44 protein-coding genes and 1 tRNA gene (1 of these 45 only partly in view) are annotated in these 57,671 nt (G+C 68.8%); 19 read left to right on the forward strand and 26 right to left on the reverse strand.

Annotation, left to right across the window (positions count from 1 at the left end; genetic code table 11):
* A protein-coding gene (locus FB464_RS08575) for an ABC transporter ATP-binding protein (protein WP_211327332.1) crosses the window boundary here: on the forward strand, positions 1-3,441 show its 3' portion. The gene continues 516 nt to the left of window position 1, outside the view; only the last 3,441 of its 3,957 coding nucleotides appear in the window; its start codon lies beyond the left edge, outside the window; its stop codon occupies positions 3,439-3,441.
* Positions 3,442-3,464: 23 nt separating this feature from the next.
* Here the strand turns inward: FB464_RS08575 and FB464_RS08580 are convergent, their stop codons facing one another.
* Entirely contained in the window at positions 3,465-4,400 is a 936-nt protein-coding gene (locus FB464_RS08580) for an alpha/beta fold hydrolase (RefSeq protein WP_116414234.1), read from the reverse strand.
* 66 nt (positions 4,401-4,466) lie between these two features.
* Between FB464_RS08580 and FB464_RS08585 the strand changes: the two genes are divergently transcribed.
* The 9 genes from FB464_RS08585 (at position 4,467) to FB464_RS08625 (ending at position 17,871) form a co-directional block, all read left to right on the forward strand.
* Entirely contained in the window at positions 4,467-6,458 is a 1,992-nt protein-coding gene (locus FB464_RS08585; protein WP_116414233.1) for an O-antigen ligase family protein, read from the forward strand.
* A gap of 105 nt (positions 6,459-6,563) precedes the next feature.
* Complete coding sequence (locus tag FB464_RS08590) at positions 6,564-7,019, forward strand: DUF4190 domain-containing protein (protein ID WP_116414232.1); 456 nt, start codon at positions 6,564-6,566, stop codon at positions 7,017-7,019.
* An 88-nt stretch (positions 7,020-7,107) separates the two neighbouring features.
* Positions 7,108-9,672, forward strand: coding sequence for a carboxylate--amine ligase/circularly permuted type 2 ATP-grasp protein (locus FB464_RS08595; RefSeq protein ID WP_116414231.1), 2,565 nt, complete (start codon positions 7,108-7,110; stop codon positions 9,670-9,672).
* The gene (locus tag FB464_RS08600; RefSeq protein ID WP_116414230.1) at positions 9,653-11,437 is read left to right on the forward strand and encodes an N-acetylglutaminylglutamine amidotransferase; all 1,785 of its coding nucleotides are present in this window, start codon (positions 9,653-9,655) and stop codon (positions 11,435-11,437) included. The genes FB464_RS08595 and FB464_RS08600 overlap by 20 nt, the downstream gene beginning before the upstream one ends.
* Positions 11,410-13,353, forward strand: a complete 1,944-nt coding sequence (locus tag FB464_RS08605) for a S9 family peptidase (protein ID WP_246092981.1) — start codon at positions 11,410-11,412, stop codon at positions 13,351-13,353. Before FB464_RS08600 ends, FB464_RS08605 begins: the two co-directional genes overlap by 28 nt.
* 148 nt (positions 13,354-13,501) lie before the next feature.
* Complete coding sequence (locus FB464_RS08610; RefSeq protein WP_116414229.1) at positions 13,502-15,304, forward strand: TIGR03767 family metallophosphoesterase; 1,803 nt, start codon at positions 13,502-13,504, stop codon at positions 15,302-15,304.
* A complete protein-coding gene (locus FB464_RS08615; RefSeq protein ID WP_116414228.1) occupies positions 15,301-15,684 on the forward strand; it encodes a hypothetical protein in 384 nt (127 codons plus the stop codon). Before FB464_RS08610 ends, FB464_RS08615 begins: the two co-directional genes overlap by 4 nt.
* Entirely contained in the window at positions 15,681-16,343 is a 663-nt protein-coding gene (locus tag FB464_RS08620; protein ID WP_116414227.1) for a hypothetical protein, read from the forward strand. The genes FB464_RS08615 and FB464_RS08620 overlap by 4 nt, the downstream gene beginning before the upstream one ends.
* Before the next feature lies 1 nt (position 16,344).
* A complete protein-coding gene (locus FB464_RS08625) occupies positions 16,345-17,871 on the forward strand; it encodes a hypothetical protein (protein ID WP_116414226.1) in 1,527 nt (508 codons plus the stop codon).
* Positions 17,872-17,917: 46 nt separating this feature from the next.
* Here FB464_RS08625 and FB464_RS08630 read toward each other — a convergent pair.
* The 10 genes from FB464_RS08630 to rplU form a co-directional block, all read right to left on the reverse strand.
* Positions 17,918-17,993, reverse strand: a tRNA-Ala gene (locus tag FB464_RS08630).
* 130 nt (positions 17,994-18,123) lie between these two features.
* Complete coding sequence (rsfS, locus tag FB464_RS08635; protein WP_116414225.1) at positions 18,124-18,489, reverse strand: ribosome silencing factor; 366 nt, start codon at positions 18,487-18,489, stop codon at positions 18,124-18,126.
* 21 nt (positions 18,490-18,510) lie between these two features.
* Positions 18,511-19,698, reverse strand: coding sequence for a hypothetical protein (locus FB464_RS08640; RefSeq protein ID WP_142206653.1), 1,188 nt, complete (start codon positions 19,696-19,698; stop codon positions 18,511-18,513).
* Complete coding sequence (gene nadD, locus FB464_RS08645) at positions 19,695-20,315, reverse strand: nicotinate-nucleotide adenylyltransferase (RefSeq protein ID WP_116414223.1); 621 nt, start codon at positions 20,313-20,315, stop codon at positions 19,695-19,697. Before nadD ends, FB464_RS08640 begins: the two co-directional genes overlap by 4 nt.
* An 84-nt stretch (positions 20,316-20,399) precedes the next feature.
* On the reverse strand, positions 20,400-20,624 hold the full coding sequence (locus FB464_RS08650) for a hypothetical protein (protein ID WP_116414222.1): 225 nt from the start codon (positions 20,622-20,624) through the stop codon (positions 20,400-20,402).
* A gap of 58 nt (positions 20,625-20,682) precedes the next feature.
* Complete coding sequence (locus FB464_RS08655; RefSeq protein ID WP_116414221.1) at positions 20,683-21,957, reverse strand: glutamate-5-semialdehyde dehydrogenase; 1,275 nt, start codon at positions 21,955-21,957, stop codon at positions 20,683-20,685.
* A 63-nt stretch (positions 21,958-22,020) separates the two neighbouring features.
* Positions 22,021-22,815: a glutamate 5-kinase gene (gene proB, locus FB464_RS08660; protein ID WP_116414220.1), complete on the reverse strand. Its 795-nt coding sequence runs from the start codon at positions 22,813-22,815 to the stop codon at positions 22,021-22,023.
* Complete coding sequence (gene obgE / locus FB464_RS08665; RefSeq protein WP_116414219.1) at positions 22,812-24,401, reverse strand: GTPase ObgE; 1,590 nt, start codon at positions 24,399-24,401, stop codon at positions 22,812-22,814. Before obgE ends, proB begins: the two co-directional genes overlap by 4 nt.
* 92 nt (positions 24,402-24,493) lie before the next feature.
* Positions 24,494-24,778 (reverse strand): 50S ribosomal protein L27, encoded by a 285-nt coding sequence (gene rpmA / locus FB464_RS08670; RefSeq protein ID WP_116414218.1) that lies wholly within the window; start codon positions 24,776-24,778, stop codon positions 24,494-24,496.
* 16 nt (positions 24,779-24,794) lie between these two features.
* Positions 24,795-25,103 (reverse strand): 50S ribosomal protein L21, encoded by a 309-nt coding sequence (rplU, locus tag FB464_RS08675; protein WP_116414217.1) that lies wholly within the window; start codon positions 25,101-25,103, stop codon positions 24,795-24,797.
* Between the two features lie 217 nt (positions 25,104-25,320).
* Between rplU and FB464_RS08680 the strand changes: the two genes are divergently transcribed.
* A complete protein-coding gene (locus tag FB464_RS08680; protein ID WP_116414216.1) occupies positions 25,321-25,596 on the forward strand; it encodes a DUF4031 domain-containing protein in 276 nt (91 codons plus the stop codon).
* Positions 25,597-25,603: 7 nt separating this feature from the next.
* On the opposite strand, the gene FB464_RS08685 is transcribed toward FB464_RS08680, so the two are convergent.
* A complete protein-coding gene (locus FB464_RS08685; protein WP_425472406.1) occupies positions 25,604-28,624 on the reverse strand; it encodes an Rne/Rng family ribonuclease in 3,021 nt (1,006 codons plus the stop codon).
* A gap of 317 nt (positions 28,625-28,941) precedes the next feature.
* On the opposite strand from FB464_RS08685, the gene FB464_RS08690 reads away from it, so the two are divergent.
* Entirely contained in the window at positions 28,942-29,550 is a 609-nt protein-coding gene (locus FB464_RS08690; protein ID WP_116416502.1) for a vitamin K epoxide reductase family protein, read from the forward strand.
* 15 nt (positions 29,551-29,565) lie between these two features.
* Here FB464_RS08690 and ndk read toward each other — a convergent pair whose 3' ends face one another.
* The 4 genes from ndk to ileS form a co-directional block, all read right to left on the reverse strand.
* The gene (gene ndk / locus FB464_RS08695) at positions 29,566-29,988 is read right to left on the reverse strand and encodes a nucleoside-diphosphate kinase (protein WP_116414215.1); all 423 of its coding nucleotides are present in this window, start codon (positions 29,986-29,988) and stop codon (positions 29,566-29,568) included.
* A 72-nt stretch (positions 29,989-30,060) separates the two neighbouring features.
* On the reverse strand, positions 30,061-30,498 hold the full coding sequence (locus tag FB464_RS08700) for a DUF4233 domain-containing protein (protein ID WP_246092983.1): 438 nt from the start codon (positions 30,496-30,498) through the stop codon (positions 30,061-30,063).
* Positions 30,495-32,159, reverse strand: a complete 1,665-nt coding sequence (locus FB464_RS08705; RefSeq protein ID WP_246092984.1) for a bifunctional folylpolyglutamate synthase/dihydrofolate synthase — start codon at positions 32,157-32,159, stop codon at positions 30,495-30,497. The genes FB464_RS08700 and FB464_RS08705 overlap by 4 nt, the downstream gene beginning before the upstream one ends.
* The gene (gene ileS / locus FB464_RS08710) at positions 32,152-35,721 is read right to left on the reverse strand and encodes an isoleucine--tRNA ligase (protein ID WP_116414214.1); all 3,570 of its coding nucleotides are present in this window, start codon (positions 35,719-35,721) and stop codon (positions 32,152-32,154) included. The genes FB464_RS08705 and ileS overlap by 8 nt, the downstream gene beginning before the upstream one ends.
* A gap of 325 nt (positions 35,722-36,046) precedes the next feature.
* Here ileS and FB464_RS08715 point away from each other — a divergent pair, with 325 nt between their 5' ends.
* Positions 36,047-36,661 carry an acyl-CoA-like ligand-binding transcription factor gene (locus tag FB464_RS08715; RefSeq protein WP_211327328.1) on the forward strand — a complete coding sequence of 205 codons (615 nt, stop codon included), beginning with the start codon at positions 36,047-36,049 and terminating at the stop codon, positions 36,659-36,661.
* Between the two features lie 546 nt (positions 36,662-37,207).
* Here FB464_RS08715 and FB464_RS08720 read toward each other — a convergent pair.
* Complete coding sequence (locus FB464_RS08720; protein ID WP_170151881.1) at positions 37,208-38,743, reverse strand: S-layer homology domain-containing protein; 1,536 nt, start codon at positions 38,741-38,743, stop codon at positions 37,208-37,210.
* Positions 38,744-38,801: 58 nt separating this feature from the next.
* A complete protein-coding gene (locus FB464_RS08725; RefSeq protein ID WP_116414211.1) occupies positions 38,802-40,241 on the reverse strand; it encodes a helix-turn-helix transcriptional regulator in 1,440 nt (479 codons plus the stop codon).
* A gap of 143 nt (positions 40,242-40,384) precedes the next feature.
* On the opposite strand from FB464_RS08725, the gene FB464_RS08730 reads away from it, so the two are divergent.
* Positions 40,385-42,283 carry a phosphoenolpyruvate carboxykinase (GTP) gene (locus FB464_RS08730; RefSeq protein WP_116414210.1) on the forward strand — a complete coding sequence of 633 codons (1,899 nt, stop codon included), beginning with the start codon at positions 40,385-40,387 and terminating at the stop codon, positions 42,281-42,283.
* Between the two features lie 161 nt (positions 42,284-42,444).
* On the opposite strand, the gene FB464_RS08735 is transcribed toward FB464_RS08730, so the two are convergent.
* Genes FB464_RS08735 through FB464_RS08745 form a run of 3 tightly spaced genes read right to left on the reverse strand, consistent with a single transcriptional unit; the run spans position 42,445 to position 45,507 of the window.
* On the reverse strand, positions 42,445-43,671 hold the full coding sequence (locus FB464_RS08735; RefSeq protein WP_116414209.1) for an ABC transporter permease: 1,227 nt from the start codon (positions 43,669-43,671) through the stop codon (positions 42,445-42,447).
* Entirely contained in the window at positions 43,668-44,420 is a 753-nt protein-coding gene (locus FB464_RS08740; protein WP_116416499.1) for an ABC transporter ATP-binding protein, read from the reverse strand. Before FB464_RS08740 ends, FB464_RS08735 begins: the two co-directional genes overlap by 4 nt.
* Before the next feature lie 4 nt (positions 44,421-44,424).
* Positions 44,425-45,507, reverse strand: coding sequence for a permuted SH3 domain-containing protein (locus FB464_RS08745; protein WP_116414208.1), 1,083 nt, complete (start codon positions 45,505-45,507; stop codon positions 44,425-44,427).
* Between the two features lie 143 nt (positions 45,508-45,650).
* Between FB464_RS08745 and FB464_RS08750 the strand changes: the two genes are divergently transcribed.
* The 5 genes from FB464_RS08750 to FB464_RS08770 all read left to right on the forward strand — a co-directional run bounded on the left by FB464_RS08750 (position 45,651) and on the right by FB464_RS08770 (position 52,138).
* Positions 45,651-48,047 carry a wHTH domain-containing protein gene (locus tag FB464_RS08750; RefSeq protein ID WP_116414207.1) on the forward strand — a complete coding sequence of 799 codons (2,397 nt, stop codon included), beginning with the start codon at positions 45,651-45,653 and terminating at the stop codon, positions 48,045-48,047.
* Between the two features lie 65 nt (positions 48,048-48,112).
* A complete protein-coding gene (gene valS, locus FB464_RS08755) occupies positions 48,113-50,737 on the forward strand; it encodes a valine--tRNA ligase (RefSeq protein WP_116414206.1) in 2,625 nt (874 codons plus the stop codon).
* The gene (locus tag FB464_RS08760) at positions 50,734-51,201 is read left to right on the forward strand and encodes a GNAT family N-acetyltransferase (protein WP_246092985.1); all 468 of its coding nucleotides are present in this window, start codon (positions 50,734-50,736) and stop codon (positions 51,199-51,201) included. The genes valS and FB464_RS08760 overlap by 4 nt, the downstream gene beginning before the upstream one ends.
* A 30-nt stretch (positions 51,202-51,231) precedes the next feature.
* Complete coding sequence (locus FB464_RS08765) at positions 51,232-51,492, forward strand: hypothetical protein (RefSeq protein WP_246092986.1); 261 nt, start codon at positions 51,232-51,234, stop codon at positions 51,490-51,492.
* Positions 51,493-51,553: 61 nt separating this feature from the next.
* Positions 51,554-52,138, forward strand: a complete 585-nt coding sequence (locus tag FB464_RS08770; RefSeq protein ID WP_142206654.1) for a hypothetical protein — start codon at positions 51,554-51,556, stop codon at positions 52,136-52,138.
* Positions 52,139-52,154: 16 nt separating this feature from the next.
* On the opposite strand, the gene FB464_RS08775 is transcribed toward FB464_RS08770, so the two are convergent.
* The 5 genes from FB464_RS08775 to tig all read right to left on the reverse strand — a co-directional run bounded on the left by FB464_RS08775 (position 52,155) and on the right by tig (position 57,637).
* Positions 52,155-53,327, reverse strand: coding sequence for a benzoate/H(+) symporter BenE family transporter (locus FB464_RS08775; protein WP_116414204.1), 1,173 nt, complete (start codon positions 53,325-53,327; stop codon positions 52,155-52,157).
* Positions 53,328-53,371: 44 nt separating this feature from the next.
* Positions 53,372-54,652 carry an ATP-dependent Clp protease ATP-binding subunit ClpX gene (clpX, locus tag FB464_RS08780; protein WP_116414203.1) on the reverse strand — a complete coding sequence of 427 codons (1,281 nt, stop codon included), beginning with the start codon at positions 54,650-54,652 and terminating at the stop codon, positions 53,372-53,374.
* A gap of 127 nt (positions 54,653-54,779) precedes the next feature.
* Positions 54,780-55,460, reverse strand: coding sequence for an ATP-dependent Clp protease proteolytic subunit (locus FB464_RS08785; protein WP_211327324.1), 681 nt, complete (start codon positions 55,458-55,460; stop codon positions 54,780-54,782).
* Positions 55,461-55,511: 51 nt separating this feature from the next.
* Positions 55,512-56,114 carry an ATP-dependent Clp protease proteolytic subunit gene (locus FB464_RS08790; RefSeq protein ID WP_116414202.1) on the reverse strand — a complete coding sequence of 201 codons (603 nt, stop codon included), beginning with the start codon at positions 56,112-56,114 and terminating at the stop codon, positions 55,512-55,514.
* Positions 56,115-56,263: 149 nt separating this feature from the next.
* Positions 56,264-57,637 carry a trigger factor gene (gene tig / locus FB464_RS08795; protein WP_170151880.1) on the reverse strand — a complete coding sequence of 458 codons (1,374 nt, stop codon included), beginning with the start codon at positions 57,635-57,637 and terminating at the stop codon, positions 56,264-56,266.
* Positions 57,638-57,671 lie beyond the last annotated feature (34 nt).

Below are 57,671 nucleotides of genomic sequence, written 5' to 3' on the forward strand. Positions count from 1 at the left end.
GTCACTCCCCTGCTCGTGCTGATCTCGTACCGCATGCGCGCCCGGCTGCTGCCCGCCACCTGGGACGCCCAGCAGCGCGAGGGCGACGTCGCGCAGATGGTCGACGAAGACGTCACCGGCGTGCGCGTCGTGAAGGCGTTCGGCCGGGAGCGCCGCGAGATCCAGCGGATGATCGGGGCTTCCACCGCGCTCTACGGCTCCGAGATGCGGGCAGTGCGCATCCAGTCCCGGTTCCAGCCGCTGCTCGAAGCCGTGCCGACCCTCGGGCAGGTCGCCGTGCTCGCGTTCGGCGGCTGGCTCGCGCTGAACAACCAGCTGACGATCGGCACCTTCCTCGCCTTCTCGGCCTATGTTTCACAACTGATGGCGCCGGCGCGGCAGCTGGCGGGCATCCTGACCGTCGGGCAGCAGGCGCGGGTGGGCATCGAGCGCATCTTCCAGCTGCTCGACCAGCGGCCGGCGATCGTGGATGCCCCCGCCGCCGTCGCACTGCCCGTGGGCGGTGGGGCGATCGATTTCGAGGGGGTGCGGTTCGCCTACGGTGCGGCCGCTGCAGCCGGCGCGGCGCGCGCGGCGGGCGCGGCCTCTGCGGCCGGCCCTGCCGTGCTCGACGGTTTCGACCTGCACATCGCGGCGGGCGAGCGCGTCGCGATCGTCGGCCCGAGCGGCAGCGGCAAGTCGACGGTTGCCGCTCTGGTCTCGCGCTTCTACGAACCCGACGCGGGATCCGTGAGCGTCGACGGCGTCGACCTCCGCGACCTGTCCCTCGCGTCGCTCCGGCGGCAGGTCGGCGTGGTGTTCGAGGAGAGCTTCCTCTTCAGCTCGACGATCCGCGCGAACATCGCCTACGGCAGGCCCGATGCGAGCGGAGCGGAGATCGAGGAAGCGGCGCGGGTCGCCCAGGCGCACGAGTTCATCGGGCGGCTCCCCGGCGGCTACGACACCGTCGTGGGCGAGCGCGGGCTCAGCCTCTCGGGCGGACAGCGGCAGCGCATTGCCCTCGCGCGCGCCATTCTCTACGACCCGCGCATCCTGATCCTCGACGATGCCACGAGCGCGATCGACGCGAAGACGGAGGAGCTCATCCACGACGGGCTCGAACGGGCCCTCGGCAGGCGCACGGTGCTGCTGATCGCGCACCGTGAGTCGACCCTGCACCTCGCCGACCGCATCGTCGTGTTGGAGGAGGGCCGCATCAGCGACTCGGGCACGCACAGCGAGCTGCTGTCGCGGAGCACGACCTACCGCGAGCTGCTCTCCGGTCTCGACGAGCAGACCCGTGCCGCAGCCGCCGACGGCCGCATCGAGGTACTCGCCGATCTGACCGCCCGCGGCACGCTCGTCGAGGGAAGGCAGGACGACGCGGATGCCGCGGCCCGCGCCAGTGGGTTCGGCCACCCAGACCACCCCGGCAACCGCGGCGCAGACATGACCGGCCCCGCACCTGCTCGCGGAGGCAACAGCGCGGCCCGTCATCCTGGCAGGAGCAGCGGTACCGCTGTGGGCGCCGGCACGAGCACCAGCGCACCTGCGGGTGCCGCCACGGGCACCGGCGCACCGGGCGCGAACGGCGGCCTGCTCGGCGCAGACCCCGCCCTGCTCGAAGCCGTCGCCGCGCTCGGCCCGATCCGCGACATCCCGAGCATCGATGAGGCCCACGAGACCCGCCACGACCCGCAGTTCGGGCTGCTGCGGCTGCTGAAGGAGTTCCGTCGGCCGCTGGCGCTCGGGCTGGTGCTGGTCGTGATCGACGCCGTCGCGGGCCTCGCTGGGCCCGTGCTGGTGAAGACCGGCATCGACGACGGCGTGCAGGCGGGTTCGCTGATGGTGCTCCTCGGAGCATCCGCCCTCTACCTCGTGGTCACGCTCACCGCCCTGCTCGACGGCATCGCGTCGACGTTCGTCACCGGGCGGATCGCGCAGCGCGTGATGCTCTCGCTTCGCATCCGCATCTGGTCGCAGCTGCAGCGGCTCTCGCTCGACTACTACGAACGCGAGATGGCCGGGCGGGTGATGACGCGGATGACAACCGACGTCGTGCAGTTCGAGTCACTCGTGCAGAACGGCCTCCTCTCGGCGCTCGTCTCGGTCGTGACCTTCGTCGGCGTCGGGGTCGCCCTCGTGGCGCTCAACCTCGAGCTCGGGCTCTGCACGCTCGCGGTCGTGGTTCCGCTCGCGATTGCGACGTTCTGGTTCCGCAAGCGCGCGTCGTCGCTCTACGACACGGCCCGCGACCGCATCGCACTCGTCAACGCCGACTTCCAGGAGAGCCTCTCCGGCGTCCGCGAGTCGCAGGCCTTCGTGCACGAGAGCGAGACGGTGGCACGGTTCCACGGGCTCGGGCGGTCGTTCCTCGAGACCCGGGTCGCCGCCCAGCGGCTCGTGGCGCTCTACTTCCCGTTCGTGCAGTTCCTCTCGAGTGTCGCCGATGCGATCGTGCTGGGGGTCGGTGCCGGACTCATCGCCTCCGGCCAGCTCAGTTCGGGCGACCTGATCGCGTTCATCCTCTACATCTCGCTGTTCTTCTCGCCGATCCAGCAGCTCTCGCAGGTCTTCGACTCATGGCAGCAGACGCGGGTGTCGGTCGGCCGCATCTCGGAGCTGATGCAGCTCGACACGCTCACCCCCGAACCGGCGCCCGGAACGGCGATCGAACCGGGGAGACTCCGAGGCGCGCTCTCGCTCGTCGACGTGGACTTCGCGTACCCGGCCGTGCCCACGAAGGGTGCCGCCGCCGCGGCCGTCCCCGGCGAGGCCCTGCACGCGATCACCCTCGACATCCGGCCGCACGAGACGCTCGCGCTCGTCGGCGAGACCGGGGCGGGCAAGTCGACCGTCATGAAACTGTTGGCCCGCTTCTACGACGTCGACTCGGGCGCCGTGCTCGTCGACGGAATGGATGTGCGGAACCTCGACCTCGTCACCTTCCGCCGGCAGCTCGGCTACGTGCCGCAGGAGGCGTTCCTCTTCACCGGGTCGGTGCGTGACAACATCGCGTTCGGCGATCCTGAGGCTCCGGATGATCGTGTCGAGGCCGCGGCCCGCGCCGTCGGCGCGCACGACCTCGTCCAGGGCCTGCCCGGCGGGTACGGGCACGTGCTCAGCGAACGCGGGCGATCACTCTCCGCGGGGCAGCGGCAGCTGATCGCCCTCGCCCGCGCCCAGCTCGTCGACCCCGCCATCCTGCTGCTCGACGAAGCGACGTCGAACCTCGACCTCGCCACGGAGGCACGGGTCAGCGCGGCGATGGAGCGCGTCTCGGCCGGCCGCACGACCGTCGTCATCGCCCACCGGCTGCAGACGGCCCGCGCCGCGGACCGCATCGCCGTGCTGCACGACGGCCGCATCGCGGAGGTCGGCTCGCACGACGAGCTCCTCGCCGCGGGCGGGCGCTACGCCTCGATGTGGGAGGCGTTCGAGTCGGTCGAGCACCCGGCCTGACGCCGCCGCCCTCTCCCCATCCCTCAGCCAGGGAGCGGCGCGACCAGGCGTTCGAGGATCTCGGCACGCCGCGTGAGCGCCACGAAGTGGCCGTCTCCCGGGTATTCGTGCAGCCGGGCATCCGGGAGCCGTTCGACCAGGATGCGCGACCACTCGGCCCGGATCACGCGGTCCGCATCGCCCTGGAAGACCTCCACCCGGGCCCGCACGTCTTCCGGCGCGAAACCCCACGGCGCACCGAACGCCCGGTAGTCGTCGACAGACCCGCGGGTGTCGGCAACCGACTCGGCCATCGCCCGGGCGAACCAGTTCGAGTACGTGGTGATGAGGGTCGTGTCGCTCGGTCCGAGGCCGATGGACGCGAGCCGCGCGAGCAGGGGCGGCGACAGCACGGTCAGCCACCGGCTCCCCAGGAAGTAGGCGCGCGCGATCAACGGCGCGCGCCCGGACAGCGCGATGAGACGACGGTCGTTCGCGTTCAGCTCGGCGAGCCGTGACGGATGCGCCGGCTCCGCGAGCGGCAGCGCCCCGGCGACGACAGCCACGCGGTCGACCCGGTCGGCGTGCGCGTGCGCGACGGCGAGCGCATACTGCCCGCCCTCCGACCAGCCGAGCACCGAGAACCGCTCGACCCCGAGGTGCTGCAGCAGCACGGTCAGATCCGTCGACGCCCAGTCGAGCATCCGGTGCCCGGGGTTTCGCGAACTGCCACCGATTCCGGGCCGGTCGGGCGAGATGAGGCGCACCCCGAGAGCCCGGGCCGGCTCGTCGGAGTACTCGACGTCGATGCCGCTGACGAGCCCACCGTGGCAGTTCAGCACGACCACCCCAGCCGGATCGCCGTACTCGTGGTAGGCCAGCTCCCGACCGTCCGGCAGGGTGAGGATGCTCGGCGGCAGGTTCTCCCTGAGCGGCGCGACCACGGCCTTCCGAACCATCGTCTGCCTCCCTGTGCTCATGGTAATCGAGCCGGCTCTGCGCGAAATGCACGGCTGCTACGCTCACGCTCAGGGGGGAGACCGATCGTGGCAACAGGTGACGGCGCGAGCACGCGACTGAGTTCGCTCGCCATCGTGCTCATCGCTGTCTCGACGATCGTCCTCCTGCCCGGCGCGCTGAACCGATGGGTGCTCCCGAAGGAGATCGTCTTCCTGGTCGGCGCGCTGCTGGCTGCGGCGGTTCCTGCCGCAGGGCGACTCCCCCGCTGGTTCTGGATGATCGTGCTCTCCGGCTCGGCCGTTCTCCTCATCGCGGCGCTCTCGGGCGCGGCACCCCTGCCCCAGGTCTTCGGTCGATGGCCGCGATTCGAGGGCCTGGTGACGCTCCCGGTCTATCTGGCGGCGGCGTGGGCCGGCGCACGGCTGTTCGGCGGTGTCGCGGCTCTGCGCCATCGCGTCTTCCTTTCTGTCGTCGCCGTCTCTGCCCTGGCCGTCTTCCTCGTGGCGGCCCTTGAGACGCTCGGACTCCGGCCGATCCCGAGCGACCTCGACCGGCCGGGCTCCCTGCTCGGCAACGCGACCGACCAGGGCATCGTCGGAGTGATGTTCGCGGCCCTGCTCGTGCTGCCGGCGCTGGCCCCCCGAATGCCGGGGCCCGGCGCCGCGACGCGTGGTGGTGGCGCTTCTCGGGCGACCGGGGCGGAACGCCCGGCTCCGCCCCGGCCGCGCGCCGCCGGAACACTCTGGCTTCTCCGCGCGGGGCTGCTGGCGGCCGCGCTCAGCACGGTGCTCTCGGCCTCGCGGGCCGCGACGGCGGCGCTCTTCGCCGTGGCCGTCGTAGCCAGCGTGGTGCTGGTGGCCCGACGGGCATCCGGAGACCGCCGTTCGGCTACCGTCCACGCCCTCCTCGCCCTCGCCGGCATCGCCGGCCTTGTCGCCGCCGTGCTCCTCGTACCGCTGTCCCGCGAGCGGATCTTCGATGTCGCAGCCCTCGATCCGGCCCGTCTGGGCGACCGTTTCACCATCTGGCGGGAGGCAGCGCAGCTCCTCTGGGCGAACCCGCTGCTCGGAGTCGGCCCGAGCGGCTACCTCGACCAGATCGCGGCCGTGCATTCGGCGACCTGGTTCTTCGACGTCGGGTCAGGCGTCACGATCGACTCCCCGCACAATCTGCTCCTTCAGGCCGGGCTGGCCGGCGGCATCCCCTTGCTGCTCTGCCTCGGCGCCCTGGCCGTGCTGTCGGCGGTGACTGCCTGGCGCCGGATCCGTTCGGGCGATGACGCGGTGCTCGGAGCGACACTGGCGCTGCTCGGCTTCACGATCGTGCTGCTCACCCACTTCACGGCGCCCGCCACGACTCTGCTTGCGGCTCTGCTGCTGGGGATGGTGGTGGCCCGGCCCGCTGATGTGCCGATCGGATCTGTCGCCACGCGGACGCCCACGGCATCCAGATTCCCCGCGGCGCCGCGAGGCCGGGCGGGCCGCGGGCTCCGGATGCTCGGAGTCACCGCCCTCGCCGCCTCGACCCTGCTCGTGGCGGTCTCGTGCTCCGCCGAAGTCGCCCTCGGCGCCGGAGTGAGCGCAGCCGCAGATTCGCGCCTCGCCGACGCCGATGCCGCCTTCGCCACCGCGGCGGCACTACGCCCGTGGGACGCCGACACCCGCTCCATCGCCGCCCAATCGTTCGCGCAGGCCGCCGACAGCGGCCAGCCCGGCGCACCCGGGCTCGCCGGCAGCTGGGCCGCACGCGCGCTCGACCTTGCGCCCGACTCGGTGTTGAGCGCCAAAGCCCTCGCCGTCTCCCAGCAGTACAGTGGCGACCTCGACGGCGCCCTCGAGACGCTGACCGCCCTCGACGATCGGGCGCCGAATGATCCTGAGACGCTCCACAGACTGGGCGGCGTGCAGTTCCTCGACGGGCGGATTCCGGATGCCCAGCAGGCCCTCGAACGTGCCGTCGCCGTCGATCCCGACGACGCCGACGCCTGGCTCACCCTGCAGTACGTCTACCAGCAGACCGGCGATTCCGCGGGCTTCGCGCGCGCCTCTGGAGAACTCGCGCGCCTGGGCAGAAACTGAGACGGGTCGTCGACGCTCATCACGCCTGAAAGCAGGCCGGGGTGGCTATACCCTCGAAGCCGTAGGCTGGTCGATGACGAGTCCGCCGAACGAAAGCTGCAGCCGATGAGCGACCAGAACCCGTACAACGCCCCCGAGCAGCCGAAGTACGGTGAGGCGGCACCGACGGAGCAGTACCCCCAGCCCGCGCAGTACCCCCATGCCGCCCAGTACACCCAGCCGACCGAGCAGTACCCCCAGCCCTCCGCACAGCAGCAGTACGACCCGTACGCGGTTCCGCCGCCCCAGGCCTACGGCCAGCGCACCAACACCCTCGCGATCATCGCGCTCGTGCTCGGGCTCACCATCCCGATCGGCGGCATCGTCACCGGCCACATCGCTCTCGCCCAGATCCGCCGTACGGGCGAAGCCGGGCGGGGCCTGGCACTGGCGGGCCTCATCATCGGGTACGCATACACCGCCCTGGTCATCCTCGCGATCCTCGCCTACGTGATCTTCATCGTCGTCCTCGTCGGCGCGGCCGGGATGTCGCACAGCACCGGTTACAACTTCAACACCTGATCCGCCGCCCTCGGGCGTCCCGTGTCAAGTCCCCGGCAATCTGGCCAGCAACCCGTCGTCCGGGGCGCGGTGCCAGTATGTTGTCGGCATGAGTGCTGAGCTGACCCTCGGAGCAGAAGAAGAGCTGCATCTGATCGATCTCGAGAGCGGAAAGCTCTCTGCGCGTGCACCACAGCTGCTCTCGCGGTTGCCGAAAGGCAACTATTCGGCCGAGATCCAACGCACCACCGTCGAGACGAACACCGCGGTCACCTCCACCCTCGGTGGCCTCCGCGACGAGCTCCTGCGGCTGCGCGGCGACCTCATCGGGGCTGCCGCCGAGTTCGGGCTCGGCGTCGCCGCGGTCGGCACCGCCCCCCATTCGGAGTTCGCCGACTTCGAGCTCACCGCCACCGGCCGGTACCGCCGCATGCAGGAGCAGTATCGCCTGCTGGTCGACGAACAGCTGATCTGCGGCACGCAGATCCACGTCGGAGTGTCCGACCGCGACATGGCGGTGCAGATCGCGCAGCGGGTGTCCCGCGACATCCCGATCCTGCTTGCGCTCTCCGCCAGCTCGCCCTTCCTCAACGGGCACGACACCGGGTATGCGAGCATCCGCACCACCATCTGGCAGCGCTGGCCGAGTGCCGGCGCGACCGGTCACCTCGCGAGCGCTGCGGAGTACGACGAGATGCTCTCCGATCTCATTTCGAGCGGGGTGATCGCCGACGCGAAGATGGCCTACTTCGACGTGCGGCCCTCCGCGCACGAACCGACTCTCGAACTCCGGGTCTGCGATGCCTGCCCGATCGTCGACGACGCCGTGCTGATCGCGGGGCTGTTCCGCGCGAGCGTGCGTGCCGCCGAGCTGGAGATCGAAGACGGCAGGCCGCCGCTCGGCATCCGGGCGCCACTGCACCGCGCCGCGATGTGGCAGGCTGCGCGCGGCGGGCTCTCGGGCCACCTGCTCGACACCACCGAGCATCCGAAGCCCGTGCCGGCCGCCCAGGCCGTGCGCGACCTCGTGCGGCGGCTGCGGCCCCAGCTCGAGGAGCTCGGCGACTTCGAGGAGGTCAGGCGACTCGCCCAGACCACCCTGGCCCGCGGCAACTCAGCAGACCGCCAGCGCGCCGCGTTCGCCGAGCGCGGCAACCTCACCGACGTGGTCGACCTGGTCGTGGCCGAGACGCACGGCCCCGCCGAAGGACTCGAGCCCGCGGCATCCGCCCTTCGCCACTACCGCACCCGCGCCGGTGACGAAGCGGTCGGCCCGAGCGCTGCACCGCGCCCGAACTACCGCGAGATCATCGACTTCTACCGCACGCTGAGCCCCGAGGCCCTCGCCGAGCGCGGCAGGGCACGCGACGCCTGGACGACGGATGCCGCACTCACCTTCAGCGTGAACGGGGAGTTCGCCCCGTTCGAAGTCGACCTCGTGCCGCGCGTGATCAGCGCCTTCGAGTGGGCCGAGCTCGGCCGCGGGCTCCGCCAGCGGGCCCGGGCGATCGACGAGTTCCTCCGCGACATCTACGGCGACCAGCGCGTGATCGACGACGGGGTGCTGCCGGAGAGCGCCCGGCAGGCCCCCGGCTGGCGAGCCGAGGCCGCCCGGCTCCCCCGCGACACGGTGCGTGCCCCGATCATGGGTTTCGATCTCGTGCGGAACGAATTCGGCGGCTGGCGGGTGCTCGAAGACAATGTCCGCGCCCCCAGCGGTGCCGCGTACGCGATGGCGGCACGCCGGCTGATGGATGCGGTCGTGCCCGACCTCCCCCGACCCGAGGGCCTGCTCGACCCGCACTCGGCGCTCAGTGCGCTGCGGCTGAGCCTCGGAGGTGCGAAGAAGACCGGGCTCGGCGCCCTCGCCCTGCTCTCCAGCGGCCCGGCGAGCTCGGCCTGGTTCGAGCACTCCCGCCTCGCCGACGACGCCGGCCTGCTGCTGGTCACGGCAGACGACCTCGACATCCACGAGGGCCGGGTCGTCACGGGCGAGCGGAAGACGGTCATCCGTTCGCTCTATGTGCGGATCGACCCCGAACTGATCGACCTGCGCGCCTCGGACGGGCGGGCGATCGGTGCGGAGATCTTCGAGGTCGCGGTCGCCGGCAACGTGTTCCTCGCCAACGCCCCGGGCAACGGGGTCGCCGACGACAAGGCGATGTACTGCACCGTGCCCGACCTCATCGCGTACTACCTCGACGAACGCCCGCTGCTCGAATCGGTGCCGACGTATCGCACCAGCGACGAGAGCGAACGCCGCAGCGTGCTCGAACGGGTGGGCGAGCTGGTGACCAAACCGGTCGACGGCGAAGGCGGCCGCGGCGTCATGATCGGCCCCGCCGCGACGGCCGCCCAGGTCGCCGCCCGCCGGAACGAGATCGCCTCCGACCCGGCGGCCTGGGTCGCGCAGGAGGTGGTGGCGCTCTCCTCCCTCCCGGCCTACACCGGGGCGACGCTCGAACCGCGGCACGTCGACCTCCGCGCCTTCGTCTACGTCACGGGCGACGGCCCGGCCGACTTCGAGATCGCCGACCTGGCCCTCACCCGGGTCGCGCCGAGCGGCAGCCTGGTGGTGAACTCCACCCAGGGCGGCGGCGCGAAGGACACCTGGATCCTCGGCGCGGAAAGCGCCTCCGACGAGAGGAGCGCCCATGTGCGGCCTGGCCGGTGAGCTGAGGTTCGACGGCCGGAGCGCCGACGTGGGCGACCTCGCCCGCATGACGCACTGCATGGTGCACCGCGGTCCCGACGGCGACGGACTCTGGGCGAGAGGGCCTGTCGCCCTCGGCCATCGGCGGCTCTCGATCATCGACCTGAGCGCGGCCGGCTCGCAGCCGATGGTGGATGCCGGGCTCGGCATCACTGTGGCATTCAACGGCTGCATCTACAACCACGAGGCCCTGCGCCAGGAACTCCGGGCCAAGGGGTACCGGTTCTTCTCCGGTTCCGACACCGAGGTGATCGCGAAGGGCTACGCCGAGTGGGGCATCCAGGTCGTCGACCACCTGCTCGGCATGTTCGCCTTCGCGATCGTGGAGCACGCGAGTGGCCGGTTGGTGCTCGCCCGTGACCGGCTCGGCATCAAACCGCTCTACCTCGACCAGACCCGGGAGCGGCTGCGGTTCGCCTCGACGCTGCCTGCCCTGCTCGAGGGCGGCGGCACCGACACATCGATAGACCGCGAAGCCCTCGCGTACTACATGACCTTCCACTCGGTCGTGCCTGCTCCGCTGACCATCCTGCAGGGCGTGAAGAAACTGCCACCCGCCACGGTTCGGGTCGTCGAGCCGGGCGGCAGCTTCACCGACACGGTCTACTGGCGCGCCGACTTCGCGCGCGACGAGAGCCGCGCGGGCTGGAGCGACGCCGACTGGCAGGATGCCCTGATCCAGAGCCTCCGCACAGCGGTCGAACGCCGGATGGTCGCCGATGTGCCGGTCGGAGTGCTGCTCTCGGGCGGGCTCGACTCCAGCCTCGTGGTCGCCCTGCTCAGCGAACTCGGCCAGACGAACCTGCAGACCTTCAGCATCGGGTTCGAGTCGGCCGGCGGAGAATCCGGCGACGAATTCGAGTACTCCACGCTCGTGGCGAAGGAGTTCGGCACCGACCACCACCGCATCCCGATCGACAGTTCGCGGCTGCTGCCCGGCATCGACGGGGCGGTCGCCGCGATGAGCGAGCCGATGGTGAGCCACGACTGTGTCGCGTTCTACCTGCTGAGCGAGGACGTCTCCCAGAGCGTGAAGGTCGTGCAGTCCGGCCAGGGCGCCGACGAGGTGCTGGCTGGCTACGACTGGTACCCGCCACTCGCCGGGGTCGCCCGCGAGGATGCCGTCGAGGAGTACTCGAAGGTGTTCTTCGACCGGCGCTGGTCGGCACTCCCCGGCCTGCTGAACGCCGAATGGATGCTCGAGAACGACGCCCCCACCGAATTCGTGACACGGGAATTCGCCCGCCCCGGCGCCGACACGGCGGTAGATGCCGCACTCCGGCAGGACACCACGATCAACCTCGTCGACGACCCCGTGAAACGGGTGGACAACATGACGATGGCGTGGGGGCTGGAGGCCCGGGTGCCGTTCCTCGACCACGAATTCGTGGAGCTGGCCGGCAGAATCCCGCCCGGACTCAAACTGTCGGACGGCGGCAAAGGCATCCTGAAACGCGCGAGCCGCGGCATCGTGCCCGACGCGGTCATCGACCGCACCAAGGGCTCCTTCCCCGTTCCGGCCATCCGCCAGCTCGAAGGGCCCTATCTGGAGCGGGTGCGGGAGGCGCTCACCGACCCCGCAGCCGCCCGGCGCGGCCTCTTCGACCGCGGCGAGGTCGACCGTCTGCTCGCCGCGCCGAACGAGACCCGCACGACCCTCGGTTCGAATGCGCTCTGGCAGTTGGGTTTACTGGAGATGTGGCTACAGACTCATCGACTCACGTGACCGGGCGTCACGCGCTCCCCTCCCCCGACGATTTCAGCGATCCTGGCGTTCCCGGCGATTCCGGTATTCCCAACGATCTCGGCGATCTCGGCGACCTCGGCGACCGGCTGGTGGCCGCGTGGGGCAGCTGGAACCCCACGATGACCCCGGATGCCCGTCGGATGGCGTTCATCAGCGACCGCCGGGGCGTGCCCGAGGTCTGGGTGCAGGATGTCGCGGAGCAGGTCGCGGAAGGTGCCGACCTGCCCTCCGCCCGCCCGATCCGTCTCAGCCCCGACCCCGTCACCGCGGTCAGCTGGTCGGCCGACAGCGCCTGGCTCGCCTGCCAGGTCGCGACCGACGGCGGTGTGCGCAGCCAGGTCTGGGTGGTGCGTCCCGACGGAAGCGACGCCCGGCTCATCGCCGGCAGCCGGAAGCAGCACGCCGAACTCGGGCCGTGGAGCCGGAGCGGGCACCGCGTCGTCACCACCGTTCCGAGCGTCGAACCGGGCGAACCCACCCGCTCGTTCCTCGTCGAGCCGGCCACCGGGCTGATCGAACCGCTCGCCCTCGGCGAGCTGATCCACGTGCTCGACCTCTCGGTGGGCGAGGCGCTCGTCGTGCTGCGCGACGGCCGCCGCGGCCACGAGTTCTGCGTGGTGGTCGACCGCCTGAACGACACCGACCACCCGCTGCTGCCCTACTCGACCTCCGGCTCGACAGCGGTCGCCCTGCTGCGTCCGGCCCCCGCCGACTCCGAGGCGCCGCTCGTCGCCTACCTCGCGACCGAGGTGGATGCCCCGCGGCAACGCCTCGCCTCCCTCCCCCTCGGCCCGAACGGCCTCCGCGGCGAGCCGCTCGAACTCGCAGCCCGCGACGACGCCGAGCTCGAAGCTCTCGACGCCGACGACGAGGGACGACTGCTGCTGCTCCTCTGGAACCACGCCGGCTGCAGCGAACTCGAACTCTTCGACACCACGACCGGCGAACGCAGACCCGTTCCCGGGCTCCCCGGGCTGGTGGCGTCTTCCCCCGTACTCAGCCGTGACGGCTCCACGGTCATCCTGAGCGTCGAAGGGCCGGAGCGGCCGCGCGAACTCTGGCGGCTCGACACCCGGGCCCTCCGCTGGAACCGGGTGAGCGAGGTACCGCACCTCCCTGCTGCCGCACTCGTCGTACCGACGCTCGAGCACTTCACCGGACTCGACGGGTTGCCGTTGACCGGCTGGTTGTACCGGGCTCCGGATGCCGCGGCCGCCGGCCCCGCCATGCTGAGCCTCCACGGCGGGCCCGAAGCGCAGGAGCGGCCGACCTTCAGCCCGCAGTACCAGGCCGTTCTCGCCGCCGGGATCGCGGTGTTCGCGCCGAACGTGCGCGGATCATCCGGATTCGGCCGCGAGTTCAGCCACCTCGACGACGTGCGCGGCCGGCAGGGCGCATTCGACGACGTGCAGGCCGCGGCCAGTCACCTGGTGTCTCTCGGCGTCGGTGACCCCGCGCGCCTCGCCGTGACCGGGCGCTCCTACGGCGGCTACCTCACCCTCGCCGCCCTCGCCTTCTCTCCCGGGGTGTTCGCGGCGGGCATCGACATCTGCGGCATGTCGCACCTGCTCACGTTCTACCGCGACACCGAACCGTGGATCGCCGCCGCCGCCGTGACCAAGTACGGGCATCCGCAGCACGACCGGAAGCTCCTCCGCCAGCTCTCGCCACTCACCGAAGTCGACAGGATCGACGTGCCGCTGCTCGTCGTGCACGGCGAGCTCGACACCAACGTGCCGGTGAACGAGGCGCACCAGATCGTGGCTTCGCTCCGCGAACTCGGCCGGCCGGTGGAGTATCTCGAACTCACCGGGGAGGGCCACGAGTACCGCCGCGCGGACTCGCGCACCTTGCTGGCCACGACCATGGTGCGCTTTCTGAAAGAAAACCTCTGAGCAATCCTTCCGCTCGAAAGGTGTAACTCAATACCATGAGCGCATGACTCGTGCATCCCAGCAAGAAGCCCCAGAATCAGAGTCCCGGTTCCCCCGCCGCACCGCCCTCGGCGTCTTCGCGCAGGCGAAGGACCTGGCGAAGTAGCGGATGACCGGGCTCTCCCGAAGGCAGTTCCTGGCCCACAGCGCTGCCCTCGCTGCGGCGACCGGCCTCGGTCTGGACATCCTCGCCCCGCAGTTGGCGAGCGCCGCCACACCCCCAGCCGGCCGGGCGCTCGCGCAGGGCGACATCCCGACCACCCTGCTGCAGACCATCCGCCAGGCCGGCGTACTGCAGGGCAGCTACCGAGGGTTGACCACCGGGCCCGGCGAGCCGTACGTGCCCCGGCTCGACGTGCTGGGCCGGGCGGCCTCGGCCTCGCGCCTCGCGTCGCGCCGCTCCCTCCTCTACCTCGGTCACCTCTCCGACCTGCACGTCATCGATGCGCAGTCGCCGGCCCGCATCGAACCGATGATCGTCTCCGACCATTCGGCGTGGGGATCGGCCTTCCACCCGCACGATCCGCTGAGCGTGCACGCGACGGCCGCCATGGTGAGGTCGTTCTCGGATGCCCGCTACAGCCCGCTCACCGGGGCGCCGATGGGCGCCGCCATCGTCACCGGCGACAGCGCCGACATGCACTCGAGCCTCGAACTCCGCTGGTACATCGACCTGATGGACGGAGTCGCCGTCGATCCCGCGAGCGCCGGGAAGGTCTTCCAGGGCGTGCAGGCGTGGTCCGAAGCGACGTGGGCCTACCGCCCCGGCGACCCGAGCGGCGGATCGTTCGGCGACTACGGCTTCCCCCGACTGCCCGACCTCCTCGCGCAGTCGATCGCCACGCCCGTCGAGACCCCGGGCCTCCCCGCCCCCTGGTACGCCGTCTACGGCAACCACGACACACTGCTGCTCGGCACCTTCGACCTCAGCCCGCAGCTGCACGCTCTGGCGGTCGGCGGGCAGAAGTCCTTCACCCTCGACGGCACGGCGGGCAGCATCCTGAACGGCTACGCCTCCACCGGCAGCGTCTTCCAGCAGGCGATGGATGCCCTGGGGATCGCCTTCGGCCGGCCGGGCTTCAAGCAGGTGAACCCGAACCCCGCGCGGCTGCTGTTCGAGCAGCGCGACTTCATGGCCGAACACTTCAGCACCCAGAAAACGCCCGGACCCGTCGGTCACGGCTTCACGCAGCACAACCTCGACTCCGGCGAGACCTGGTGGACGGCCGACCTCAGCCCGAGCATCCGCGCCTTCGGACTCGACACCTGCAACGCCGTCGCCGGGCCCGACGGGGCGGTACCCGACACCCAGTTCCGCTGGCTGGAAGCCGGGCTCCGACAGGCGCAGGCCGAGAAGAAGCTCGTGCTCGTCTTCAGCCACCACAACAGCCTCACGCTCGAGAACCGGGCAGCGCGCCCGGGCGACACGGAGGTGCTGCACGGGGCGGACGAGTTCGTGGCCCTGCTGCTGCAGTACCCCGTGGTCGTCGGCTGGCTGAACGGGCACACCCACCTCAACCAGATCCTCGCCCACACCTCCCCCACCGGCGGGTTCTGGGAGATCACGACCGCCTCGTGCATCGACTTCCCGCAGCAGCAGCAGGTCGTCGAGATCGTCGACAACCGCGACGGCACACTCTCGCTCTTCACGACGGTGCTCGATCACAGCTCCCCCGCCGTGCCGGGCAGCGGCGGGACATCCACCGACCTCGCCGCCCGCAGCCGCGAATTCGCCGCGAACGACTGGGCGGAGACACCCCTGATGCGCCGCGGATCGCCACTCGACCGCAACACCGAACTGCTGGTCGCGGCCCCCTTCGACCTGTCGGCCATCACGGATGCTGCACTCGAAGCCCAGCACATGACAGAGCAGGCCCGCCTGGCGGCTTACGAACAGGCGAGGGGCCTGTGAGCGCCGGGCAGAGGCTCGGGCGTTCGTCCGGTGCGGGGTTCCTCGCCATAGCGGGCGTCCTCTCGGCCGTCGCCCTGCTGGCCGGATGCTCGCAGGTGGCCGCGATCGCGCCCGTCGGCGGCAACCACCTCTCCGAAGTGCGCTACGCCGCGATCGACGTGCTCACCACCGCAGGCACCCCCCTCCTGACCGCGCCCGTCTGTGACTCGACCTCCGACGGCACGGTGACCTGCGCGGGCACCACCACCACGGGCGACCCGATCACGGTGCTCTCCACCGCTGCCGACCCGGCGACCGTCACCGTCACCGTCGGCACGAGCGTGCTCTACGCGGGCTCGATCACCGACGTGCTCGACGCCGCCGCCCGGGCCACCTCATGACCGGCCGACGGCTCCTCGCCCGCGGCTGGCCGGTGTTCGTTCCCGTCGTCGTGCTGAACGCCACGGCGCAGGCGGCCCTCGTAGCCCCGTTCCTCACGCCCGGAACCTCTGCCGGGTTCATCGCCCTGGCCGCCCTGTCGGGTGCGGCACTCGTGGTCGCGCTGGTGCTCGTCGTGGGGCGGGCCGTGGCGCTGGCGGCGAGCCCGGGCGGTGCCGTCGCCACTCCGGGCGCCCGCGTTCCCCGCCCTCCCTACCGGGTGCCGCCGCTCCGCCTCTGGATCGCCGGCCTCGTCACGCTCGCCGTGCTCGGTGCCTCCGCCATCGTCTTCGCTCCGCTGGTCGTCATCGCCGCCACCGCCGTGCTCCTCACCCTCCCCTCCGTCGCATACGGCGCCGGGTGGTCCGCCGGCTTCCGGATGTTCGGGGCGAGGCCGTTCCGCACGATCATCCGGTGCCTGCTGACCGTCGCCCTGCTCGGGCTGCTCTGGCTCATCGCCCTGGCGCTCGGCTTCCTCATCACAGGCGTCGCCGGCGCGGCCCTCACCTGGCTCGTCTTCGGCGTCGCCGCCGTGCTGCTCGTCTGCTGGTGGACGGCCGCGCTGGCCCACGCTGCGACTGTCGAGAGAAAACTCTTCCTCAGGAATCCGCAAGAGCAGTAGCATGAGCGCATCCGAGGCTCTCGGCAACCGTACGGCCCGGACCACTATCGCTCCAGCCCTCGCACCAGCCCTGACCATCCAGCTCTCGGAGGCCGTCATGCCCGATCGTTCCACCATCCCCGAACGCCCGTCTTCTTCGACGCCCGAATTCGAATCCCGTTTTCCCCGCCGCCTCCTGTTCGCCGGAGCCGCCGCCGGGCTGGCAGGCACCGCCGTCGTCGCGAGCGCATCGCCCGCCGAAGCCGCACCGACCACGACCGCGTGGCTGCTCGGCGGTAACACGGGCGTCACCACGACCGGAACGAACTTCCTCGGGCCAACCAATGCCGGCGCACCTCTCATCTTCAAGACCAAGGCCGACGCGGCATCCTCTCTCTCCGAGAAGATGAGGCTCACCCCTGTCGGGCGCCTGGGGCTCGGTGTCACCAACCCGACCGCACGTTTTGACACGACCAGCAGCGGCACCGCGATCCAGGGCAAGAGCACCAGTTCGAACAGCAGTGGTCGGGGGGTCTCCGGATCATCCGTCAACGGCTACGGGGTCGAGGGCCTCTCGAACAAATACATCGGGGTCTTCGGCCAAGGGCCCTCCGCCGGTGTCTGGGGCGACAGCGGACTCTACGGGGTCGTCGGCCAGGCCAATACCTACGGCGGACGGTTCTCCGGAGGATCGATCGGCTCGTACAACGAAGGCGAGGGCTACGGCGTCTACGGAACGGGCGGAACGACCGGCGTCGGTGTCTACGGCCAGGGCACCACGGGCGTCAGCGGATACTGCTCGAACACCTCCGGCAACGCGATATCCGGCAGCGGCGGCGTGTACGGGGTCTACGGCGCGAACGCCTCGACTGCCGGCGTGCGCGGCGACTCGAACTACGTCGGCGTCTGGGGCCAGGGCTACAACTACGGTGTCTACGGTGTAGCCACCGCTACGGCGGGCACGAGCTTCGGGGTCTATGGGCACTCACCGAACGGCTATGCCGTCTACGCCGCCGGCGACGCCATCGTGACAGGAACCTTGTCTAAGTCGGCCGGTTCCTTCAAGATCGACCATCCCCTCGACCCCGACAACAAATGGCTCTCCCACTCCTTCGTCGAGTCTCCGGACATGATGAACGTCTACAACGGCAATGTCACCACCGATGCTGGTGGTACCGCCACGGTCGACCTGCCTTCCTACTTCGGCGCACTCAACCGCGATTTCCGCTACCAGCTCACGGTCATCGGCGACTTCGCTCAGGCCGTGGTGTCGAAAGAAGTCGAGAACAACAGTTTCGCGATCAGAACCGACAAGCCGAAGGTGAAGGTCTCCTGGCAGGTGACCGGCATCCGCCAGGACGCCTACGCCGCCGAGCATCCGATCGTCGTCGAGACGCCGAAGTCGAAGGATGACGCCGGCACTCGACTGTTCGTTCCGAAGGGCAGCGGGGCGAAAGCCGCGCAGACAGCCCCACCCGCTCCCTCCGCCGTGACCTTGACAGGGCCACCCGCCGCTGCTGCGAAGCTCCTGTCGCCCGCCGCGAACTGAGGACCAACAGAAAAAGCCCACCGTTTCCGGTGGGCCTTTTGTGTTCTGGTGGAGCTGAGGGGATTCGAACCCCTGACCCCCTGCATGCCATGCAGGTGCGCTACCAACTGCGCCACAGCCCCTCATGTTCGGCCCAGAACCCGGGGGTTCCGCTCCAAACAACTTGCCCAGACTACTACACGCCGGGCCCAGTCGCGAAACCGAGAAGGTTTCGAGTCGGTGCCGACGGGCATCCGCCGATGGGCATCGGCCCTACGGCACCGAGACGGTCAGCGGAACGACGGGGCAGTCCTTCCAGAGGCGCTCGAGCGAATAGTAGAGCCGGTCTTCGTCGTGGAAGACGTGGACCACGAGGTCGCCGAAGTCGAGCAGCACCCAGCGGCCCTCGGCGAGGCCTTCGCGGCGGAGGAGCTTGGCGCCGGACTCCTCGACCTTCTCGATGACCTCTTCGGCGATGGCGCGCACGTTGGGTTCGTTGCGGCCGGAGGCGATCAGGAAGACGTCGGTCAGGGGCAGCGGGCCGGTGACGTCGAGGGCGACGAGATTCTCGGCCTGCTTCGAGTCGGCAGCGCGAGCGGCGATCTGGGTGAGGTGGATGGAGCGGTCAGTTGCAGTCACGAAGTGGGGGTTACCAGACGGTTAGAAGATCTTGAAGACGAAGGCGGCCAGCAGGAGTCCGATGACTCCGATGGCGAGCACACCGGCCGTCACGGCAAGGATGACCGGGGCGTTCGCCCGACCACGCTTGGGGGGTGCGACCAGCCCGGAATTCGAGCCGTGGGTGCTGACGGCGCGGGTTGCGCTGACGGGTGCGACATCCGACCCGACGTCGCCGTCGGGATCGAGGTAGGCGTCGAGCTCGGAGGATTCGAGGCCGTCGGCCGGGGCCGCACCCATCGAACCGAGACTCATGGGCAGGTCGATCGACCCGGTGATGATGACCTCGCCGGTCTCGTCGAGCGCTGTGCCGACGTCACCGTGATTCGGCACAGACGGGAGCACCAGGGCGCTCGTGGTCGAGACGCTGTTCGACGAGCCGACACCACGGGTCGCGATCAACGCATCGAACGGCGACGGGGAGGGGGCGCTGTCGACTTCGCGGCTCCGGTCGTCGACCTTCGGGAAGAGGGGCGAGAGGATCGGACCCGACGGGTTCTCGTCGATCGTGATCACGTGGACCGCCTCGGGGGCGACCGTGTCGTCGATCTCGGCGAATTCTTCGTCTTCCTGGGTGGCGACTTCGGCGTCGACCGACTGGTCGACAACGATGAGTTCTTCGACAGCGATGAGTTCTTCGACAGCGATGGTCTCTTCGACGGGGACGACGACCTCGCTGGTGTCGTCGCTTCCGGTGCCGGCTGCGCGAGCGTCTTCGTCGACGACCTCGACAGCCCCGGTCTCGACGACCACGATGCTGTTCGTGTCGGGCGTCTCGGGGATGATCTCTGCGATGATCGGGCCGGTGGCCGGAGCCGCCTCCCCACCTGTCGCAACGGGCTCGGGCGCTTCCACCGCGTGCTGCTCGGCGAACGGATGGTCGACGGAGACCGCGCGACGCGCACGGCGGCTCAGGGACGGAGTCGCCCCTGTGGATGCCGGAGCGAAGGGCACGACGTCGACCGCCTCGGTCGGGGGCGCAGTTGCTTCAGGAGCACCTGTGGTGGCATCGGGAACCTCGGCAGGCGGAACAACCGCCGCGGCACGACGTTCGGCGTCGGCCTCTTCGGCCGCCTTGGCGTCTTCCTTCTGCTGTTTGCGCGGTTTTTGGCGCTCGAGTTCACGGAGCGCGCGCCGTGTCAGCGGCTGCTCGTCGTGAGGCACAGTCATTCAACACTCCGATATAGGTGATGCTTGGTGATGTACTGAACTACACCGTCGGGTACCAAGTACCACACTGGGAATCCCCGGCCTACCCGCCCACGACAGTCGGTGGACGATATGGCGAGCGCCGGAACTTCCAAATAGCTTACGTCCTGACGCGGCAAAGCGGAAATGGCAAGGGTGTGACCCGGCCGGGACACGGCCACGAAGTGCGCGAGCGACCACAGCTCCTCGCTGTCTTTCCAGCCGAGGATCTGGGCGATGGCATCGGCGCCGGAGATGAAGAACAGGTCGGCATCCGGGTTTGCCGCAGCCAGGTCCCGGAGTGTGTCGATCGTGTAGGTCGGGCCACCCCGGTCGATGTCCACCCGGCTCACGGTGAAGCGGGGATTGGATGCCGTGGCGATCACCGTCATCAGGTAACGGTGCTCGGCCTCCGTCACATCCGTCTTCTGCCACGGCGACCCGGTGGGAACGAACAGCACCGTATCGAGGTCGAAGAACTGGGCGACCTCGCTCGCGGCGACGAGGTGGCCGTGGTGGATCGGGTCGAACGTACCACCCATGATGCCGATGCGGGGCCGCCGGGGCTGGCCGGGAATCGCCTCAGGAGCAGCGGTCATGGGGGTTGCGGCGCGTTTCGTCAGGAAGCCGGTGTACCGGGGTGCGGTGTCAACGTGTCAGCAGGCAGGAGGTGCGAGCCGGCGTCAGTGGTCGGCGCCGGTGCGGTCGCCGTGACCGTGCAGGTCGTGCGACTGGGCGAAGGCGGCCGACTTCTGGGGGTGGCGGTTGGCCACGTCGCGGTAGCTCCACATCACGAAACCGGCGACGAGGAAGATCGCGAAGGCGATGAGCCCGAAGAAGACACCGGGGAACGGCAGGTTGTTGACGGCCTCTTCGGACAGCACGAGTGCGCTCGTTACGACTGACATTGATTCTCCTGATCACATCACGCGCGGCCGGTGAGGCCACGACTCAAGACTACCGGTCTCAGCGGATCTGGCCGGAACCGCGCACGAGCCACTTCGTGCTCGTGAGTTCGGGCAGGCCCATCGGGCCGCGGGCGTGGAGTTTCTGGGTGGAGATGCCGACCTCCGCGCCGAAGCCGAACTCCCCGCCGTCGGTGAACCGCGTGGACGCGTTCACCATCACCGCAGCGGAGTCGACCTCGTTCAGGAACCGCTCCGCGTTGCCGAGGTTGTTCGTGATGATCGACTCGGTGTGGTGCGTGGAGTATCGCCGGATGTGCTCCATCGCCTCATCGATGTCGGCGACGACCTTCACAGCGAGGTCGAGGCTCATGTACTCGGTCTGCCAGTCCTCCTCGGTGGCCGCGACGGCGTCGGGGAAGAAGGCCCTTGTTTCGTCGTCGCCGTGGATGACCACTCCGTCGGCCCGGAGGCGCGCGAGCACGGGCGGCAGCAGCCGGGCCGCAGCCCCGCGGTGCACCAGGAGTGTCTCGAGCGCGTTGCACACACTCGGCCGCTGCACCTTCGCGTTCTGCACGATGTCGACCGACCACGCTTCGTCGGCGCTCTCGTCGAGGAAGACGTGCACCACGCCGGCGCCCGTCTCGATGACCGGCACCTTCGACTCGGCGACCACGGTGTTGATGAGCGAGGCGCTGCCCCGGGGTATGAGCACGTCGACGAGACCCCTCGCCTGCATCAGCTCGTGCGCACCGGCACGCCCGAACTCGTCGATGGTCTGCACGCACTCCCGGGGAAGCCCGACGGAGGCCAGGGCATCCTGGATCAGCCCGACGAGCACGCGGTTGGTGTTCTCGGCCGCCGACCCCCCGCGGAGCACCACGGCGTTGCCACTCTTCAGGGCGAGCGCGGCGATGTCGACCGTGACGTTGGGCCGGGCCTCGTAGATGACACCGACGACCCCGAACGGAACGCGCACCTGGTCGATGCGGATGCCGTTCGGCAGGATGCGACCGCGGACCGTCTCACCGACCGGGTCGACCAGCCCGACGATGTCGAGTACGGCATCTGCCAGGGCGACGAGTCGCGGTTCGCTGAGCGTGAGACGATCCTGGAGTGCTGTGGAGAGGCCGTTCTCCCTGCCGTTCGCGAGGTCGAGCCCGTTGGCCGGCACGATCTCGGCCGCACCGGTGGCGACAGCCCGGGAGATTGCCTCGAGCGCCCGGTTCTTCAGCTCGGCGTTCGCCGTCGCGAGCACGATCGACGCTGCGCGGGCTGCGACGAGACGGTCGGTGAGCGACGTGTGAGGGGATGCGTCGAGAGTGGTGTTGGCCATGCTCAGAGTCTAGAACCCGATGCAGGCCAGCCCGCCGGCGGTGACGGAATCTGTGGAGAACTCCTAAACGGAGGCGGGTGTGAAGAACGTGCCGATCGGATGCCCGGCCAGGGCCTCGGTCACGAGAGTGGCCGACGTCACCAGCACAGCGGTGCCGGCATCCGCTGCCAGGCGTGCAGCAGAGACCTTCGTGGCCGCTCCACCGGTGCCGACGCCCGCGGCGCCGATGTCCCCGAAGGTCACGTCGGCGAGCAGGTCGCCGACCGGAACGTCGACGATCTTGACCGCGCCCGGCTCGGACGGCGGCCGGGTGTAGAGCGCATCGACATCCGAGAGCAGCACCAGCACGTCGGCTTTCACCAGAACCGAGACGAGGGCGGCGAGCCGGTCGTTGTCGCCGAACCGGATCTCGTGAGTGGCGACGGTGTCGTTCTCGTTGACGATCGGCAGGATCCGGAGCTTCAGCAGCCGTTCCATCGCCCGCTGGGCATTGCTGCGGTGGCTCGGGTTCTCGAGGTCGCCCGCTGTCAGGAGCACCTGTCCCGCCACGATGCTGAACGGCGTGAGCGCGTTCTGGTAGCGATAGATGAGCACGTTCTGGCCCACGGCCGCCGCCGCCTGCTGCGTCGCGAGGTCGGTCGGGCGTTCGTCGAGCCGGAGGTAGGGCATCCCGGTCGCAATCGCGCCGGACGACACCAGGATGACCTCGGTGCCCCGCCCGTGCAACTCAGCGAGGGCGGCGACCAGCACGGCGATGTGCCCGGCATTGGCCCCGCTGATCGACGACGAGCCGACCTTCACCACGACGCGCGCCGCATCGCGGATACCCTCGCGGGTGAGGATGGAGCCTCGGCTCACTCGCGCTCCCCGGACGAGCCCGAGGGCGCGGGCGTACCCGATCCGTCGAGGGCGGAGTCGAAGTCGGGCTCGGTCAGACCGTCCGCCTCCTCGTCGCCCCAGAGGCCGGCCTCCTTCTCACGCACCAGCTCCGCCCGGGCGGCCGCCTTCGCATCCATCAGTTCCACGTAGCGCTGGCGGCGGGTCTGGTTGGTGCGGCGGCTGTTCGGGTCGAGTCGCGGATCGGTGCCGCGCGGGGCGGTCACGAGCTCGGCGGTCGATGTGAGGGTCGGCTCCCAGTCGAAGATGATGCCGTTGCCCGGGCCGATGACGACGGTGGATCCGCCGACGGCACCCGCACGGAACAGTTCGTCCTCGACCCCGAGCTTCGCGAGCCGGTCGGCGAGGAACCCGATGGCCTCCTCGTTCGTGAAGTCGGTCTGTGCGACCCAGCGCTCGGGTTTCGCGCCGAGAACGCGGTAGACGTTTCCGAACGAACCACCCTCGACGACAACCCGGAAGTCGGCGTCGTCGACGGCCTTCGGACGGATGACGATGCGCGGCTTGGCCGCCTCCGAGGCTGCCTCGGCACGGCTGGTCTCGACAACGCCGGCCAGCGCGAACGACAGCGGCTGCAGGCCCTCATGGCTCACCGTCGAGATCTCGAACACGCGATATCCGCGAGCCTCGAGGTCGGGGCGCACGAAGTCTGCGAGTTCGCGGCCCTCGGGAACGTCGATCTTATTCAGCGCGATCAGCTGGGGCCGTTCGAGCAGCGGCAGCTGGCCATCCGGAACCGGGTACGCGGCAAGCTCCGCGAGGATGATGTCGAGGTCGCTCAGGGGGTCGCGCCCCGGCTCGAGCGTCGCGCAGTCGAGCACGTGCAGCAGCGCGCTGCACCGTTCGACGTGCCGGAGGAACTCCAGGCCCAGGCCCTTGCCCTCGCTCGCGCCCTCGATGAGGCCGGGAACGTCGGCGATCGTGTAGCGGGTCTCGCCGGCCTGCACCACGCCGAGGTTCGGGTGGAGCGTCGTGAACGGGTAGTCGGCGATCTTCGGTTTCGCTGCCGACATCGCCGCGACCAGGCTCGACTTTCCGGCAGAGGGGTAGCCGACCAGCGCCACGTCGGCGACCGTCTTCAGCTCGAGGTAGACGTCGCCCTCCCAGCCGGGCGTGCCCAGCAGGGCGAAACCGGGGGCCTTGCGCTTGCTCGACGCGAGGGCGGCATTGCCGAGCCCGCCCTGGCCGCCGGGTGCGACGACGATGCGGATGCCCGGCTCGTCCATGTCGACGAGGGTCTCCCCCTCGGCGTTCTTGACGACCGTGCCGACGGGCACGTTCAGCACCATCTCCTCGCTCGTGAAACCACTCTTGTGATCTCCCGCACCGGGGCCGCCGTTCTCGGAGCTGCGGTGCGGGCGACGGTGGAAGTCGAGGATGGTCGTGGTCTGCGGGTCGCTGACGAGCACGATGTCGCCACCATTGCCGCCGTTGCCGCCGTCAGGGCCCGCCAGCGGCTTGAACTTCTCGCGCTTGATCGACACACAGCCGTTGCCGCCGTTGCCGGCACGCAGATGGAGGGTTACCTGGTCAACAAACGTTGCCATTTGCACTCCTTACGATGGTGCGACGGGTGCCGCGTCTAACGAAAAACAGGGGCGGGCCGAAGCCCGCCCCTGCCGAAACATGAGGTACCTGACTAGGCAGGCACCGCAACGGGCTCGGCTGCAACAACCGGCACGACGATGTTGATGACTTTTCGGCCACCCTTGTTGCCGAACTCGACCGAACCGGCGGCGAGGGCGAACAGGGTGTCGTCGCCGCCACGGCCGACGTTCACGCCGGGGTGGAAGTGGGTGCCGCGCTGGCGGACGATGATCTCGCCCGCCGAGACGACCTGGCCGCCGAAGCGCTTGACGCCGAGGCGCTGCGCGTTGGAGTCACGACCGTTGCGAGTGGAACTCGCGCCTTTTTTGTGTGCCATGAGTGTCTACCTGCCCTTACTTGATCGTGGTGACCTTGACACGAGTGAGCTCCTGGCGGTGGCCCTGGCGCTTCTTGTATCCGGTCTTGTTCTTGAACTTCTGGATGACGATCTTCGGGCCGCGGAGGTCTTCGAGGACCTCAGCGGTGACCTTGACCTTGGCGAGCTTGGCCGAGTCGGACGTGATCGTCGAACCGTCGACCAGCAACACCGCTGCCAGCTGGATGTTGCCGTCTTTGTCGCCCTTGATGCGGTCGAGGGTGACGATGGTGCCGACCTCTACCTTTTCCTGGCGGCCACCGGCGCGCACAACTGCGTAAACCACTTCACATACCTATTCTCTACTCGGCGACGCCGCCCAACCAGTGGTTGGCCTGCACCCTTGATATACATTGAAAGCTTCTGGAAAGTCCCAGTGACTGTGCGCGGGCAGAGCCAGCACGCACCAACGGTCTACTTTACTTCGAAGCGCGTGCCGGGTCAAACGCAGCCGGTGTGTCCGCTCCGTCAGCTTACACCGCGGGAGTTTGTAGGCTGGTCGGATGACCGTGCTCATCGATCTCCCGCGCTGGCCGGCGCACGACACGCTCTGGTCGCATCTGGTGAGCGATTCGTCGCTCGCCGAGCTGCACGCCTTTGCGGCCGCCCTGGGGATCCCACGCCGGGGCTTCGATCTCGACCACTACGACGTGCCCGCTTCGCGCTACGACGAGCTCGTGGCGGCCGGTGCGAAGCCGGCCACCATGCGGGAGATCGTGGTGGCGCTCCGCTCCAGCGGGCTGCGGGTGATCGCGAAGGATCGCCCGCAGCACCGCTGAGGGGGTGCTAGTCGGCCGAGGGCGCGACGGGGGCGCTGAGCGCGGCCGTCGAGACGCGCCGGCTCCGCGAGCGGCCCTGGCCGGGCTGCTTCGGTTCGGGAAGAGCCTCGAGCACCGAGTCGAGCAGTCGTGCGGCATCCTCACGCTTGGCGCGCTGGGAGGCCTGGCCCTGCGGCTGCAGCGGGAGGTCGAAGATCGGCAGGTCGTGCGCGGCCTCCGGTGTCTCCACTGACGCAGCCACACCGGTCGGGGGCACGTCGGTCCGGGCGATGGTCTCCTCGGGCTCGGGAGCCACGGCGGGCTCCGTCACGGGTGATTCGACCGCAGCGGCAGGCGCTGCCTCAGCGGCGGCCTCGGTGGCGGCCTCCGTGGCCGTGCCCTCGACGGTCGCGCGATCCTCGTCGGCCGCCTCTGCACTGGCGGCCGCCCGCTGGCTGCGCGAACGCCGGGAACTCCGGCGGGAGCGCTGCGAGCCACCGGACTCCGGCGAACTCTCCTCGGTGGCACCGGCGGTCTCGTCGGGGCTGGCTGCACCCGCGACATCCGCACCGGTGACCGCCATGCCCGAGACGACCTCGCCGGCACCCTCACCGGCGGCACCGGTGGTCGGCAGCGTGCCCTGGAGGGCAGCCTCCGCGACGGCGGCCGACTCGGCCAGCGTCACTTCGAGCGCCGGTTTCGTGCCGTTCGCCGAGGCGATGGTGCTCGCCGCGATCTTGGCGAGCGCGGTCTGGGCGGCCGGGGTGATGCTGTGGGTCACGCCAGCGGTGTGGGATCCGGTGGAGGAACCGCCGCCGAAGGCCGATCCGTTGCCGCCGTTCGAACCGTTGCCCGAACCACCACCACCGTTTCCGTTACTGCCGCCGCCGTTGCCGTTGTTGCCCGAACCGTTGCCGTTGGACCCCTGGCCGCCCTTCCGGCCGCGACGCTGCTCCGGCTGCGGGGTCTGGGTCTGGCGGTGCTTCGACGACGGGTCGTGGTGCACGATCACGCCGCGTCCCGCGCACACCTCGCAGGGCTCGCTGAACGACTCGAGCAGGCCGAGACCCAGCTTCTTGCGGGTCATCTGCACCAGACCGAGCGAGGTGACCTCGGCCACCTGGTGCTTGGTGCGGTCGCGGCTGAGGCACTCGACGAGGCGCCGGAGCACGAGGTCGCGGTTCGACTCGAGCACCATGTCGATGAAGTCGACGACGATGATGCCGCCGATGTCGCGGAGGCGCATCTGGCGAACGACCTCTTCGGCCGCTTCGAGGTTGTTCTTCGTGACGGTCTCCTCGAGGTTGCCGCCCGAACCGACGAACTTGCCGGTGTTGACATCGACCACCGTCATGGCCTCGGTGCGGTCGATCACGAGCGAGCCGCCCGAGGGCAGCCAGACCTTGCGGTCGAGCGCCTTCTCGATCTGCTCGTTGATGCGGAAACGGTCGAAGGGGTCGCCCTCACCGTCGAAGATCTCGATGCGGTCGACCAGATCCGGTGCCACCTGGGCGAGGTACGTCTCGATCGTCGCCTGCGCGTCGGAGCCGCTGATGACGAGCTTCCCGAAGTCCTCGTTGAAGACGTCGCGGATGATCTTGACCAGCAGGTCGGGCTCGCCGTGCAGCAGGGCGGGCGACTGCAGGGATTTCACCTTCTCGCTGATGGAGGACCACTGCTCGATCAGGCGCTGCACGTCGAGCGTGAGCTGCTCCTCGGTGGCGCCCTCGGCCGCGGTGCGCACGATCACGCCGACGTTGTCGGGCAGCACCTCCTTGAGGATCTTCTTCAGGCGTGCACGTTCGGTGTCGGGGAGCTTCCGCGAGATGCCGTTCATGTTGCCGTTCGGCACATACACGAGGTAGCGGCCGGGCAGCGAGAGCTGGCTGGTCAAGCGGGCACCCTTGTGGCCCACCGGATCCTTCGTGACCTGCACCAGAACGGTGTCGCCCGGCTTCAGAGCAAGCTCGATGCGGCGGGGCTGGTTGCCGGTGTCCGCGGCCTCCCAGTCGACCTCGCCCGAGTAGAGCACGGCATTCCGGCCGCGCCCGATGTCGACGAAGGCTGCCTCCATGCTCGGCAGCACGTTCTGCACGCGGCCGAGGTAGACGTTGCCGATGAGCGAGGCATCCTGTGCCTTCGCCACATAGTGCTCGACCAGCACGCCGTCTTCGAGAACGCCGATCTGGATGCGGTCGTGCGCCGAGCGCACGACCATCGAGCGGTCGACCGACTCGCGGCGGGCGAGGAACTCGGCCTCGGTGATGACCGGACGGCGGCGGCCCGCGTCACGGCCGTCGCGTCGGCGCTGCTTCTTCGCCTCGAGTCGGGTCGAACCCTTGATGCGCTGGGGCTCGGTGATCAGTTCGGCGGCCGGTGCCTGCTGGCGTGGCGGACGGACTTTGACCACGGTGTTCGGCGGCAGGTCGTCGGGCAGGCGGCTCTCGTCGCCGCTCCGGCGGCGGGTGCGGCGGCGGACGGTGGTGTCGCCGCGGTCACCGCCGAGGTCTCCCCGATCGCCGAAGTCGCGGTCGCGGTCGTCGCGGTTACGGTCGCGGTCGTCACGGTTACGGTCGCGGTCGTCACGGTCACGGTCGCGGTCGTCACGGTCACGGTCGTAGTCGTCGTCGCGGTCGCGCCCGGGACGGGGCGGGAGCACGGGGATGTCGGGGGCCTGGAAGAGGAGCGACGTCGTGGTGCGGGGTGCCGGTTCGGTCGGTGCGGCGGGAGCCTGGCCGAGTTCGGGTTCGAGCCAGGGCTCGTTGGTTTCGTTCGGATCTGTCATGGGGACCTTCACATCTGTTGCGGTCGACGGTGCCTGCCATGCGGACAGCGTCTGGACCGGTACTGATTGGGCCGGTGCGGCCTGGCTCTGCGCGATTACGGGCGCGGCGGATTGGACGTCGGCAGGGTGGGGCTCTGCGGCGCGATCATGCGCCGTTTCGGCAGCCACAGCGTCGGGCGTGGTCAGCTCCGTCGCCTTCTTGGCCGCCTTGCGCCCGCCGAACAGGCGTGACCGTCGTTTGACCGGTTGATTGTCTTCCACCATTGCTGGTGCACTCCTTGCCGGGCTGGGCGACCGCGCCACCCTGCCGGTTACTCTCTCGTGCGGCACCGTTTCCGGCGAGACTTCTCCGTCTTCGGTACCGCAAATCCTTCACGCGAACCGTCCGGCTTCAGCTCTGGACGGAACCTTCGTGTCTCTGATGATGCTCCGTGCCCCCTTCTTCAGGTGGCCCGGCAAACCTTTTGCGCCACTGGGCGCATGTTCTGCTGTCGTACCGGGCGCGGCCCGGAAGACATGCTGCCATTATCGCACGCATTCCCAGAAGAGGCGGATGGGGCGTGTGGCAGAATGCCACAGTGATCGAAGAAACCCTGCCCGTGCGGCGCCCCATCGGGCTGGCGATCTTCCTGGTGACAGCCGGTGTGATCGGCTGGATCGCCTCGTTCGCGCTGACCCTCGAGAAGATCGAGACGCTGGTCAACCCGAACTACGTGCCGTCGTGCAACATCTCCGTGCTGGTCAGCTGCGGTCCGAACATGGCGAGCCCCCAGGGCTCGCTGTTCGGGTTTCCGAACCCGCTGATCGGTGTGGCGTGCTTCATCGCCGTCATCGTCGTCGGCGTCGGAATCCTGGCAGGAGCGACGTTCGCGCGCTGGTTCTGGGTGCTCTTCAACCTCGGCATCGCCGGCGCCCTGGTGTTCGTGATCTGGCTGATCGGCCAGAGCATCTTCGTGCTCGGCACGCTCTGCCCCTACTGCATGGTCGTCTGGACCGCGGTGATCCCGCTGTTCTGGTACGTGACCGTGTTCAACCTGCGGGAGGGCAACATCCCTGTGCCGGCCGGGGTACGGGGCATCGCCCGGCTGTTCTTCCCGTTCCTCTGGCTCTTCGTGATCGTCTCGTACCTCGTGGTGGCCGTGCTGGCCCAGCTGCGCCTCGACGTCATCGCGTCGCTCACCAACAGCTGAGCCGGCCCGATCCTCCTAGTCGAACCAGAGGGCGAGCTCGCGGGCGGCCGACTCCGGGGAGTCGCTGCCGTGAACGAGGTTCTGCTGCACCTTGAGGCCCCAGTCGCGGCCGAGGTCGCCGCGGATCGTTCCGGGCGCGGCGGTGGTGGGGTCGGTGGTGCCGGCGAGGGAGCGCCAGCCCTCGATCACGCGGTTGCCGGCGACGCGCGCGGCGAAAACGGGGCCCGACTCCATGAACTCGATGAGGGGCTCGTAGAACGGCTTGCCCTCGTGCTCCTCGTAGTGGGCCGCGAGCAGCGCGCGCGACGGCTCGAAGAGCTTCACGTCGACGAGCTGGTAGCCCTTCTTCTCGATGCGGGCGAGGATCTCGCCGATCAGGTTGCGCGCGACACCGTCGGGCTTGATCAGAACGAGGGTCTCTTCGACGTTTGCAGTCACAGGGTTCTACTTTCTGGTGGGAGGTTCTGGATGAGGGACAGAGCGGTCAGGGTCAGCACAGAGCGGTCAGGGTCAGGGTTGCCCGGCGAGCCGGGCGTTCTCGCGGTCGATCATGCCACCCCTGATCACGGCGAACACCCACATTCCGCCGAACAGCACGGCAACGATGAGCATCAGCGGCACCAGGATGGCGGAGGCCAGGATGATCACCTGGAGCACCCAGCCGAGGGCGATGCCGATCGGGCGGCCGAGCAACGGGATCGTGGCGAGCAGCAGCACGCAGAGCGCCGCTCCGCCGCCGAGAGCGACCGGCCAGGGCAGGGCCTTCAGCCCGAAGACAGCAAGGGTCGCCAGGAACATGATGACCGACTCGAAGCCGAGAACGATCGAGCAGATGCTCTCGCGGACGCTCCGCTTGCGACGCGCCCGTGGAGCCCGCGGGGCACGGCTGGGTCTGCCGGGCCGTGCCGGCTCGTCGGGCACTCCGCCAACTTCGAGCGGCTCGCTCACGGCTTCCAGCCCTCGTCGGCGGCCAGGGTGATGATCTCCCCGACGAGCGTGATCGACCCGGTCACCAGCACGGCGCCCCTGTCGGACTCCCCTGCCGACTCGCGGGCGATCGCGGCGGCTTCCCGTGGGTCGAGCTCGACCACGACACGGTCGGCGCCGGCGATGCCGACCACCACGCTCGCAAGCTCATCGGCGTCGACGGCACGGTCTGACGAGGAACGCGTGACGACGAACTCCGAGACGACCGGTTCCAGCGCTCTGACGATGCCCGCGGCGTCCTTGTCTGCGAGGATGCTGATCACCGCAACGACCTTGTCGAACGTGAAGTACTGCTTCATCGCCGCCGCGAGCGCCTCTGCACCGCCGGGGTTGTGTGCGGCATCCACCAGCACCGTCGGCTCGGTGCCGATCAGCTGGAGGCGGCCGGGCGAGGTGACCGTGTTGAAGGCCTCGGTGAGTACGTCTTCGACGAGAGCGGTCTGGCCGCCGCCGAGGAACGATTCGACCGCAGCCACGGCGACGGCCGCGTTCTGGGCCTGGTGGTCGCCGTACAGCGGCAGGAAGAGGTCGCGGTAGGTGCCCGCGACGCCCTTGATCGTCACGACCTGGCCACCGACGGCGACGGAGCTCGAGACGACCTCGAACCCGTCGCCCTCGGCGACGAATGTCGACTCGGTGAGCTCGGCGGCGCGCTGCAGCTCGGCGAGCGCCTCCGGTTGCTGCTTCGCCGTGACGACCTGCGCGGCCGGTTTGACGATGCCCGACTTGGTGCGGGCGATCTCCGCGACGGTGTTGCCGAGCCGCGCCGTGTGGTCGAGCGAGATCGGCGTGAACACCGCCACCTGGCCGTCGGCAACGTTGGTGGAGTCCCACTCGCCGCCCATGCCGACCTCGATCACGGCGACGTCGACGGGCGCGTCGGCGAACGACGCGAACGCGAGCACCGTGAGGGCCTCGAAGAACGTCAGGCGGGGTTCGCCGGCACCGGTGAGTTCCGCATCCACAATGCCGAGGAACGGCTGGATGTCGGCCCAGTTGGCCGCGAGCGCCTCATTCGAGATGGGCCGGCCGTCGATGACGATGCGTTCGTTCAGTCGTTCGAGATGCGGGCTCGTGAAGAGTCCGGTGCGGAGCCCGTAGGCCCGCAGGATGCTCTCGGCGATACGGCTGGTGCTGGTCTTGCCGTTCGTTCCGGTGATGTGGATGATCGGGTAGGCCCTGTGCGGGTCACCCAGCAGCTCGACAACGCGCCGGGTCGCCCCGAGCCGGGGTTCGGGAGCCGCTTCGCCGAGGCGGGAGAGCAGTTCGGCGTAGACCTCGTCGCCCTGCTCGACGAACTCGTCGGGCAGCTCGGGCTCGTCTTCGCCGATGGTGGCGCCGCCGCCAGCCCGCACCACGAGCTGTTCGTCGTAGGCGTCGGCCATCTCGAACTCGCTCGGGTCTTCCGTGTCGTCGGCGGCGTCATCGTCATCGTCGTCGACCGTTCCGTCGTCGTCGTAGCGCTGGCGGTGCACACCGTCACCCGGGTCGTCGCCATAACCGATCTGGTCGCGAACGCCGTCACCCTCACGCAGCTCGTCGGGCTCACGATCGCCACCCTCGAACGCGCCTGGCTCGACCCCGTCGGCCCCGACCTCATCTGGATTCCTCGGGTCAGACATCGCGGACTCCTTCCGGCCGGCTCACGGCCACCACGAACAGGTCGCTGTTGGCGTACCTGTCCTTCTCGACGCGGGCGAAGTGCTCGGGTGGAGTACTCACCATGCGTCCGATCCATTCCGAGACCAGGACCTCGCGGTAGCGCTCGAGGTTCCGGAAATCCTTCGGCGACACCACGGTGAACCGGGTGGCGAGGGTCTCCTCGTCGATGGCGACGGTTCCGGCGTTGCTGCCGGACCCTCCCGCGGCGACGCTCCGCACCGCATCCGCGTCGGCATCGCTGAAGAAGACCAGGTCGAGGGTGATGCGGTCGCTCACGTCGAAGCCCGCGCCCTTCCGGGTCTCCTGCACGGCACGGATGACGTCGCGGGCCAGGCCCTCAGCCTCGAGCTCGGGCGTCATCGTGGTGTCGAGCAGCGCGAAACCTCCGCCGGGGAGCAGCGCGAGCGCCTGTGAGGAGGGAGCGCCAACGCCCGGTGCCGGACCGTCGGCAGACGCGGCGGGCTGCCCCGCGACATCCGGAGCCGACGTCTCGAGTACGAGCTCGTACTCGGCCGCTTCGAGGTCGATGCCGCCGGCCGTGACGACGCCGTCGTGCTCGGACCAGTCGCCGTTCCGAGCCGCCTTGATGACCTGCTGCACCTGCTTGCCGAGCCGCGGGCCCGCCGCACGGGCGTTGACGGTGAGTCGCGAGGTGATGCCGAAGTCGGCGGCGCTGGTCGGAACCTGCTCGACGAAGCTGACCGCCTTGACGTTCAGCTCGTCGCGGAGGATCTCCTCGAATGCGGCGAGCGCTGCGGCGTTCTCGGTGACCACCGTGAGACTCGCGAGCGGCAGGCGCACGCGCAGCCCGTTCGCCTTGCGGAGCGAGAGGGCGCTCGAGCTGATGGCGCGGATGCGGTCCATCGCGGCGACGAGCTCGGGCTCCTCGGGGAAGGCGTTCGCGTGCGGCCAGTCTTCGAGGTGCACGCTCCGGCCGCCGGTGAGGCCCTTCCAGACGTGGTCGCCGATCAGCGGGATGAGCGGTGCCGACAGCCGCGTCAGGGTCTCGAGCACGGTGTAGAGGGTGTCGAAGCCCTGCCGGTCGTCTCCCGACCAGAAACGGTCGCGGGAGCGGCGCACGTACCAGTTCGTGAGCACGTCGGCGAAGTCTCGGAGCCGGGACGCGGCGACGGTCGCATCCAGCGCCTCGAGGTCGGCGGTGACGCCCTCGACGAGATCGCGGGTCTTCGCGAGCAGGTAGCGGTCGAGAACGTCGGTGGAGTCCGTGCGCCAGGAGGCCTCGTATCCGGCCTCGCCCGCGGCGTCAGCACCGCCCGCGGCGTTCGCGTACAGGCTGAAGAAGTAGTACGTGTTCCAGAGCGGCAGGATGAACTGCCGCACCGACTCGCGGATACCCTCCTCAGTGACGATGAGGTTGCCGCCCCGCAGAACCGGCGAGCTCATCAGGAACCAGCGCATCGCGTCGGAGCCGTCGCGGTCGAAGACCTCGTTCACGTCGGGGTAGTTGCGGAGGCTCTTCGACATCTTCTGGCCGTCGCTGCCGAGAACGATGCCGTGGCTGATCACGTTCTTGAACGCGGGGCGGTCGAAGAGCGCGGTCGAGAGGATGTGCATCGTGTAGAACCAGCCGCGCGTCTGCCCGATGTACTCGACGATGAAGTCGGCGGGGCTGTGCGTGTCGAACCAGTCGTGGTTCTCGAACGGATAGTGCACCTGCGCGAAAGGCATCGACCCGCTGTCGAACCAGACGTCGAGCACGTCTTCGATGCGGCGCATCGTCGACCCGCCGGTGGGGTCGTCGGGGTTCGGGCGTGTCAGGCTGTCGATGTAGGGGCGGTGGAGGTCGGGCTGGCCGTCGGCGTTCAGCGGAAGAGCGCCGAAGTCGCGCGCGAGCTCGTCGAGCGAGCCGTACACGTCCACCCGCGGGTACTCGGGGTTGTCGCTCTTCCACACCGGGATCGGTGAACCCCAGTAGCGGTTGCGCGAGATCGACCAGTCGCGGGCGTTGGAGACCCACTTGCCGAACTGCCCGTCTTTGACGTTCTCGGGCACCCATTCGATCTGCTGGTTGAGGTCTTCCATGCGGCCCCGGAAGTCGGTGACCCGGATGAACCAGCTCGACACGGCCTTGTAGATCAGCGGGTTGCGGCAGCGCCAGCAGTGCGGGTACGAGTGCTCGTAGCTCGCCTGGCGGAGAAGCCGGCCCTGGGCCTTCAGCAGCTGGGTGAGCGGCTTGTTGGCCTCGAAGACCTGGAGGCCGGCGACCTCGGTGATGTTCGGCAGGAAGCGCGCGCCCTCGTCGACCGAGATGAGCACGGGGATACCCGCAGCCTCGCAGATCTTCTGGTCTTCCTCGCCGTAGGCAGGCGACTGGTGCACGATGCCCGTGCCCTCTGTGGTGGAGACGTAGTCGGCCACGAGGATCTGCCAGGCGTTCTGGGTGCCGTAGGTCTCGGCGTCGGCGTAGTAGTCCCAGAGGCGGTCGTACTTCACACCGTCGAGCTCGCTGCCCAGGAGGGTGCGGGTGACGGCCGCGCGCGCGGCCTCGGCGGAGTCGTAGCCAAGCTCCTTGGCGTAGTTGCCGACGAGGTCTTCGGCGAGCAGGTAGTCGGCGCTCAGTACGTCTGTCGCGACATCCGGAGCATCGGAACCCTGCTCGCGAGCGACCTCGGCATCTGCGGTGCCGTTCGGGCCCGAGGGCACGACCGCATACGTGATGCCAGGCCCGACAGCGAGCGCGAGGTTCGTCGGCAGGGTCCACGGGGTGGTCGTCCAGGCGAGGGCGCGCACGGCGGTGAGGCCGAGCGACTCGGCCTTCGTGCCGACGAGCGGGAACGTCACGGTGACGGTCTGGTCCTGGCGCATCTTGTAGACGTCGTCGTCCATGCGGAGTTCGTGGTTCGACAGCGGGGTCTCGTCGTGCCAGCAGTAGGGCAGCACACGGAAACCCTCGTAGGCGAGCCCCTTGTCGTGCAGCTGCTTGAACGCCCAGATCACGCTCTCCATGAACGTGATGTCGAGCGTCTTGTAGTCGTTCTCGAAGTCGACCCAGCGCGCCTGCCGGGTGACGTACTCCTGCCATTCGCCGGTGTACTGCAGCACGGATGCCCGGGCCGCCGCATTGAACTCGGCGATGCCCATCGCCTCGATCTCGCTCTTCTCGGTGATACCGAGCTGGCGCATGGCTTCGAGTTCTGCGGGCAGGCCGTGCGTGTCCCAGCCGAATCGGCGGTGCACGAGCTTGCCGCGCATCGTCTGGAAGCGAGGGAACAGGTCTTTGGCGTAGCCGGTCAGCAGGTGACCGTAGTGCGGAAGCCCGTTGGCGAACGGCGGCCCGTCGTAGAAGACCCACTCGGGGGCATCTGCGCGTTGGTCGATCGACGCTTGGAAGGTGCCGTCGGCCTTCCAGAAGCCGAGCACCTGCTCTTCGATGGCCGGGAACCGGGGGCTCGGGCTGATGCTGTTCGAGCCGCTGCCGTTCGAACCGCTGCTGTTCGAACCGGGGCTGTTCGAACCGGGGCCGAATGCCGCGCCTGCGGGTGACTCTTTGGGATACGTCATGTCTGCGGTGTCTCCTGGACGGCTGTGTGCGCTGCTGCCTGTTCCACGAGGACGCCAGCTCTGCTCTCTCCGGCGCGGTACCACCCCGCTTACCGTCTGTGCCGTCGCCCTCTCGGGTGTCGGCGCTTCCGGTCGCTCTCTCATTGGCTGTGACGGGCCAGACCCGGCCGGTTCTACTGGGTTCAGGGCACCCCGTACGGGGCGACCATCGCTGTTCTTCCGGCGACTCCCCGGTGATGACCGGCTCATAGTCGTTGGTGAGCAATATTACACGTCTGACAGGGTGGCTAGGCTGCTGTGGAGAGAGTTGCCGAGAGGAGTCGCTGTGGAGGAGAAGTCGGCAGCGACCGTCAGGCCTCCGCGCGGCCGGCCCCGCTCGTCGTCGCGGGAACTCCTCGAAGACGCCGCCTACGAACTGTTCCTCGAGAACAGCTACGTGAAGACGACGGTCGAGCAGATCACCCAGCGCGCCGGCGTCGGGCGCTCGACCTTCTTCAACTACTTCGACGGCAAGAGCGACGTGTTCTGGGGCGACATCGACCGCGCCTTCGGCACTCTGCAGGCGCGCCTCGACGAGCAGACACCGGATGCCCTCCCCCTGCCCGCGCTCTCGAACGCCCTCGCGGCCGTCGCCCGAGAGTTCGGGCCATCCCGGGTACCGTGGATCCTGACGCAGTACACTTCCATCGGGTCGGTGCCTGAGGTGGAGGCGTCGGCGCTGGCCAGGTTCGCGCGGTGCGCGGGGCAACTCAGCACTTTCGTCGCGGTGCGGCAGGGTCTGGATCCCGACACGCTCCTGCCCCGCACCGTGGCCTACGCCGCCACCGGCGCCGTAGTGGCCGCGGCCCAGGAATGGGCGGCGGCGGGCCCGTCGCGCGGCTCCCTCGAACCCTTCGTGGTGCGCGCCCTCGACGCCCTCGCGCGCGGCTTCGCCGCCTGACGCGGGCCTGCGGCCTGGCCGCCCCACCCGTGTCGATCGCGGTGCGGCGCTCTCCCGCGCACCCCCCGCTGCGCACCCCGCTCCCCGCACTCCGTCGCGCATCCCGCACCCCGCTTCCCGCTCCCCTCACCCCGTCGCGCACACCGCACCCGGCTCCCCTCACCCCGCCGCGGGTCACGCACCACCCGCGCGGTGGAGTCGAATCGATTCGATGGGACGCGAAGTGCTCCTATCGCGCCTCTACAGAGCTCTTACAGCCCCATCGAATCGATTCGATGCACGCCCGAGCGCGTGGGCTGCGCGCGGCACGGGTGTGACAGGCGCAGCACGGCGCACGGCGCGGCGCAGCACAGCGCACGGCGCGGCGCAGCACAGCGCACGGCGCGGCGCAGCACGGCGCACGGCGCGGCGCGGCGCAGCGGATCGGATCCGCCAAGCCGGAGCAGAACGCCCGGGCCGGATAGTCCCGGACTCGGCCCCCCAGCGGAGACGCTGGGCCGGACCGGAGCGGAGCGGCCGGGCCGGGCGGGCCCGGAGCGGGGGCGGTCAGACGCGGTTGTAGTACCCGTAGAGGTAGTCGGCGAGTGACTGGCGCGTCAGCGGGGTGGTCGGACCGAAGGTGGTGCCGCCGACGACCTGGTGTGCCTTCATCCACTCGATCGAGCGGTAGGCGGGGTTCGACTTCGGCACGTCGGTGAACGAGGGGGTGGCAGGGTTCGGCAGGGTGTCACCGCTGAAGGTGGCGAGGATCACGGCCAGGTCCTGCCGGTTGACGATGGCGTTCGGGTTGAAGTTGCCGCTCGCGTCGGGAGAGGCCAGCCCGCGCGACTTCATCCATTCGACCGCCGTGAAGGCCGCGTTGCCGACGCTGATGTCGGCGAACGACGGCGTGGTCGGAGGTACGAACGGCAGCCCGTAGTACTTGTAGAGGTAGGTCGCGACGGTCGACTTGTTGGCCTGCTTCGCCGGGTAGAACACCTGGCTGCCGTCGGCCGCCGTCACGGAGTTCGCGATTCCGAGCCGGGCGAGGAACTGGATGTCGGGGTACTTCGCGCTCGACACCGGAACGTCGCTGAAGTACTGGTCGGGCGCCGTGTTCGGCGAGCCGAACCAGTCGCGGTACACCACGAAGAAGTTGCGGTTGCCGTAGCTGGAGCAGGCGTCGCCGCTGCCGTACGGGTTCGCAAGGGCTGCCTTGTTCGGCTGGTAGGGCGTGTAGTAGTAGAGAGCAGCGGTCGCCGCATTCTTCAGCGTGACCTTCGACGAACCGCAGCTGGTGTCGTAGTTGTACTGGATGCTCGTGGCCTTGCCGACCGGGAAGTACGTGAAGTCCATGGTGCGTCCGGGCGGGTTCAGGTAGCGCTTGAACTGCCACGCCGCGTTGTACACCTGGTTGTAGAAGCCGTAGTAGTACTTGTCGCAGGTCGCCTGGGTGTCTGCGCAGCCGTAACCGGTCGCGGTCTCGTAGTCGCCGGCCGTCGGGTTCGTCGCCGCAACAAGCGAGGACTCCTTCTGGATGAGCGTCAGCAGCACCTTCTGGCTGATGCCGCACAGCTTGCCGACCCGGTACACGATCGTCGCGGCGGTCTCGTTGGCTGCACCGACATACTTTCCGCACATCTGGTCGGCGGCCTGCGTGTAGGTGGTCTGCTTGTAGTTCTTCAGGCACAGGCTGCCGGCCGTGCATCCGGAGCCCTTCTGGTTCAGGAACGTCTGCACCTGTGCCGTGGTGAGCGCGGTGCCGGTGTAGAAGAGGGAGTCGTTGATGATGTTGCCGGCGCTGAAGGCCAGGGCGGCCGCCGAGGCGGTGGAGTCGGTCTGCGCCTGCGTGCTCTGCGAGCCGGCCTCGTTCTTCGAGGCACCGGATGTCGCGGCCGGCGCATGAGCGGCAGCCAGGGACTGTTGCAGGGTGGCCTGTGCCGCAGCCTGCGCCTGGATGCCCGACGCACTGTCGGTCGCACGCGGGGAGGTGTCGGCGTCCTCTGCCGACGCCGACAGCGAACCTCCGAGCACGAGGGCGACGGCGGCGACAGTGCCGACGAACGCGGAGAGGAGGGAGGAGGTTCTGCGGGAGATCGGCACCTGTTGAGAGTAACTCCCGCCCTCGACATCCGCAGTCCTCATTGAGGGGGACCCGCCGCTACGACGCCGCGTGCGCCTCTAGGAACTCGTACACTTCGCGGTCGTCGACGCCCGGGAACTTGCCCGACGGCAGCGGGGAGAGCACGTGCGCGTGCAGGCGCGCGCTCGGCCAGGCGCTCTCCGACCAGCGCTCGACCAACCCCGACGCAGGGCGCCGGCAGCACGACTCATCGGGGCAGCGGGACTGGGCCCGCTTCTCGGTGTCGCGCCCGCGGAACCATTTGGCGTCGGCGAACGACGTGCCGAAGCTGATCGAGAACTCCCCCGCCGCCGTCGTTCCCGTCTGGGTGGCGCACCAGAACGTGCCCGAGGGCGTGTCGGTGTACTGGTAGAACTCGGTGCTGCGATTGGTGCGGGTGAGCGCGACACGGGCGGCCCAGTTGCGGCAGACGAACTGGCCCTCGACGGCTCCCGTGACATCCTGCGGCAGCGGCAGGCCGTCGTTCTCGTAGGCCTTCTGGATCGCCCCGTCGTCCGTCAGGCGGAGGAAGTGCACGTCGATGCCGAGGTGCGAGGTGGCGAGGTTGGTCATCCGCAGCGCCGCTGCTTCGTGGGTGACACCGAACGCGTCGCGAAAGTCTTCGACGGAGAGGTCCCGCCGGGCCTTCGCCGCCTGCAGGAACTTCACGGATGCGGCCTCGGGCATCAGCGAAGCGGCCGCGAAATAGTTGATCTCCAGCCGCTGCTGCAGGAAGTCGGCGTAGTTCTGCGGCGGCGTGTGACCGAGCACGCGGTGCGCCATCGCCTGCAGCGCCATCGAGCGGAGCCCGTGCCCGCCGGGGATCGAGGCCGGGGGCAGGTAGATGCGCCCGCTCGCGAGGTCGGTCACCGAGCGTGCCGAATGCGGCAGGTCGTTCACGTGGATGAGGCGGAAGCCGAGGTCTTCGGCGAGCAGGCTCACTGTGCGGTGGCTGAGGGCACCGCCCGTGTGGCCGACGCGCGCCAGGGTCTGCTCCACGAGCTTCTCGAGCTCGGGGAGGTGATTGTTCCGTGCGCGCATCTGATCGCGCAGTTCGGTGTTCGCCCGGCGGGCCTCCTCGGGGGTCGCGATCGACTCGGTCGCCCGCCGGATCAGCTCGCGGTGGAGCCCGACGAGCGACTCGAGGGTCTCCTGCGGGAGGTTCCGGCTGGCGGGAACACGCGGCAGCCCGAGCGAGGCGTAGAGGTCGCCGGCCTGCGCCCGCGCGAGCTCGATCTCGAGGGCGGTGCGGGCATCCGGAGCCTCGGCGGAGAGCAGGTCGGAGAGCGGGATCCCGAGCACGGAGGAGAGGGACTGCAGCAGGGAGAACTTCGGCTCCCTGCGGCCGTTCTCGATCAGCGAGAGCTGGCTGCCGACGACACCCACCTTCTCGCCCAGCTGGTCGAGCGTGAGGTCGGACGCCTTCCGGAAATGCCGGATGCGCCGGCCGAGGGTGATCAGGTCGAGACTCGATGGCATCTTTGCCTCCTGTAAAGAACGGACGATCTTTCACGGTACTTCTTCAGAATTTAGCGCATATTGAGCGCACAGTGGAAGAACACCACAGAACTTCAGCATCCTTTCAACCGACGGATGCCACAGCCTCAGCGAGCGGAGCGATCATGAGCCTCTTGGACCGAACGACACAGAAGACCTCGACCTCGACGTACCCCACCCGCGTCGACAGCGTCGGAAGCCGCCCCGCCCGGGCATCCGAGACCCCGACCACCCTGCGCATCGATGCCGGGCTGGCCGCGTGGATCGCCGACGTCACCGCGCTCACCGAACCGAGCAATGTCGTCTGGTGCGACGGCTCGACGGCCGAGTACGACCTACTGACCAAGGCGATGGTCGCGCAGGGCACGCTGATCCGGTTGAACCCAGAATGGCGCCCCAACAGCTTCCTGGCCCGCAGCGACCCGGCCGATGTGGCGCGCGTCGAGGACCGAACGTTCATCTGCTCGACCACCGAGATCGATGCCGGCCCCACGAACAACTGGCGTGAGCCGGCCGAGATGAAGGCCGAGCTGACGACGCATTTCCGCGGCAGCATGCGCGGCCGCACCATGTACGTGGTGCCGTTCTCGATGGGTCCCGTCGGCGGCCCGCTCTCGCAGGTCGGCGTGCAGGTCACCGACTCGCCCTACGTCGTGGTCAGCATGGCGCTGATGACCCGCATCGGCACGGATGTGCTCAACCTGATCACCGACGACGCTCCGTGGGTGCCCGCGCTGCACAGCGTGGGTGCGCCCCTCACACCGGGTGCGGTGGATGTCGCGTGGCCGCACAATGCGTCGAAGTACATCGCCCACTTCCCGGAGACCCGCGAGATCTGGTCGTTCGGATCGGGTTACGGCGGAAACGCCCTGCTCGGCAAGAAGTGCTTCGCGCTCCGCATCGCCTCGGTGATGGCCCGCGACGAGGGCTGGATGGCCGAGCACATGCTGCTCGTCAAGATCACCTCGCCCGAGGGCCGCGTCTACCATGTGGCCGCCGCCTTCCCGTCGGCCTGCGGCAAGACGAACCTCGCGATGCTGAAGCCGACCGTTCCCGGCTGGAAGGTCGAGACCATCGGTGACGACATCGTCTGGATGCGCCCCGGCCCCGACGGAAAGCTCCGCGCGATCAACCCCGAACGCGGCTTCTTCGGCGTCGCCCCCGGAACCGGGATCGAGACGAACCAGACGGCCGTCGACACCATGTGGGGCAACACGATCTTCACGAACGTCGCCCTCCGCGACGACGGGGATGTCTGGTGGGAGGGCCTCACGCCGACCCCGCCGGCGCACCTGCTCGACTGGCAGGGCAACGACTGGACGCCGGCCTCCTCGACCCCCGCGGCGCACCCGAACGCCCGCTTCACCGTGACGGCCGACCAGTGCCCCTCGATCGCCGAGGAGTGGGAGTCGCCCGAGGGTGTCGTCGTCGACGCGATCCTCTTCGGCGGGCGACGCCCGTCGACCGTGCCGCTCGTAGCGCAGTCGAAGAACTGGGCGCACGGCGTGTTCGTCGGGGCAACCATGGCCTCGGAGACCACCGCTGCCGCGGCCGGTGCCGTCGGCCGCCTCCGCCACGACCCGTTCGCCATGCTCCCGTTTGTCGGCTACAACATGGCCGACTACTTCCAGCACTGGCTCGACATGGGCGACGTGCTCGGCGAGAACGCTCCCCCGATCTTCCAGGTGAACTGGTTCCGGAAGAACGACGCGGGCTCGTACATCTGGCCGGGATTCAGCGAGAACTCGCGGGTGGTCGAGTGGATCATCCGCCGCCTCGAAGGTGATGTGGCCGCGCGCCAGACGCCGATCGGCGGACTCCCGCTGGTGCACGAGCTGAACGTCGAAGGCCTCGGCCTCTCGGATTCGGATGTCGCGACCCTCACCGGCGTCGACAAGGCCGCCTGGCTGGCCGAGGCCGACGAGACGGCAACGTACTTCGACTCGCTCGGCGCCGACAGGATGCCCGAGACCCTCATGACCGAGCTGGCGCGCCTTCGCGCGGGGCTCGCGAAGCTCGCCTAGCCCCCGGCCCTCGCGCCGGCCGTCGAACGGACGAATCTGAGCGAACACGCTGCCGTATTGGCTGGCGCGCTTGCTCAGCTTCGTCCGTTTGCACGTGCAGGGCGGTGTGGGCGCTGGCGGCTGTGGGCGGGCGGTTGGGCGGGCCGGTCGGCCGGCAAGGCTCAGTAGCGGATGGCGTCGATCACCTTCACGCGCACCGCGACGAGGGCGGGCAGCAGGCCCGCAATCGCGCCGACGACGGTCGCCGCCGCAAGGCCGAGCAGCGCCGCCTCGAGCGGGAACGGCGGGATGTCGGTCACCCCCTGCGAGATCACGTCTTCGACCCACGGGCTCTTCACAATCAGGATCGAGAGCATCACCCCGACGACGCCGGCCGCGACCGTCGCCACCACGCTCTCCATCATCACCGCGAAGAACACCCGCGACGCCGTGGCACCGAAGCTCCGCCGGATCCCGATCTCCTGGATGCGCTGCCGCACCGTCACGAGCGAGATGTTCACGAGGCCGAGCGCCCCGAGCAGCAGCACGAGCACCGCGACGCCACTGATCATGAGCTTGATCGGCAGGAACGGGTCGTCGCCGTAGGCGGCGTAGTCCTGCCGGTTGACCTGCGCGGTGGCGCCGTCGCCGAGCGAGGCGCTGAAGTCCGACTGCAGCCGTGTGGTCAGTTCCGCCGAGATCTCCGGCGGCACCCACATCTCGTACGACGGGTAGGAGGGGTACGTGGCATCCGTCGCCAGCTGGTCGGCGAGCCGCGTGTACGCGTCGTTCAGCATCATCATGCTCGGCTGGTCCTCGTAGGGCAGAGCGGCGGTGACACCGGTGATCACGGCCGTCACCGGCTTGGCGCCGACCAGGCTCACGGTCGGGTGGGTCGCGAGGTCGGGCGAACCGAGCCGCTGCCAGAAGATGTCGTTCACGATGAGGGCCGGCGCGAGGCGGGCGGCGTCGGCCTCGCCGAACCACGCCCCCTTCACCACCTCGACCCGGTGCATCGTGCCGTACGGCTGGTCGACGAGGGTCGAGTTGACCGGGCTGACGCCGTCGATGAACTGGATGCTCAGCTGCTGCTGGTTCACCCGGCTGGCGTAGTGCACGCCGTACCTTTCGAGCGCCTCGTTCCAGGTCTTGTCCATGGTGGCGGCCGGCGGCGCGGAGCCGTCAGCCGTGTACGCCGACACGTAGAGCGTGGCCGGCCGGCCGCTCGAGCGCTCGCTGGTCTCGATCGTGGCCTGCTGGGCGATGTTGCCGAGCGCCACGACACTGGTGAGCGCGCAGACCGCGACCGCAACGCCGACCAGCGAGAGCAGCACCCGGGTGCGGTGGATGCGGAGCTCCGCCCACGCCTCGACGACGCTCCCGACGAACGCAGTGACGAGCCCCCTCACGAGTCGCTCCCCCCGCCCGCCGCGGCGAACGGATGCCCGGAGGCGCCGGCCCGGGCCGTGACGGGAGCCGCCGCATCCACCAGCGCGCCCTTCTCGAGCCGGAACCGCCGCGTCGCGAGCGCCGCGATCGCGGGGTCGTGCGTGATCGTCACCAACGCAGCATCCGAGGCCGTCGCGATCTCGTCGAGCAGCGCCATCACGATCTCGCCCGTCTCGATGTCGAGGGCGCCGGTCGGCTCGTCGGCGAGGATGAGACGGGGGCGCCGCACCAGCGCGCGGGCGATCGCGACGCGCTGCTGTTCGCCGCCCGAGAGCCGATCCGGGGTCGACGACAGGCGGTGCCCGAGCCCGACCCGGTCGAGCATCTCGCCGGCGATGGCCCTGCGGCGCCAGAACGCCGATCCGGTGTCGTAGAGCAGGGGCGTCATCACGTTCTCGAGCGCGGTGCGGCCCTGCAGCAGGTTGAACTGCTGGAAGATGAAGCCGACGTCGCGGCCCCGCGTCACATCGCGCCGCCGCGCAGAGAAGTCGCGCGTCGGCTCCTCGTCGAGGAAGATCTCGCCCTCCGTGGGCGAGTCGAGCAGCCCGAGCAGGTTCAGCAGCGTCGACTTGCCCGAGCCCGACCGACCGACGATCGACAGGCGGTCGCCGACCTCCACCACGAGGTCGACGCCGTCGAGGATGACGAGGGGGCGGTCATCCACCCGGGAGACGGTGCGGCCGACCCCCCTCAGTTCGAGGAATGTCACGCGCTCAGCCCGCCACGGCGAAACCGCCGCCACTGACGTCGAAGCAGTTCGGCACGCCGTTGCAGCCGTCGGTCGGCGCGACCGCACCGGGCACGAACTGCAGCACAGTATCGCCCGCCGCCAGCCCGGAGACGACCTGCACCATGCTGCCGTCGGTCAGGCCCAGGATGACCGGCCGCTGCTCGGTCGTCCCGTCGGGCAGCACGAACCAGATGTTGCCGTTCAGCGCGGTGCCCTCGACGGCCGTGGTGGGGATGACGAGCACGTTCTCGGCCTTCCCCGCGGCGATCGTGACATCGGCGGCGAGGCCGGAGAAGACGCGCACGTCGCCCGGCACGCTGCAGCGGAGGGTGTTGCCCGAGCCGCTGCCGCCGTCGCCCCCGCCGGTACCGCCCCCGCCGGTCGAGCCCGAACCTCCCGAGCCACCGGATCCACTTCCATCGGAGCCTGCCAGCGGCGTGACGATCGTCAGCCCGGTGCACGTGAACGGCGCCGGCCCGCCGGTGATCGCGACCTGCGCCTCTGTCGGCTGGCTGACGAGCCGGTACTGGTCGGCCGCATTCAGCGATCCCGTGACGGAGAAGGTCGGCGGTGCGATCTGCCCCGCGACATCGCCGACCGCCATCGACTGCCCGGCGAGCACCGGCAGCGCGCTGACGATCCCCGCGATCGGGGCCGTCACGTCGACGTAGGTGATGAGCGGCTTCCGCGGGGTCTCGATGGCCGCACCGTCGGGGCCGGTCGTCTGCACCGGGTCGCGCTGGGTCTCCACCTTGATGTCGAAGATCGTGTCCCCGGCAGCGACCGTCGCGCCGACCGCGACCTGCACCTCGTCGACGACACCGATCGCGGTCGCCCGGATGGGCGAGGCCGGATCCGCGCTCACGGTCGCCTTCAGAGTGACATCGTTCGAGATCGTGCCCGTCGTCACCGTCGCCTGCGGTTCGGTGAGCTGGCCCGTCGGCACGGCAGGGTCGGCGACCGCCTGCGTGTCAGGGAAGAACGCCAGCTTGCAGAGCGCCGCCGCGATGGCGACGACCACGACCAGTCGGATGATCGGAAATACCCATTTGCGGACAACACCCACGGTGGCACCTTCGTGTCGGCCCGGTTCTGCGGGCGGCGTACAGATTGCCCGTCGTTCTCCCCCACGGACACCCCGAGTCTAGGGAGTTCCGGTGAACGACAAATCGTCCGCGAGGATGAGTTCATTGCGCGTATAATCGAGCAATGCTCACTCCGTGTTTCTCCGCCTGGTCATCCGACCGCCCGGCATCGAACAGGTCGTCGACGATCGTCGCTTCGGGGCTCCGGTTCCGGCTGGACGAGACTCGGATCCGTGAGTTCCTGATGGGCGAGAGCCTCTACGGCGATCCGTCACTCGCGCTCCGCGAGCTCTACCAGAACGCTCTCGATGCCTGTCGGCTCGCCGTTGCCCGGCTGACGTACCTCCAGCTCGAGCCCGAGGTGTGCTCGCCCGCGCGACCGCGCATCGAAGTCGTGCAGGGCTTCAGCGACGATGGGCGAGCCTTCGTCGACTGTATCGACCGGGGTGCCGGCATGGGTGTGGAGGAACTGTCGCTCGCCTTCTGTCAGGCGGGGGTGCGAGCATCCGACCTGGTGGACCGCTCGGCGGAGGCAGCCGACTTCGCCGCAGCAGATCCCCCCGTCGAGCTGTGGCTGAACTCCCGATTCGGGATCGGCGTGATGTCGTACTTCATGATTGCCGAGCACGTCGACGTGAGCACTGCGCGCCTGAACCGCGACGGATCGATCGGCAGACTGCTCACCCTGCACATCCCCGGGCCTGCTGAAGAGTTCGAGATCGTCGACCACGGACTGGCAGAGTCGCATGGAACACGCGTGCGACTCTGGCTGAAGCCGGGGTCACAGGTCTCCGCCGTCTCCACCCTCCGCGATCTGGTCTTCGTCTGCCCGTTCACACTTCATGCCAGCGACAAGCGCGGGCTCGAACACCGCTGGATTCCGCATGAGCTCAATCGCGCTTCGACGAGCCAACCGGGTGCCGATTTCAGCAGTGCCGTCCCGGGTGTTCCCGGTCGCCTGTGGTGGATCGCGGGAATCGGCACCGTCCTCGCTGACGGAATCTGGGCCCAGGGTTGGCTTCATGGCATGGTTGTGAGCCTCGAGGGGACGACCAGGCCGCAACTCACGGCCGATCGCACCAAGATCGTGCGAATGGATCACAACGCCATCGAATCCCTGGCCGTCGCAGCTGCAGCCAGCGCCGTCGATGAAGCCTGGGCGATCGTCGGCACTCCGGGTTGGCTGGGTGCGGCGACCCAGCACCAACACAGGGTCGCCGATGCTGTCATCGAACTCGCGGCTGACAGAGGCCTCGGCATCCGACTGCCCAGCGGCTCTGTGCCTCTCAGCGTCACCGGATACCTGGCGGGAGACGAAGACACCTCGGCTGGCCTGGCATCGCGGTCGGTGCTCGCCTGGCGCTTCTCCCGTCTCGCCGCCGGCGGGCACTACCTCGGCATCGGCGTGCCGAGGGGATCGGCTGAGGTTCTGCCTGCCCGTCCATCCGACGCGATCCTGCTCGGCGTGATGCACTACACCTACCGCCATGGCACCGGCCTCGAGACGAGCGACTGGTTCGGTGACGCGACATCGATCTACGAGGCCGAGCGTCATCTCGAGATCCCGCTCCGGGACGTCGTCTCGAGAGCCCGGCGGCTCGGACTGACGGTGCCGCCGGGCGCAGACGGCCTGCCGGACACCACTGAAATGGTGCGCACGGCACTGTCGTTCAGCAGGCGCCAGCGTAAGAACGACACCTTCCGACCACTGGGCCTCTTCGACATTGTGCAGACGTCGTGGGAACACGGCGTGATGCCTTCCGAGGTCGTCGCCGAGTTGGAAGCCCACTCGATAGCCGTCGATCCCTCCGTGCACTCGATGCTCGAGAAGACACTCGAGGCGGCACACCTGATCGCTGCCAGCACGCAGTTCAATGGCGTCGCCCCGTGGCTCTGCGCGTCGGATGTCGTGGGGCTCAGCCATGTCCTGCGAGTGGCAGGTGTGACAGGGCAGGCGTGCTCCGAAGTGGTGCGGTGTCTGCGCGAGCTAGGATTCTCCGATCTGCCGGCGTTCCGACTCGATGGCGTCGAGCCCTCTGCTGACGACGTCCGAATGCTCAGCGTGGACCTCGATGGCAGAACGCCGTTCATCGACGCCGCTCAGCCCGTACGGCACTCTCATCTTGTGAAGGCCGCCAAGGAACTGAAGGTGTTGCAGAACGTCCTGGAGGAACGCTTCGCCCAGTTCGGTGTCACATTTCTCGCACCTGCTGAAGAACCTCGCGACCTCGGAAGGTTGAGCAAGAAAGAACTGTTCTCCCACCTGGGCCTCACGGGCGCACGGCGAGATCTCGTTCTGCCCCGCCACCTGGAGATCATGAGCCTCGACGCTGACGGCCGCGCGCCCTGGCTGAACCCGGCGGAGCGCATACCCGCTTGGACAGTGGCATCCTTCGCGCTCTCCCAGAACCGCACCCTCGACGCTGTGATCGCAGACTGTCTCTGGCTCGGCTACACGGTCGAAGATCCGCGGACCGTCGAACGCGTCCGAGTCCCTGGGCCGGAACACGCCCTGCGGTAGAATGGGGGCGACATCACAAAAGGCACCCCAGACTCGGTGCCGCCTATAGTGCCTGGAGGGCCACCATGACCGCGAACGTACCTGACAAACCCGCGCTGGAAGGCCTCGAAGGCAAGTGGGACGACCTGTGGTCGGAGCGCGGCACGTACCGCTTCGATCGCGCCCTGACCCGCCGCGAGAACGTCTACTCGATCGACACCCCGCCGCCGACAGCGAGCGGGTCGCTGCACATCGGGCACGTCTTCTCCTACACGCACACCGACGTCATCGCGCGGTTCCAGCGGATGCGCGGCCGGAGCGTGTTCTACCCGATCGGCTGGGACGACAACGGCCTGCCGACCGAGCGTCGGGTGCAGAACTACTATGGCGTGCGCTGCGACCCGACGCTGCCGTACACCGCCGACTTCGTGCCCCCGTACGAGGGCGGCGACAACAAGAGCGGCAAGGCAGCCGACCAGAAGCCGATCAGTCGCCGCAACTTCATCGAGCTGTGCGAGCGCCTGACCGTCGAAGACGAGAAGCAGTTCGAGGCCCTCTGGCACCGGCTCGGCCTCTCCGTCGACTGGTCGCAGACCTACCGCACCATCGCCGACTCGTCGATGCGGGCGAGCCAGCTCGCATTCATCCGCAACGTCGCGCGCGGCGAGGCCTACCAGGCGCAGGCCCCCACCCTCTGGGATGTCACGTTCCGCACGGCGGTCGCTCAGGCCGAGCTCGAAGACAAGGACATGCCGGGCGCGTACCACCGAATCGCGTTCCACGGGGAAGGCGAGAACGCCGGCAACGACATCTTCATCGAGACCACCCGCCCGGAACTGCTCGCGGCCTGCGTGGCGCTGGTCGCGCATCCGGATGACGAGCGCTTCAAGCCGCTCTTCGGCACCACCGTGACCACCCCCCTCTTCGGCGTCTCCGTGCCGATCGTCGCCCACCACCTCGCCCAGCCCGACAAGGGCGCCGGCATCGCCATGATCTGCACCTTCGGCGACCTGACCGACGTGATCTGGTGGCGCGACCTGTCGCTGCCGAACCGCGCGATCGTCGGCTTCGACGGGCGCATCATCAGCGAGGCTCCGGATGTCATCACCAGCGACGCCGGGCGGGAAGCGTATGCGCAGATCGCCGGCAAGACGATCTTCTCGGCCAAGCAGGCGGTCGTCGACCTGCTGCGCGAGTCGGGTGAACTGATCGGGGACCCGAAGCCGATCATCCACCCGGTGAAGTTCTTCGAGAAGGGCGACAAGCCGCTCGAGATCGTGTCGACCAGGCAGTGGTACATCCGGAACGGCGCGCGCGACGAAGAGCTGCGGCAGCGCCTGCTCGACATGGGCGACGACGTCGACTGGCACCCGGCCTTCATGAAGGTGCGCTACGACAACTGGGTCAACGGGCTCACCGGCGACTGGCTGATCTCCCGCCAGCGCTTCTTCGGCGTGCCGATCCCCGTCTGGTACCCGCTCGACGGCGACGGCAACCCCGTCTTCGACCAGCCCATCGTCGCCGACGAGGCCGCGCTGCCGGTCGATCCGTCGTCGGATGCCGCACCCGGCTACGACGAAGACCAACGCAACACCCCCGGTGGGTTCGTCGGCGAACTCGACGTGATGGACACCTGGGCGACCTCGTCACTCACCCCGCAGCTCGCGGGCGGCTGGGAGCGGGATCCCGAACTCTGGGAGCTCGTCGCGCCCTACGACCTGCGCCCCCAGGGGCAGGACATCATCCGCACCTGGCTGTTCTCCACCATGCTGCGCTCGGCGCTCGAAGACGGCCGCACCCCGTGGAAGCACGCTGCGCTCAGCGGTTTCATCGTCGACCCCGACCGCAAGAAGATGTCGAAGTCGAAGGGCAACGTCGTCACCCCTGCCGACGTTCTGGAGACTCACGGCTCTGATGCGGTGCGGTACTGGGCTGCATCCAGTCGCCTCGGGACAGATGCCGCGTTCGATTCACAGAACCCGACCCAGATCAAGATCGGCCGTCGGCTCGCCATCAAGGTGCTGAACGCGGCGAAGTTCGTCTACGGGTTCGAGCTGCCTTCCGGTTCGTTCGGCGTGACGCATCCGCTCGACCTGTCGATGCTGACGCAGCTCGATGAGGTCATCATCGCCGCGACGGCCGCGTTCGAGAGCTACGACCACGCCCGCGCGCTCGAAGTCACCGAGACGTTCTTCTGGACCTTCTGCGACGACTACCTCGAGCTCGTGAAGGAGCGCGCGTACAGCGCCTCATCGGATGCCGCGGCCAAGGCCTCGGCCGTGCTGGCCCTGCAGGCCGCGATCGACGTGCTGCTGCGGCTGCTCGCCCCGTTCATCCCGTTCGCGACCGAGGAGGTCTGGTCGTGGACGCACCATTCCTCCATCCACAACTCGGTCTGGCCGACCGGACTGACCGCCGGTGAGGGCGCTGCTTTCGCTCCGGATGCCGCACCCGCCCTGCCCGCGCACAGCTCGCTGCTCGGGCTCGCCGGGCAGGCCCTCGTGGGCGTCCGCCGCGCGAAGACCGACGCGAAGGCCTCGCAGAAGACGCCCGTTGCCTCGGCGACCATCTCAGGGCCCGCTGCGGCGCTCGAGGAGCTCGCGCTGGCATCCGAGGACCTGAAGCAGGTCGGGCGCATCGAGACGCTGACCTTCGTCGAGGGTCCGGAGCTTGCCGTGACCGAGATCGTGCTCGAGGCGGGCGACGCGTGAGCGATCATCCGGTGACCGACGGCGTGAGCATCCGGCCCCTCGCCGCCAGCGATTTCGACGAGTGGCAGCGCCTCTACGTGGGGTACGGCGAGTTCTACAACTCGCCGACCGCGGGCGTGATCGCGTCGCGCGTCTGGGGCTGGCTGCTCGACCCGGCGCACGAGACGGAGGGGTTCGTCGCCGTCGACGGCGGTGGCCGCCTGGTCGGGCTCGCTCACGTGCGCGAGTTCGCCCGGCCCCTCGCCGGAGCGCGCGGGTTGTACCTCGACGACCTGTTCGTGGCACCGGATGCCCGTGGGAGCGGTGTGGCGACGGCCCTTCTCACCTCGCTCCGCTCGCTCGCTGCCGCCCGCGGGCTCGATGTCGTACGCTGGATCACCGCTTCCGACAACGACACCGCACAGCGTGTCTATGACAAACTTGCCGACAAGACCGCCTGGGTCACCTACAACATCACCGTCTGACCTGCATTTTCTTCGCTTGGAGCTGAACACATGATTTCCGTCGGAACCCGCTGGTCGAGCGGCGACGAACCGCCCACCCGCCTGCCCCAGGCCGTCATCGACGCCGTGCTCGACATCGAGGGCGACCTCGCCGAGCAGAACGTCGACACGTCGATGTGGTACTGGACACTCACCTGGCTCGAGGGCCGCCCCGTCGTCGAATTCGACGACGGCACCCGTATCGACTACGACCCCGACACCGACGAGGCGACCGTCTCCCAGTCCGACGACTACAGCGACGACGAGGACTGATCCTCCTTTCACGCGCTAGACTCAGAGTTGACGGATGCTCGTCTATGGCCCACGATGAAGCATGACTCTTTCTCCGCCCGTCGCTGATCTTCCCTTTCCAGACGTCGGCCGTAGCAACCGCCGGGCGGCGCTGGCGAGTGGTGCGTGGGGCTTCGGACTGATGAAACTCGGTCTCGACGGGATTGCGATTGCACTGGTCCCGTTGCTGACGACGGCGGGACTGTTGCTGCTCGGCGCTCTGTTCAACAGCGGCGAGATCGCGGTCGATGCTGAGATGGAGCAGGATTTCACCCGCTTCGGCGGCCCCGCGCTCGTGCTCCTGCCGGTCTCGCTCCTCGTCGTGGCCACAGGCATCGCGGTCGGCCAGCGCATCCTGCATCGCGCCCGCATTCCGCGGGCCCGGTCGCTCGGCTGGTCGACGTTCGGCATCGTGCTGCTGCCCTGGCTCGCGTCCTTCGCGCTCCTGACGTTCGCGACCCTCGGCGTCGCCAGCACCCAGACCTACCCCGCCGACGACCAGTACTGGGCGATGTGGCCGATCTTCGTCGCCGCCGTGCTCATCGACACCGCGTTCGGCGCCGTCACGGGCGCCTTCACCTCGCTCTGGCTCATGCACAGGCGGCCGGTGCCGTCCGACTGCCCCTGAGTTCGGCCCCGGCGGGTCAGGCGCGGGCGCGCGGGCGGGGCCACGGCGACGCCGCGACGAGCATGATCAGGCCGCCGACGAGGAGGCCCCAGAAGGCGCTGCCGATGCCGACGATGACGATGCCCGAGGCGGTGACGAGGAACGTCGCGATCGCGGGGATGCGCTGTGCGGCATCCTCGAGCGCCGAGGTCACGGCTCCCACGAGGGCGCCCAGCAGCGCGAGGCCCGCTACGGCGGTGATCAGGATGGGCGGCGACGCCGAGATGAGCGCCACCGCGAAGCCGGCGCCGAGCCCGAACACGATGTAGACGAACCCCGAGGCGAAAGTCGCGATCCACCGGCGTGAGCGGTCGGGATGGGAGTCGGGGCCGGCCATGATCGCAGCAGTGATCGCCGCCAGGTTCACAGCATGGCCGCCGAACAGCGCGCCGACCGCCGTCACCGCCCCCGATGCGACGAGCACCGGACGAGGCGGAACCGTGTACCCGAACGACGACATCACGACGAAGCCGGGCACGTTCTGACCGGCCATGGTGACGATGAACAGGGGCAGGCCGAGGCTCACGATCACGAAGGCGTCGAAGTGCGGCGGCACGAACACGAAAGCCGGCACGAGCGACATCGATGAGGAGGAGAGCCACCCCGAGCCGGCCGAGACTCCGATGCCGATTGCGGCGACAAGCATCGCCGCGGGCACAGCCCACCGCGGCGCGAGGCGGAAGAGCACCAGCCACACGGCGACCACCGGGATCGCGAGGGCCGGGATCTGCGTCACGGCAAGCACCGGTGCGAGACAGATGGGGAACAGGATGCCCGCCAGCATCGCGCTCGCAATGGACTTCGGGATGCGCGTGATCGCCCGGCCGAGCGCCGGCCAGAGCCCGCACAGCACGATGAGGAGCCCGCACACGGCGAAGGCACCCACCGCGGCGGAGAAGTCGTTGGTGGTCGCGCTGGCCGCGATGAGCAGGGCGGCTCCGGGGGTGGACCAGGCGAAGGAGATCGGCATCCGGTAGACGCGGGCCAGCACGATGCAGAGGATCGCGACCGCGAAACACAGGGTCAGGAGGCCTGAGGAGGCCTGGGCATCCGACGCCCCGACGGCGTGCAGCCCGGCGATGACGAGCGCGAACGAACTGGCGAACCCCGTGATGCCCGCGACGATGCCCGCCGCAACAGGCTGGATCACCCCGCCCCCACCACGGGAGGGTTCAGCTGGTGAACTCAGCTCCTCTACGCCGACTTCTCGACGCGGCGGGCGGCCGCGCGCGGCACGATCGTCGGGGCGGCGTTCGAGATGACGGCCTCACGGGTGATGATCACCTTGGCGACCTCGTCGGTCGAGGGCACCTCGAACATGACCGGGCCGAGCACTTCTTCCATGATCGCGCGGAGACCGCGCGCGCCGGTCTTGCGGAGCACCGCGAGATCAGCGATCGCCTCGAGCGCGTCCTTCTCGAAGTCGAGCTCGACACCGTCGATCTCGAACATGCGCTGGTACTGGCGCACCAGGGCGTTTCGCGGAACGGTCAGGATCTGCATGAGCGCGACCTGGTCGAGCGGCGTGACCGTCGTGACGACAGGCAGGCGACCGATGAACTCGGGGATGAGCCCGAACTTGTGCAGGTCTTCGGGGAGCACCTCGCTGAAGAGGTTGATGTCGTCGCGCTTGGAGTGGAGCGGCGCGTTGAAACCGATGCCGCGCTTGCCGCTGCGTTCCGCGACGATCTCCTCGAGGCCGGCGAAGGCCCCGGCGACGATGAACAGCACGTTCGTGGTGTCGATCTGGATGAACTCCTGGTGCGGGTGCTTGCGACCGCCCTGCGGCGGAACCGAGGCGACCGTGCCTTCGAGGATCTTCAGCAGCGCCTGCTGCACGCCCTCGCCCGAGACATCGCGGGTGATCGACGGGTTCTCGGCCTTCCGGGCGATCTTGTCGATCTCGTCGATGTAGATGATGCCGGTCTCGGCCTTCTTCACGTCGAAGTCGGCAGCCTGCAGGAGTTTCAGCAGGATGTTCTCGACATCTTCGCCGACGTAGCCCGCTTCGGTCAGGGCGGTTGCATCCGCTACGGCGAACGGTACGTTGAGCTGCTTCGCGAGCGTCTGCGCAAGGTAGGTCTTGCCGCAACCCGTGGGGCCGATCAGCAGGATGTTGCTCTTCGCGAGCTCGACCTCATTGGCGACAGCGTCGGCCGAGGTGAGGGTGTTCTTGGAGCGCACGCGCTTGTAGTGGTTGTAGACGGCGACAGCGAGCGACTTCTTCGCCTGCTCCTGGCCGATGACGTACTCCTCGAGGAACGCGAAGATCTCTTTCGGCTTCGGCAGTTCGAACTCGCTAGAGGCTTCTTCGCCCGTCTCGGAGAGGCGCTCTTCGATGATCTCGTTGCACAACTCGACGCACTCGTCGCAGATGTACACACCCGGGCCGGCGATGAGCTGCTGCACCTGCTTCTGGCTCTTGCCGCAGAACGAACACTTGAGCAAGTCGGCGCTCTCCCCGATGCGTGCCATGTCCATCCTCCTCGTCGATGACCTTGATAGAGCCTAACCTGTGCCACCGACAGCACGAGCCATTGGAATGGCGAAAGGCACCCGGTCTTCGGAGGCCGGGTGCCTTTCGGTGGGCTCTGCCCCGTTCCTATTTGACGAGCGAGGGAAGGTTCTTGCGCGAGGTCAGCACCTGGTCGATGATGCCGTACTCCACGGCGTCAGCGGCGCTCAGGATGTTGTCGCGGTCGATGTCCTTGTTGACCTGCTCGGGAGTGCGGTTCGAGTGCGACGCGAGCGTCTCCTCGAGCCAGGTGCGCATGCGGAGGATCTCCCGCGCCTGGATCTCGATGTCAGACGCCTGGCCACCGCCCTGGCCACCGGCCGAGGGCTGGTGGATCAGGATGCGCGCGTTCGGCAGGGCGAGACGCTTGCCGGGCGTTCCGGCGGCGAGGATGACCGCGGCAGCCGAAGCCGCCTGGCCGAGGCACACCGTCTGGATGTTCGGCTTGACATACTGCATGGTGTCGTAGATGGCGGTCATAGCGGTGAACGAGCCACCGGGCGAGTTGATGTACATCTCGATGTCGCGGTCGGGATCCTGGCTCTCGAGCACTAGCAGCTGGGCCATCACATCGTCGGCCGAGGCGTCGTCGATCTGCACGCCGAGGAAGATGATGCGGTCTTCGAACAGCTTCGCGTACGGGTCCTGGCGCTTGTAGCCGTAGGCGGTGCGCTCTTCGAAGGTGGGGAGGATGTAGCGGTCGGACGGGCTCGTTCCGTTGCCGTAGGGCGATGAAGTCGGCATTCCGCCGAACATGGGGGTTTGCATAGTGATCTCTGTTCTTGGGTTCGAGGCTGCGGGGGGTTCGAAGCGGTGCGACTAGTTGGAGGCGGAGGGAACGGCGTCTTCGACCTCGGTGCCGCCGCCGCCGGCGACGTCGGAGGAGAACTCCCGCACGTAGTCGACGAAGCCGTATTCGAGCGCTTCCTGCGCGGTGAACCAGTTGTCGCGGTCACCGTCGAGCATGACCTGCTCGGGGGTCTTGCCTGTCTGCTCGGCCGTCAGCTCCGCCATGCGCTTCTTCATGTCGAGGATGAGCAGCGCCTGGGTCTGGATGTCGGCGGACGTGCCGCCGAACCCACCCGAGGGCTGGTGAAGCAGAACGCGGGCGTTCGGCGTGATGTACCGCTTGCCCTTGGTGCCGGAGGAGAGCAGGAACTGTCCCATCGAGGCAGCCATGCCGATGCCCACGGTGACGATGTCGTTCGGAACGAACTTCATCGTGTCGTAGATGGCCATGCCCGCGGTGATGGATCCACCCGGTGAGTTGATGTAGAGGTAGATGTCTCGCTGGGGGTCTTCGGCTGCGAGAAGCAGGATCTTGGCGCAGATCTCGTTGGCCATGTCGTCACGGACTTCAGTGCCGAGCCAGATGATCCGGTCTTTCAGAAGACGTTCGAAAACGCTGTTTGGCATCGCCATATCGGCCATGTGTGTCGCTCCAATTCACTTGCGGTACTTCGAATGTAGTGGAGCGTTCCGGCCGTATCGCCTCTGTTCGCTGGGGGCAGACTCAGGGCACGAAAAAGGGGCCCCGCGGATGACCGCGGGACCCCTCATCGTTGGCTGGACTAGTGCGAGTGACCCTCGTGGTCGTGGCCCTCGTGGTCGTGGCCCTCGTGATCGTCTTCGCCACCGTCGACAGCGACGAAGGGCTCGTCGGCCCCGCGTGCGATCGTGGTGAACTCCGAGACATCCACAGCCTTGCCGTTGGAGTCGGTGACGACCGCCTTGTCGAGCACGATCGCGAGCGCCTTGTTGCGGGCGACCTCGCCGACCATCGCCGGGATCTGGCCGTTCTGGTCGAGGACCTGGACGAACTCGCCCGGCTCCATGCCGTACTGGGCGGCGCTCTGCACGAGGTACTGGGTCAGTTCGTCCTGGCTGACCTTGACCTCTTCCTTCTCGGCGATGACGTCGAGGAGGATCTGGGTCTTGAAGGTCGCGGTGCTCGACTCGGTGACCTCGGCGCGGTGCTCGTCGTCTTCGAGGCGGCTCTCGTTCTCGAGGTGACGGTGCACCTCGTCTTCGATCAGCTTCGGCGGAACCGGCACCTCGACGAGGGCGAGCAGCGCATCGAGGGTCTTGGTGCGGGCATCCGACACCTGGCTGAACGCCTTCTGGCGCTCGACCTGGGTCTTGAGATCGGCCTTCAGCTCGTCGATCGTGTCGAACTCGCTCGAGATCTGGGCGAAGTCGTCGTCGGCCTCGGGCAGCTCGCGCTCCTTGACCGAGTTGATGGTCACGGTGACGAGAGCGTCTTTGCCGGCGAACTCGCCGCCGAGAAGGGGTGCCTCGAACGAGGTGGTCTCGCCTGCGGTCAGCGAGTCGATGACGCCGTCGAGGCCCTCGAGCAGCTCGCCCGAGCCGACCTCGTAGCTGATGCCGGTCGCGTTGTCGACCTCGGCGTCGTCGATCGTCGCGATGAGGTCGAGCTGGGCGAAGTCGCCCGTCTTGATCGGACGGTCGACCGTGATCAGGGTGCCGAAGCGGCTGCGGAGCTTCTCGAGCTCGGCGTCGATCTCCTCGTCGGAGACGTCGATCGGGTCGACCGTGACGGCCAGCCCGTTGTAGTCGGGGAGGTCGAGCTCGGGGCGGACATCCACCTCGATCTTCAGCTGCAGGTCGCCGGTGAAGTCCTTGTTGCTCGGCCACTCGACGATGTCGGCCTCGGGGCGACCGAGCGGGCGGAGCTCTTTCTCGGAGATCGCGGCGCGGTAGAAGCCGTCGAGGCCATCGTTGACCGCGTGCTCGAGAACGGCGTCTTTGCCGACGCGCTGGTCGATCAGGGGCGGCGGAACCTTGCCCTTCCGGAAGCCGGGAATGTTGACCTGCTCAGCGATGTGGCTGTAGGCGTGGTCGATGCTGGGCTTCAGTTCTTCGGGCGTCACGAAAATCTCGAGCTTGACGCGCGTGGGGCTGAGCTGTTCTACCGTGGTCTTCACGTGAAAAATCTCCTGTGGTGTTGAACGTGTTGAG

It is taken from the genome of Subtercola boreus (assembly GCF_006716115.1).
Taxonomy (GTDB): domain Bacteria; phylum Actinomycetota; class Actinomycetes; order Actinomycetales; family Microbacteriaceae; genus Subtercola; species Subtercola boreus.

Excerpts from the sequence above, each read along its gene's own strand:
- FB464_RS08580 (WP_116414234.1), bottom strand. The coding sequence starts at position 4,400 with ATGAGCACAGGGAGGCAGACGATGGTTCGGAAGGCCGTGGTCGCGCCG.
- clpX (WP_116414203.1), bottom strand. The coding sequence starts at position 54,652 with ATGGCACGCATCGGGGAGAGCGCCGACTTGCTCAAGTGTTCGTTCTGC.
- FB464_RS08680 (WP_116414216.1), top strand. The coding sequence starts at position 25,321 with ATGACCGTGCTCATCGATCTCCCGCGCTGGCCGGCGCACGACACGCTC.
- FB464_RS08770 (WP_142206654.1), top strand. The coding sequence starts at position 51,554 with ATGACTCTTTCTCCGCCCGTCGCTGATCTTCCCTTTCCAGACGTCGGC.
- FB464_RS08750 (WP_116414207.1), top strand. The coding sequence starts at position 45,651 with ATGCTCACTCCGTGTTTCTCCGCCTGGTCATCCGACCGCCCGGCATCG.
- FB464_RS08765 (WP_246092986.1), top strand. The coding sequence starts at position 51,232 with ATGATTTCCGTCGGAACCCGCTGGTCGAGCGGCGACGAACCGCCCACC.
- FB464_RS08600 (WP_116414230.1), top strand. The coding sequence starts at position 9,653 with ATGTGCGGCCTGGCCGGTGAGCTGAGGTTCGACGGCCGGAGCGCCGAC.
- nadD (WP_116414223.1), bottom strand. The coding sequence starts at position 20,315 with ATGACCGCTGCTCCTGAGGCGATTCCCGGCCAGCCCCGGCGGCCCCGC.
- FB464_RS08610 (WP_116414229.1), top strand. The coding sequence starts at position 13,502 with ATGACCGGGCTCTCCCGAAGGCAGTTCCTGGCCCACAGCGCTGCCCTC.
- FB464_RS08785 (WP_211327324.1), bottom strand. The coding sequence starts at position 55,460 with ATGCAAACCCCCATGTTCGGCGGAATGCCGACTTCATCGCCCTACGGC.
- FB464_RS08640 (WP_142206653.1), bottom strand. The coding sequence starts at position 19,698 with ATGACTGTGCCTCACGACGAGCAGCCGCTGACACGGCGCGCGCTCCGT.
- FB464_RS08650 (WP_116414222.1), bottom strand. The coding sequence starts at position 20,624 with ATGTCAGTCGTAACGAGCGCACTCGTGCTGTCCGAAGAGGCCGTCAAC.
- FB464_RS08725 (WP_116414211.1), bottom strand. The coding sequence starts at position 40,241 with ATGCCATCGAGTCTCGACCTGATCACCCTCGGCCGGCGCATCCGGCAT.
- FB464_RS08685 (WP_425472406.1), bottom strand. The coding sequence starts at position 28,624 with ATGGTGGAAGACAATCAACCGGTCAAACGACGGTCACGCCTGTTCGGC.
- rpmA (WP_116414218.1), bottom strand. The coding sequence starts at position 24,778 with ATGGCACACAAAAAAGGCGCGAGTTCCACTCGCAACGGTCGTGACTCC.
- FB464_RS08790 (WP_116414202.1), bottom strand. The coding sequence starts at position 56,114 with ATGGCGATGCCAAACAGCGTTTTCGAACGTCTTCTGAAAGACCGGATC.
- FB464_RS08730 (WP_116414210.1), top strand. The coding sequence starts at position 40,385 with ATGAGCCTCTTGGACCGAACGACACAGAAGACCTCGACCTCGACGTAC.
- FB464_RS08655 (WP_116414221.1), bottom strand. The coding sequence starts at position 21,957 with ATGGCCAACACCACTCTCGACGCATCCCCTCACACGTCGCTCACCGAC.
- FB464_RS08625 (WP_116414226.1), top strand. The coding sequence starts at position 16,345 with ATGAGCGCATCCGAGGCTCTCGGCAACCGTACGGCCCGGACCACTATC.
- FB464_RS08705 (WP_246092984.1), bottom strand. The coding sequence starts at position 32,159 with ATGTCTGACCCGAGGAATCCAGATGAGGTCGGGGCCGACGGGGTCGAG.
- FB464_RS08590 (WP_116414232.1), top strand. The coding sequence starts at position 6,564 with ATGAGCGACCAGAACCCGTACAACGCCCCCGAGCAGCCGAAGTACGGT.
- ileS (WP_116414214.1), bottom strand. The coding sequence starts at position 35,721 with ATGACGTATCCCAAAGAGTCACCCGCAGGCGCGGCATTCGGCCCCGGT.
- FB464_RS08595 (WP_116414231.1), top strand. The coding sequence starts at position 7,108 with ATGAGTGCTGAGCTGACCCTCGGAGCAGAAGAAGAGCTGCATCTGATC.
- valS (WP_116414206.1), top strand. The coding sequence starts at position 48,113 with ATGACCGCGAACGTACCTGACAAACCCGCGCTGGAAGGCCTCGAAGGC.
- obgE (WP_116414219.1), bottom strand. The coding sequence starts at position 24,401 with ATGGCAACGTTTGTTGACCAGGTAACCCTCCATCTGCGTGCCGGCAAC.
- FB464_RS08620 (WP_116414227.1), top strand. The coding sequence starts at position 15,681 with ATGACCGGCCGACGGCTCCTCGCCCGCGGCTGGCCGGTGTTCGTTCCC.